Raw genomic sequence first — 57,671 nt, forward strand, 5'->3', positions numbered from 1 at the left:
GATGCGGTTGCCCCTGATGGCACGCATCTCCGCCTCGTCCAGCGCCAGCAGGTCGGTGCCTTCGAGCGAGACGGAGCCGCCGACGATGCGGCCGGGCGGGTCGGGCACCAGCCGCATCAGCGACAGCGCGGTGACGCTCTTGCCGCAGCCGGATTCGCCGACGATCGCCAGCGTCTCGCCGCGCTTCACGGTAAAGGAGACGTCGTCGACCGCTTTGAACAGGCCGGAATTGGTGAAGAATACCGTTTTCAGGTTCTTCACATCGAGCACGAGGTCGGGTTTGTCAGCCATCAGCCGCGTTGCCTCGGATCAAGAATGTCGCGCAAGGCGTCGCCGAACAAATTGGCGCCGAACACGGCGAGGCTGATCGCGATGCCCGGGAAGATCACCAGCCACGGCGCGGTGCGGACATATTCGGCGGCCGACTCCGAGAGCATGCGGCCCCAGGATGGATAAGGCTCGGGAATGCCGAGGCCGAGGAAGGAGAGCGAGGCCTCGGTGAGGATGGTCGAGCCGAGCTGGGCGGTCGCGAGTACGATCAGCGGCGCCAGCGTGTTCGGCAGCACGTGGCGGAGCGCGATGCGCACTTCGCTCATGCCGATCGACTTGGCGGCTTCGATAAAGGGGAGTTCGCGCAGCGCCAGCGTGTTGGCGCGGATGACACGCGCGACCGTCGGGATCAGCGGAATGGCAATCGCAATGATCACGTTCGGCAGCGATGGGCCCAGTGCCGCCGTCATCACCAGCGCCAGGACCAGCAGCGGCAGCGCCTGGAGGACGTCGGAGACGCGCTGGAACACGAGATCGACCCAGCCGGAGAGATAGCCGGAGGTGAGGCCGACGATGACGCCGATCGTGCCGCCAAGCGCGGTCGAGCCGATCCCAACCGCCAGCGAGATCCGCGCGCCGTGGATGATGCGGCTGAACACGTCACGGCCGAAGGAGTCCGTTCCCATCCAGTGCGCCAGGCTCGGGCGGGCGAGAGCGCGGGCCGAATCAATCGACAGGGGATCGTAGCGCGCGATGAAATCGGCGAAGACGGCCGTGAATACGAACACGGTCATGATGACGAGGCCCGCGGCGCCCAGCACATGCCGCTGTGCCAAAAACAGTACGCGGCGCCAGCCCCCGGTCGCATGCGCGCCGGCCCGCCTCAGTTCAACGTCGAAGTCGATCGTGGCCAAATTGATCTCCTAATCCGTGTACCTGATGCGCGGATCGAACACGGCGTAGAGCATGTCGACGATGAAATTCGCGCTCACCACCACGACGGCGATCAGCATCACGAGGTTCTGCACGATCGGATAGTCGCGCCAGCGGATCGCCTCGACCAGGAAGCGGGCGACGCCGGGGATGTTGAACACCGTCTCGGTGACGATGAGGCCGCCGATCAGGAACGCAGCCTCGATGCCGATCACGGTGATCACCGGAAGGATCGCGTTCTTCAGCGCGTGGTGATAGTTCACGGCGGCATCGGAGGCGCCCTTGGCGCGCGCGGTGCGGATGTAGTCCTGCCGCAGCACCTCCAGCATCGAGGATCGCGTGATGCGCATGGTCAGCGCGGCGCTGCGGAAACCGACCGCGGCGGCCGGCACGGCGTAGGTGGCGAACGCCTCAAGCCAGGTCTTCGGGTTTGGATTGAAGATCGGCATCTGGCCGAACATCGCCACCGACGCAGTCAGGATGAGCAGGCCGAGCCAGAACGAGGGCAGCGACAAGCCGCTCAAGCTGACGACACGCAATGCGTAATCCAGCCGTGTGCCCTGCTTCACCGCGCTGATGACGCCGAGCGGAATACCGATCGAGGCCGAGAATAGCAGCGCGAGGCCGGCTAGCTTTGCCGTGATCGGAATCCGCGGCAATATCTCCTGCAGCGCGGGCTTTTCGGAGACGTAGGAGTAGCCGAAGTCGCCGTGCAGAAAACCGCTGATCCAATGCCAATATTGCACGATCAGCGGCTGGTCGATGCCGAGCTCCTTCTCCAGATTGGCCTTGTCGGCGGGATCGACATAGCCGGCGGCTGCGAACAGGATGTCGACGATGTTACCGGGCACGATGCGCAGCAGGACGAAGATGACGACCGAGATCCCAAACAGGGTCACGAGCATCAGGAACAGGCGTCGCACCAGATAGGCAAACATCCTTCGCCCTCCGCGAGCCGCTAGAGCATGATCCGGAAAGGTGCGCAGCGGTTTTCCGACAAGATCATGCTCAAAACCAAAATCCCGAAGCCTTCAGCCTGCCGCGCTACTTGTCGAGCCACGCGTCCTCGTAGCGAAAGCCGTTATAGGAGCTGTTCGACATGATCGTGATGCCCTTGACGTAGGGCTGCCAGCAGGTGCCGGCCCGTGCGTGGAAGATGATCGGACGGGCAACGTCCTCCTGCAGCTTCTTGTCGATGTCCCACACCAGCGGCTTGCGCTTGCTGGCGTCGGTCTCCTGCGACTGCACGTCGAACAGCTTCTCGATCTCCTTGTTGCAGTAATTGGTGTAGTTCCGCTCCGACCCGCAGGAATAGTTTTCGTAAAAGGACTGATCGGGGTCGTCGACGGAGTTGCCGGTCAGGTTGAGGCCCAGCATGTAATCCTTGCGCGCGACTTTCGGGAACCAGTTCGCGGTTTCCACGACGTCGAGCTCGCCGTCGATATAGATGCTCTTGAGCTGGTCGATCAGGATGACGGCGGGGTCGCGATATTCCGCCAGATTGCGCGTCGAGACCTTCACCGCGAGATGCTTGTCAGGACCGTAGCCCGCCTTCTGCATCAGCTTCTTTGCCTCTTCCCGATTCGCGTTCACGTCCCGGCCGTAGCCCGGAATGGTCTCGAGCTTGTCCTTGGGCATGCCCCAGATGCCCTGAGGCGGTGGCAGCATGGTGCCGCCGATATCGGCCTGGCCTTCGAACAGGATGTCGACGAAGGCCTTGCGATCGAGCGCAAGTGCCACCGCCCGGCGAATATCGATGTTGTCGAACGGCGCGGACGTCGAATTGACGATGATGTTGGTCGAAACGTTGGTCGGCTCGACGACGCAGGTCGCGTTCGGCGCCTGCGACTTGATGTCCTTCAGGAGCGGGATCGTGATGTGCGTCGGGAAGGTCATGTCGAACTTGCCGGCGACGAAAGCGAGAATCGCGGTCGAGCGGTTCGTGATGATCGTGTATTCGATGCCGTCGAGATAGGGCAGGCCCTTTTTCCAATAGTCCGGATTTCGCGTCAGCTTGATCGATTCATTGGCCTTGAACTCGACGAACTTGAACGGTCCGGTTCCGACCGGATGGGTGCGCATGTCCGCGGGCGAGACGTGGCAGGGATAGATCGGCGTATAGCCGGACGCCAGCATCGCGAGCAGCGAGGGTTGCGGCCGCTTCAGGTCGAAGGAGACCTCGAAATCGCCGCTCGTCGTGATCTCGTTGACTTCGTTGTACCAGGCTTTGCGCGGATTCTGCCGAAGCTTCTGCTGCGATTTGCCCATCAGGAGATCGAATGTGCATTTGACGTCGGCCGATGTGAAAGGCTTGCCGTCATGCCATTTGACACCCTGGCGCAGCTTGAACGTCAGCTTCTTGTTGTCGTTGCCCCAGGACCAGCTTTCAGCCAGTTCGGGCCGGAGGGTCTCAGGACTGTTCTGCGCGATGTGCTGGTCATAAATGACGAGGTTATTGAAGACGCCCATGAACGGCACGTTGACCGAATAGGTCGCGCCCTCGAGGATCGACGCGTTTGCCGGACTGTCGCGGTGATACATCCGCAAGGTCCCGCCCTGCTTGGGCTCGCCGGCGAGCGTGGTGGTTGAGGCCGTCAGCACAGATAGCGCCGCCATTGCGGCGAGCGCCCACACGCTCCGCATGCTCATCCTCCCTGGACATCAGTCTTTTTGGCCTTTGCGGCCTGTTTGTCGCGACGATAGCACGCGAGTCGAGGGAGGCAACCGGTAAGGCCGCATGCCGCCTCGACAATTCGGATGACCGAAGGCCGCAGGTCTTCATGCTCACGATATGAGAGTGCAGGTGCGAAGAGATGGTTCCGGTGCTGGCGTTGCGCGCAATCGTATCAACAAGCTCGCCGCCGCGCCCTCACACGATCCGCGACGCCTTGTTCCCCCAATACCGGTCCCGCAGCAGCCGCTTGTACAACTTCCCGGTCGGCAGCCGCGGCAATTCCTTCTCGAAATCGACCGAGCGCGGCACCTTCTGCCGTGACAGCGATTTTGCGCAGAATGCGATCAGCTCTTCGGCGAGGGCCTCGTCCGGCACGACATCAGGCATCGGCTGCACCACCGCCTTCACTTCTTCGCCGAGATCGGGATTGGGGACGCCGAACACCGCGGCATCGGCGACCTTGGGATGGGTGATCAGCAAATTCTCGCATTCCTGCGGGTAGATGTTCACGCCACCGGAGATGATCATGAAGGTGGCGCGATCGGTGAGGTAGAGAAACCGGTCGGCGTCGACATAGCCGACATCGCCGACCGTGCTCATGCTGCCGTCGGCCGAACGCGCCTCCTTGGTCTTCTCCGGATCGTTGAAATATTCGAACGGCGAGGCGGTCTTGAACCAGACCTGGCCCGGGGTTCCGGTCGGGCATTCCCGCATGTTCTCGTCGAGGATGTGGAGGTCGCCGAGCAGCACCTTGCCGACGGTGCCGCGATGGCTAAGCCATTCCTCGCTGTTGCAGGCGGTAAAGCCGAGGCCTTCGGTGGCGCCGTAATATTCGTGGATGATCGGGCCCCACCATTTGATGATGTCGTCCTTGACCAGAGCGGGGCAGGGCGCGGCGGCGTGGATCGCGATCTCCAGCGAGGACAGGTCGTAGCGCTTGCGCACCTTCTCCGGCAACTTCAGCATGCGCGAGAACATGGTCGGCACCAGCTGGGTGTGGGTGATACCCCACCGCTGGACGAGCTCGAGGTAACGCTCGGGATCGAAGCTCTCCATGATGATCACGGTGCCGCCCATGCGGATCGTGAGGTTCACGGCCGCCTGCGGCGCCGAGTGATAGAGCGGGGCCGGCGAGAGGTAAACCATGCCCTCGCGGTAGTGCCAGAGCTTGGTCAGGAAATCGAACAGCGGCAGATTATGCTTCGGCGGCTCCTCCGGCAGCGGCCGCAGAATGCCTTTCGGCCGTCCCGTCGTGCCGGACGAATAGAGCATGGCCGTGCCGAGCCACTCGTCCGCGATCGGTGTCGCCGGCATATCCGCGGTCACGTCCGCAAGTCCGACGATGCGCTCGCTCTCGCCCGGGCCGTCGGCGACGATGCAGAGCTTGATATCGGGGCAGGCCTTGATCGCCTCGCGGGCGATGTCGAGCTTCGCCACCGAGGTGATCAGGATCTTCGACTGGCTGTTGACGAGCAAATAAGCGAGCTCGCCTGGCGTCAGGAAGGAGTTGATGCAGGTGTAGTACAGCCCGGAGCGTTCGCCGGCGCCGCAGGCCTCCAGATAGCGCGAATTGTTCTCCATGAAGATCGAGTAATGGTCGAGCCGCTTCAAGCCGTGCTGGCGGAACAGATGGGCCAGCCGGTTGCTGCGCGCATCGAGCTCGCGATAGGTGACGGCCTCGCCTGTGGCCGCCATGATGAAGGCGGGCTGCAGCGGGCGTAGGCGGGCATGCTGACCTGGGTACATCTATCCTCCGGCTTTGGATTATGCGGCGAGAAGCAGGATTTCGCGCACCTGCGCCGGGCCTTCGATCTTGCGCGGGTTGCGCGGGATCCAGTTGGTGCGCATCGCCTGCTCGGCGATTGTCTCGAAATGCTCGGGCGATACACGCACCTCCGCGAGGCTGCGCGGCATGCCGAGCGAGCGGATGAAGGCATCGAGCACGTCGGCGGCGTTGTGGCCGGGATAGCCCATGGCAGCGGCGACAATCATCTGGCGCTCGGCGTTGTCCCTCGCGTTCCAGCGCATCACCGCCGGCAGCATGATGCAGGACGTGTAGCCGTGCGGCACGTCGAAGGCCGCGCCCAGCACGTAGCCGATGCCGTGGCTCGCGCCCATGGGAACGCCGGCCGCGAGCGCGCCCATCGACAGCCAGGTGCCGATCTGCGCATCCATCCGCGCGTCGAGATCGGCGGGGTCGGCTTTCACCCGCGGCAGCGCGTCGGCGAGCATGGCGAGGCCCTTCACCGCTTGCGCGTCGGCATAGGGATGCGTCTCGCGCGAGCAGATCGCTTCGACGCAATGGTCGATGGCGCGGATGCCGGTCGACAGAAACAGCCATTCCGGCGTGTGCACGGTGATGGCGGGGTCGAGAATGGTCGCACGCGGAACGCTGAGCGGATGCCGCAGCATCTGCTTCACATGGGTGCTGAGGTCGGTAACCCCCGCGATTGAGCTGAACTCGCCGCCGGCGATCGTGGTGGGCACGCTGACCTGGCGCACCGTCGGCGCCGTCATCTCCGGTGCGACGCCCTTGTGCACGCGGATGCGATCGATGTCGGCGATGTCGTTGATGCCATTGGCGAGACAAAGCTGCACCGCCTTGGCGCCGTCGGTGATCGAGCCGCCGCCGACGGTGACGATCAAATCGGCGCCGGCCTCGCGCGCCGCGTTGGTTGCCGCGATCACCGCCTCGCGCGGCGTGTGCGCCGGCATGGCATCGAACAGGCCGGCGCAGCGTGGTCCCAGAGCTTCCTTGATCTTGCTGATTTCGTCGGTCTGCCGGTTCAGCGTGCCCGAAACCATCAGGAAGGCGCGGCGCGTTCCCAGCCGGTCCATCTGCGCGACGATGGCCTCAGTTGCAGCATGGCCGAACACGACCTCCTCGATCGCGCCGAAAACGACACGTCCCTGGTGCACGCCTGTCCTCCCGGACAATTCGTCTTGTTTTGTAAGGGCAATCTAGCCGAGCGGATGGCGTTCGTCATGTGCGAAGGCGCTGGCTCTCTCTCTCTCTTACCCTCCCTCCAGGAGAGTAGGGCGATCGCATATGGTGTGCACGATGCGGCGGCATTGGCAGTCGGCTCCCTCTCCCGCTTGCGGGGGAGGGCTGGGGTGGGGGCTGTCTCCGCATTGGGATTGTTGAGAATTGCGGACGATGTCCCCGAGTGGTGACAACCCTCACCCGCCGCGCTCTGCGAGCGCGTCGGCCTCTCCCGCAAGCGGGAGAGGCGGAGCAAGCCCGCGGCCCTCACGAAATCCATACGCGATAGCCCTACCCAGGGGAGGGTGGCGTCGTGCCTTCGTCACCGGTCTCGTATCGCGCGAGAGAGCTCCACTCACCCCCTGTCAACCCGCCATCCGGTCAGGGCGCGCTCGGAAGCCCTGCACGCGCTTTGGTCTTGAAGTGGTCATCAACTCCACCCATCTTGGGACGCCCGCGGGTAAATGCCTACCCTGCTTTTTCCGCGGCTTTTGACATGCGGACGATGCGAGGACCTGGGATGGCTGGACCGGATGGAAGCGAGCGACTTGTCAAAAAGCACGAATTCGTCCAGCCGCGGCATTGCGCACTAGCGGGTCTCCTCGTCGCTTCATTCGCGCTCACTGGTTGCGGGCAGCCCGCCTCGCAAGGCGCTGCCCCGCCGCCGGCGCCCGTGACGGTCGCCCAGCCGGTCAAGCGCACCGTTACCGATTGGGACGAGTTCACCGGCCGCTTTGAGGCGGTGGAGGAAGTGCAGGTGCGCCCGCGCGTCGGCGGCTTCGTCAACTCGGTCGAATTCCAGGACGGCGCCATCGTGCGTCAGGGCGACCTGCTCTACGTGATCGACCCGCGTCCGTTCGAGGCGGTGGCCACGCAGGCGGAAGGGCAGCTGTCGGATGCCCGCGCCAAGGTGGAGCTTGCCAAGCGCGAGCTCGACCGCGGCCTCAGCCTGGTGCAGACCAGCGCCGTCTCCGAGCAGGTCGTCGACCAGCGCCGCCAGGCCCTGCAAGCTGCGCATGCGGCGGAGGTGCAGGCTGAAGGCGCGCTGAAAGCCGCCAGATTGAACATCGAATTCACCCATGTGGCGGCGCCGTTGACCGGCCGCGTTAGCCGCCATCTCGTCAGCCCCGGCAATCTCGTGCAGGGCAGCGACAATGGCTCTTCGACCCTCCTGACCTCGATCGTCACGCTCGACCCGATCTACGTCTATTTCGACATGGATGAGGCGACTTTCATCAAATACAGCAAGCTGTGGTTCGAGGGGCGGCGTCCGAGCTCGCGCGATACGGCGAACCCGGTGCAGGTGACGCTGGCCGGCGAAACCAAGCCGTCGCATGAAGGCACCATCAACTTCCTCGACAACCGGCTCGACGTCTCGACCGGCACGCTACGCAGCCGCGCCGTGGTCAAGAATACCGATCTGTCGATCCTGCCGGGCCAGTTCGGGCGTGTCAGGCTGATCGGCAGCGCGCCCTATGAGGCGTTGCTTATTCCGGATGCTGCCGTCGCGACCGACCAGTCCCGCAAGATCGTGTTCGTGGTGAAACCCGACGACACCGTCGAGGCGCGTCCCGTGGTGCTCGGGCCGCTCGATGACGGCCTGCGTGTGATCCGCGAAGGATTGAAGGCCGAGGACCGCGTCATCGTCAACGGCATCCAGCGTGCCCGAGTCGGCGCCAAGGTTGCCCCGCAGACTGCGCAAGCCCCGGCCGGTGGCAAGTCATGAATCTCGGCCGTCTCTCCATCAACCAGCCCATCCTGGCGATGGTGCTGTCGATCGTTCTCCTGATCGTCGGCGCGATCGCCTACACCACGCTGCCGGTCTCCGAATATCCGCAAGTGGTGCCGCCGACCGTCGTCGTCACCACGCAATATCCCGGCGCTTCCGCGCAGACCGTTTCCGACACGGTCGCAGCTCCGATCGAGCAGGAGATCAACGGCGTCGAGGACATGCTGTATCTCTACAGCCAGGCAACCTCGAACGGCCAGCTCACCATCACCGTCACCTTCAAGCTCGGCACCGATCTCGACAAGGCCCAGGTGCTGGTGCAGAACCGCGTCGCGATCGCGCAGCCACGCCTGCCCGAGGAGGTCCAGCGCAACGGCGTCACCACCCGCAAGAACTCGCCCGACATCCTGATGGTCGTGTTCATGCTGTCGCCGGACGACACCTTCGACCAGCTCTACATCTCCAACTACGCGCTGCTCCAGGTCCGCGACCAGCTCTTGCGCCTCGACGGCGTCGGCGACATCCAGATCTTCGGCGCGCGCGACTATTCGATGCGGCTGTGGCTCGACCCCGATAGAATTGCCAATCTCGGCCTGACCTCGGCCGAGGTTCTGGCCGCGATCCGCGCCCAGAATGTGCAGATTGCGGGCGGCCAGATCGCCGAGCCGCCGATCGCCGATCGCGCCTTCCAGCCGAACCTCACCTTCACCGGGCGCCTGAAGGACCAGAAGCAGTTCGAGGACATCCTGATCAAGGCCGGCTCCGACGGCCGCGTGGTGCGGTTGCGTGACGTCGCCCGCATCGAGCTCGGTGCGCTCGCCTACAGCACCAACAGCTTCCTGCTGCGCAAATCCGCGGTCGCCATGCTGGTGACGCAGCGACCGGGATCGAACGCGCTCGCGACGGCAAAGAACATCTCCGATACCATGACGAGGCTCAAGGAGAGCTTCCCGAAAGGCCTCGACTACAATATCGGCTATAACCCGACCGAGTTCATCGCCCAGTCCGTCCACGAGCTGATCAAGACCATCTACGAGGCGATGCTGCTCGTGGTCATCGTCGTGCTGGTGTTCCTGCAGGGCTGGCGGCCCGCGATCATTCCGATCATCGCGATCCCGGTGTCGCTGGTCGGCACCTTCGCGGTGATGGCGGCGCTGGGCTTCTCGATCAACAATCTCACTTTGTTCGGTCTCGTCCTCGCGGTCGGCATCGTGGTCGACGATGCCATCGTGGTGGTCGAGAACGTCGAGCGCCATCTCGAGCACGGCATGAGCCGGCGCGACGCCGCGCTCAAGACCATGGAGGAGGTCGGCGGCGCGCTGGTCTCGATCGCGCTGGTGCTCTGCGCGGTGTTCGTCCCGACCGCGTTTCTGGGCGGTATTTCCGGGCAGTTCTTCCAGCAATTCGCCGTCACCATTGCGGTCGCGACGGCGATCTCCTGCTTCTGCTCGCTGACGCTGTCGCCGGCGCTGGCCTCGCAGATCCTGGTGCCGCACGAGGAGAAGCGGCCGCCGGCAAGCTGGAATGTCATCGCGCGGGCGTGGGGCGCCTTCACCGCGGTCTTCAACCGTGTGTTCGACCGGCTGGCGCATGGCTATGCCGGCCTCGCCGATTTCGTCATCCGCCATGCGGTGGTGATGATCCTGATCTACGTCGCGCTGATCGGCAGCGCCGGCTGGCTGATCGTGACGACCCCGCAGGGCTTCATCCCCGCGCAGGACCGCGGTTATGTCATCGTCTCCGTGCAATTGCCCGGAGCGGCATCGCTGGCCCGCACCACCGAGGTCGTGCGCGAGATCGAGCGGATCGCGCTGGACACGCCTGGCATCGTCCGCGTCGCGGCCTTTGCCGGCTTTTCCGGCGCGACGCGCACGCAGGCGGGTAATGCCGCGGCGCTGTTCCCGGTGTTCGATGAACCGGAGGCGCGGATCAAGAAAGGATTGACGGCCAACGCCATCACCGGCGAGCTGCGCAAGCGGCTGCAGGCGATCCAGGGCGCCTTCATCATCGTGATTCCGCCGCCGGCCGTGCCTGGCATCGGCACCGGCGGCGGCTTTACCATCCGCATCCAGGACCGTCAGGGCCGCGGGCCTGAGTTGCTCGCCGCGGCCACCGACGAGCTGGTCGCCGCGGCGCGCAAATCGCCGTCGCTGCTCGGCCCCACGGTGTTCTCGCCGTTCTCGGCCAACACGCCGCAGCTCTTCGTCGACATCGACCGCACCAAGGCGCAGAAGCTCGGCGTTCCCATCTCCAATATCAACGACACGATCCAGAGCTATTTCGGATCGACCTATGTCAACGACTTCAACCTGTTCGGCCGCACCTATCACGTCACCGCGCAGGCCGACTTCCCGTTCCGGAAAGAGCCCAGCGACCTCGCACGCCTGCGCACGCGCAACGCCGCCGGCGACATGGTGATGCTCGGCAGCGTGGTCGAGTTCAGGGACGTCTCGGGTCCCGACCGCGTCGCGCGCTACAATCTCTATGCGGCGTCCGAGCTCCAAGGCGAGCCGGCACCGGGCACCAGCTCGACCACGGCGCTCAACACCATCAAGAAGCTGGCGGACGACACCTTGCCGAGCGGTTTCACCTTCGAATGGACCGATCTGTCCTATCAGCAGATCACCGGCGGCAATGCCGGCCTCTACGTGTTCCCGATCTGCGTGCTGTTCGTCTACCTCGTGCTCGCTGCGCAATATGGCAGCTGGACCCTGCCGTTCGCGGTGATTTTGATCGTGCCGATGTGCCTGCTCGCTGCCACCATCGGCGTGCGCATCATGGGCCAGGACGTCAACATCCTCACCCAGATCGGCTTCGTCGTGCTGGTGGGGCTGGCGGCCAAGAACGCGATTCTGATCGTCGAGTTCGCGCGCGACATCGAGAACGAGGGCAAGCCGCGGCTGGAGGCGGTGATCGACGCCTGCCGCTTGCGCCTGCGACCGATCCTGATGACGTCCTTCGCCTTCATCCTCGGCGTGCTGCCATTGGTGATATCGAGCGGCTCCGGCTCGGAGATGCGGCAGGCCGTCGGCGTCGCCGTGTTCTTCGGCATGATCGGCGTCACCCTGTTCGGCCTGTTGTTCACGCCGATCTTCTACGTGGTGGTGCGGAACCTGGCGGAAGGGCGGAATGAGGGGAAGAAGCCGCAGGTGGCGGGCCCCTAGTTGTCGGTGGCGGCCACTTGCGTCCCCTCACTCCCAGTGTCGTCCCCGCGAAAGCGGGGATCCATAGCCACAGGGAGCAGTTTGGCGAAGACTCGGAGCTGCGAGGTTCGCCCCAAACCTCTCCCTGTGGTTATGGCGACGAGCGCAAGCGCTCGCGCCGGGATCCCGGATCTTCGCTTCGCTCGTCCGGGACGACAGCTCATTTTGTCGCGCCACCCGCGATGCCAATTGGCACACGCCCATACTAACGACCAACTTGAAATGGATGGGCAGGCGCGGGGTTCTTCACTAGTATCCGCGCGATTTCAAAACAGAAAACTGCTGGGAGCTAACAGATGAAATCAGGACTTTTGGCCGCCGTCGCAACCTCTGCTCTGGTGCTGGCGGCGCCGGCCTCCGCGCAAGGCGTCAAGATCGGCATCCTCAACGACCAATCCGGCGTCTATGCCGATTACGGCGGCAAATGGTCGGTCGAGGCGGCCAGGATGGCGATCGAGGATTTTGGCGGCGAGGTGCTCGGCCAGAAGATCGAGCTCGTCACCGCCGACCACCAGAACAAGCCTGACCTCGCGAGCTCGATCGCGCGGCGCTGGTACGACGTCGAGAACGTCGACATGATCACGGAGCTGACGACCTCCTCGGTCGCGCTCGCGATCCACGAGCTCTCCAAGGAAAAGAAGAAGATCGACATCGTCGTCGGCGCGGCGACCTCGCGACTCACCGGCGATGCGTGCCAGCCCTACGGCTTCCACTGGGCTTACGACACCCGCGCGCTCGGCGTCGGCACCGGTGGTGCGCTGACCAAGGCCGGCGGCGACACCTGGTTCTTCCTCACCGCGGACTACGCCTTCGGCTACGCGCTGGAGAAGGACACCAGCGAGATTGTCACCGCCAATGGCGGCAAGGTGGTCGGCTCGGTGCGCGTGCCGCTCAACTCGTCGGACTTCTCCTCCTTCCTGCTGCAGGCGCAGAGCTCGAAGGCGAAGATCGTCGGTCTCGCCAATGCCGGCCTCGACACCACCAACTCGATCAAGCAGGCGTCCGAGTTCGGCATCGTCGCCAGCGGGCAGAAGCTTGCCGGCCTCTTGATGACGCTTGCCGAAGTGAACGGCCTCGGCCTGCAGGCCGCGCAAGGCCTGGTGCTGACCGAGGGCTATTACTGGGATCTCAATGACAAGACCCGCAATCTCGGCGAACGCTTCCTCAAGCGCACCGGCCGGATGCCGAGCATGATCCACGCCGGCACCTACTCCGCGACGCTGAGCTATCTCAAGGCGGTCAAGGCCGCCGGCACCAAGGATCCGGAAGCCGTCGCCAAGAAGCTGAAGGAACTCCCGGTCAACGATGACTTCGCGCAGGGCGGCAAGGTGCTCGAGAACGGCCGCATGGTCCACGACATGTATCTGTTCGAGGTCAAGAAACCCTCGGAATCGAAGAAGCCCTGGGACTATTACAAGCTGCTCGCCACCGTCCCCGGCGACAAGGCCTTCTTCACCGCCAAGGAAAGCGGCTGCCCGCTGACGAAGTGACGGCTCTCGTGTCCCGGACGCGCTGCAGCGTGAAACGCTGCTGCGCAGAGCCGGGACCCACGCTCGTGCCACACTCTGTCGTCCCCGCGAAGGCGGGGACCCATAACCCCAGGGGGAAGTTGTCGCGCGGGCTGATAACTTCGAGTCTTCGCCAAACCTCTCCCTGTGAGTATGGGTCCCGGATCAGCGCTCCGCTTCGCTACGCTTGTCCGGGACGACAGCGAAACGTGGGGCTGCAGATCATCCCTCACACCATCCGCAACACCACCGCTCCAAGCGCCCCCGCCCACAGCGCCATGGCGGCGAGCGCCTGGATCGCAAAGCCGGTGCCGCGCTTGGCTGCCGCCTTCGTATAGCCGATGAAGTAGACGATGCGGCCGATGATCCAGACCGCGCCGATCGCTGCCGCGGTGCCGTCGCCGATATAGATCGCGAACAGCCAGAGCGCCGGCAGGACAATCGGCATCCATTCCAGCGTGTTCATCTGGATGCGGAAGGCGCGTTCGAAATCCGGATGGCCGGACATCGCCGGCACCTTGACGCCGGTCTTGGTGCGCGAGCGCGACACGTTGATGGCGGTGAAGAAATAAAACGCGATCGCCAGCAGCGTGACGAGGGCGGTGAAATGATACATCGCTGGTTCCTTCAAACAGACCGCGCTTCAATACCCGGTCAGCTCGAGATAGCCAACGCCATCATGCGTCCCGGCAAAGCTGATCGGCCCCTCCCAATAGGAGAAGCCGGTCCCCATCCAGGCCCTGGGATTGAGCGGCTTGCAGTGGATCGAGAACGATCGCGACGGGATCACGATCTGCCATTCCACGGGCAGCTTGCGTCCCGCAACCTCCGCCGTCGCCTTCGGGATCATCTGAATGTCGTCGCCCGCGATCATCTGCGTTTCGCCGGCAGCGTTGATCCAGTTGCCGAACGGATAGTCTTTGCCGTCCTTCTGTCGCAGCCGGTACAGCATCAGCTTGTCGCCTGACGACAGATGCAGCGACAGCCAGTCCCAGCCGGTCTGGTCGGCGTCGAGCGGCTGGCTGCTCCATTCGCGGTCCATCCAGGCCTGGCCCGTCACGTCCACCGGTTTGTCGTCGATGGTGAGCGTGCCGCGGGCGCGGTAGAACGGCTGGCTGTAATAATAGGACGCCTGCCCACGCTCCGACTTGCGGCTGTAGCCGCGATCGCCCTGTAAGACGACCGGCCGGTCGGCCTCCAGCGTCAGCGCGTAGCTGAAATCGGTGCTGGACGCCTTCAGCGCCACCGGCGCCAAAGTGCGATCGTCGGTGCGCTCAAAACCCTTCATCTCCCAATCATCGATCCAGGCATCGAACGGCTTTGCCGTGACGCCGGCCTGCCCCACGCCGCCGCGTGAAAAGACTTCGTTGAAGCGGTGGGTGTCGGCGCGCGTCACCGCGGCGTGCGCCATCCACACCTGCTGATTGGCCCAGCCTTCGCCTTGCGGGCCCGGCTGCGCCGCCTGACGGAACAGCGTCCATTGCAGGCCGCACGCCGCGCCGCTGCCGTCGACGAGGTTTGCCGTCAGATACCACCATTCGATACGAAACTCCGGATGCGGCCCGTGATCGCCAGGAAAGGCAAACAGCTTTCCCGGCGTCACCTTCCCAAAGCCATCCGCTTTCTCACCGAGCCCGGCATAGCCCTGCGCGCTGGCGCGGCGTGCGAGGGCCAGCGCGGCGATGCCGCCGGCGAAGGCGCGGCGCGACATGCGATCAGCGCTCATTGGCAAACACCTTGACGAGATTTTCCGGCTGCATCCGCGCCAGCCGTGCCACCGGCAACAGCGCCGCAAGCAGCGACGCGAGCAGCGCGACCGCGACCAGCTCAACCAGCTGCAGCGGGAATACGTGGAAAGGCAGCCGCCAGCCGAACGCCTTCACGTTCACGATCGCGATCAGGCACCACGCCACCAGGAGGCCGAGCGGCACGGCGAGCAGCGCCGTGAACAGCGCCACCGACAGCGTCTTGGTCAATTCGATCGCGGCAAGGCGCGGCCGGGTGATGCCGATCGCCCACAGTGGCGCGAGGTGCGGCAGGCGGGAGTTCGCCAGCGTGAGCAGACTCGTGAACAGCGCGATCCCGGCGACACCGAGCGTGAACGCATTCAGCGCCGAGGTCACTGCAAAGGTGCGGTTGAAAATGCGGATCGATTCCGCCTTCACCGTCGCCTGGTCGGCCACACTGCGGTCGTCGAGCGCGAATTGCTTCTGCAAGGCCGCGATCAGGCCGGGAATGTTCTCCTTCGCGACGATCAGGCCGATCCGCGTCTGTGGCGTCTGCGGAAACTGCCGGATCAGCGCCGCGACGTTGACGGTGAGTTGCCCCCTGGGATTGCCGTAATCGGCATAGATACCGACGATGTCGAGTTCCCATGTCCCGCTAGGTGCCGGCACCTCGACGACGTCGCCGATGCGGACGTTGAGGCGGCGGCTGAGCTGCTCGCTGATGAAGGCGGCATTGCCCGGCACGAGCCGGCTCCAGCCGCGCGGCGCAGTTTCCAGCAGCGGCCAGCGCTCGCGATAGAGCGCGTGGTCGGGCAGGCCGAGCAATTCCACCGGTTGGCCCTGAACCTGCGCCTCGGCGCGGCCGCCCGACAGGATCGCCTGCACGTCGCTGCGCTCGCGCAGCCAGTTGCGGATGTCAACGCCTTGCGCATTGTCGGAGGCGCTGATGTAGACGTCGGCTGCGAGCCGTCCGTTCAGCCAGCCGAGGAAGGTGCGGCTGAAGGTTTCCACCATGGTGGACACCCCGACATTGACGGCGAGCGCGAGCAGCAGCGCCATCAGCGCGAGCGACAATCCAGAAAGCTGCTGCCGGCTGTCCGCCCAGAACCACAGCGCAAGCGGCTTTCTCGCGGCGCGCTGACCCGCGAGCAGGATGATCTCGAGCAGCGCCGGCAGGATCAGCGCCGCGCCGAACATCAGCGCCGCCAGCACGCCAAAGCCCGCGATCAGCGATTGCCCGTATTGAAGCAACAGCAGCGCGACCGCGAACACGGCGCAGGCCGCGCAGCTCTGCAGGACCAGCCAGCGGCGCTGCCTCTGCTGCCAGGCGTGCGGCTGCGCGGTCGCCAGCACAGGCATCCTGATCGCCTTGATCAGGCTGGTCGCCGCCGCAACAAGCGCGCCCGCAATGCTGATGCCGATGCCGGCGAGCCACCATTCAGGCTGTAAGGTCAGTTGCCCCGGGATCTGTGCGCCATAGAGCCCGCGTAGTGACGCCGCGACGTCGGGCAGCAGCACTGCCGCGATGAAATAGCCGCAGACGAGCCCGATCAGGCCGGCGATCAGCGCCAGCGCCACGAGCTCGACCACCAGCACGGCGTTGACCAGCCGCGCCGAGGCGCCGCAGGCGCGCAGCGTTCGCAACATCGGCAGCCGCTGCTCGAAGGCGAGGCCGACAGCCGAGTTGACGATGAACAGGCCGACGAAGAACGACAACAAGCCGAACGCCGTGAGATTGAGGTGAAAGCTGTCGGTGAGGCGTTCCAGCTCGGTCTCCGCGTTCGGCTCGACCAGCTGCAACCGGTCGCCGACCACGCTGGCCAGCGGCGCAGGCTTGCTCTTCGGCTTGCCGATCAGAAGCCGCGACAACTGATCCGGCTTGTTCAGCAGACGCTGCGCCACGCCGATATCGACCACCAGCACCCCGGGCGCGAGCTGCGGCAGCACGCGTAGCGGCGGCAATCTTGTGCCGTTGCTGATCGGGGGCGCCGCGCCTTCTGCTTCCTGCAAGTCGCTCAACGTCTCCCGTGCCACCAATGTCTGGCCCGGCGGTGCAACAAAGCTGCCTAAATCCGCAGCACCGAGACGCGGTGCGTTGCCGATTTCGAGCGGCAGCGTCACCGGCTCGATCCCGAGCAGCCGCACCGAGCGTCCGTTGATCTGGACCCGGCCCTCCAGCGCCGGCGACACCGGCCAGCCGGCGCGGCGGAGCTTGATGAACAATTCCTGCGGAAAGGTCGCTGCCTGGGGCGCCACCAGCATCGCGGTGCGCACGCCGCCGAACGTCGCCGCCGCGCGGTCATAGGCGTTGCGGGCCTGCTGGTTGATGGCCTGCACGCCGCTCCACAGCGCGGTCGCCGCGATCAGCCCGACCAGCAGCGTCGCGAACTGCATCTTGTGACGCCGCCAATGGCTGAGCAGCACCGCGAGGACCCAGAGCGCGCGTCTCATGCGATCCGCCCCGCATGCAGGGTGAGATGGCGGTCGAGCGTGCCGGCCAGATGCAGGCTATGGGTCACCATCAGGAAGCCGCAGCCGGTGCGCGCGACCAGGTCGCGCGTCAGCGCCAGCACGTTCTCGGCGGTGGCCTCATCGAGATTGCCGGTCGGCTCATCCGCCAGCAGTAGCGACGGCCTTGTCGCCAGCGCCCGGCCGATCGCGACCCGTTGCTGCTGGCCGCCGGACAATTGCTCGGGATAGCGCTTCAGGAGAGCGCCGAGCCCGAGCCGTTCGACCAGCTCCTTGGTCCAGGCTGCATCGTGACGGTCGGCGATCCGCGCCTGAAAGGCCAGATTGTCCGCGACCGACAGGCTCGGGATCAGGTTGAATTGCTGAAAAACCAGACCGATCCGGTCGCGCCGCAAGCTGGCGCGCCCTGCGTCGGACAGCGCGGTGACCTCTTTGTCCTCCAGCCGGATCGTGCCGCCATCGGCGGCGTCGAGTCCCGCGATCAGGTGCAACAATGTGCTCTTGCCGCTGCCGGACTCACCCGTCAGCGCGACGCGTTCGCCGGCCCTGAGGTCGAGATCGACGCCGCGCAGCACATGGACCGGCTCGCCGGCCGAGGAGAAGGTCTTGGAGAGATTCTTGATGCTCAACACGATGAATGGCGCCGGGCGGAATGAGCGGAATCGCTGCGTAGCACACTTGCTGCGGAAATGCCGGGTTGCGTTGGTCTCGAAGCCGTTGTTAGCTCCCAAGACAGCCAAATCAAAAAAGTGCCAAAAGACATCGACGGGGGAGAATCATGAGCGTTGAGGGAACGACGGAGGTAGCCGGCAAGGCGATCGGGACCAAGGGAACGCCAAAGGGCGCCTGGACCGTCACGTTTCTCCTCTTCCTCTTCATGGTCGTGAACTTCGCCGACAAGATCGTCGTCGGTCTCGCCGGCGTGCCGATCATGACCGATCTGAAGCTCACCCCGGAGCAGTTCGGCCTGCTCGGCTCCTCGTTCTTCTTCCTGTTCTCGATCGCCGCCATCGTGGTCGGCTTCATCGTCAACAAGGTGCCGACGCGCTGGGTGCTGCTCGTGCTCGCAGTGATCTGGGCGCTGGCGCAGTTTCCGATGGTTGGCACCGTCTCCTTCACCACGCTACTGATCTGCCGCATCGTGCTGGGTGCCGGCGAAGGCCCGGCCTTCTCGGTCGCCGCGCACGCCATCTACAAATGGTTCCCCGACGAGAAGCGCACGCTGCCGACCGCGATCCTGTCGCAGGGCTCGGCCTTCGGCGTGATCCTCGCGGTGCCGGCGCTGAACTGGATCATCGTCAACCATTCCTGGCACTACGCCTTCGGCGCGCTCGGCGTCGTCGGCCTGATCTGGGTGTGTGCCTGGCTTGCGCTCGGCAAGGAAGGCCCGCTGGAGGACACGCAGGTCCTGGCCGCGACCGAGCAGAAGATCCCTTACTTGCAGCTTCTCACCTCTCGCACCTTCATCGGCTGCGTCGCCGCGACCTTCGGGGCTTATTGGGCGCTCTCGCTCGGCCTGACCTGGTTCACGCCGTTCATCGTCAAGGGGCTCGGCTTCTCGCAGAGCCAGGCCGGCTTCATCTCGATCCTGCCCTGGGTGTTCGGCGCCACCATCGTCATTCTCACCGGGTGGATCTCGCAGGTGATGATGGCGCGCGGCTACAACACCCGCGTGGCGCGCGGCGTGCTCGGTTCGGTGCCGCTGGTGATCGGCGGGTTGATTCTGGCGACGATGCCGCACGTTCAGGGCGCGGGCCTCCAGATCGCACTGCTCGTGGTCGGCTCTGGCCTGTGCGGGGCGATCTATGTGGTCTGCCCGCCGATGCTCGGCGAGTTCACGCCGACGTCGCAGCGCGGCGCGATCCTCGCGATCTACGGTGCGCTCTACACGCTGGCCGGCATCATCGCGCCGGCCGTGATGGGGGCGATGATCCAGCGTGCCGGCAGCACGGTCGATGGCTACATGGCCGGCTTCACCATCAACGCCGTGATCATGGTCGGCTCCGGCCTGCTCGGCCTGCTGCTGCTGTGGCCGAACTCGGAAAAGGCCAGGCTGACGCGCGGTGCCGCCCCGCAGCCAGCTGCGCTGAAGGGCGTGGTGTCGCCGACGTAAGGGGCTGCTCTTTTACCCTCCCCTGGAGGGGGAGGGTCGATCGCGCGAAGCGCGAGCGGGGTGGGGTGATCTCTCCGCTCGGGCACCGTTGGTTGGGAAGAGACTGTCACCCCACCCGTCTCACATTTCGCTGCGCTCCATGTGAGCCGACCTACGGGCGAGCTACGCTCGTCCCGGACCTTCCAGGGGAGGGTAAGCAACAACGCCGCTAGCTCGCGAGCCCCTGCGCCCCACGAATCAACTTCCCCGGCCGCCTGCCCGTGGCCTCGCCGTGTCGCCGCGTCACCACGCCTGAGACGATCGTCGCCTCATAGCCGTCGACGTCCTGCAACAGCCGCCGCCCGCCGACCGGCAGATCGTAGTGCACCTTCGGCGGATGCAGATGCAGGCGGTCATAGTCGATCACGTTGACGTCGGCCTTGTAGCCGGGCGCAATCAGGCCGCGATCGGTGAGGCCGACCGAGAGTGCGGTCTTGCGCGACTGCGCCGCGACCACGAACGGGATCGACAGTTTCTCGCCGCGCGTGCGGTCGCGCGTCCAGTGCGTCAGCAGATAGGTCGGGAAGCTCGCATCGCAGATGATGCCGCAATGCGCGCCGCCGTCGGACAGGCCCGGCACCGATTGCGGGTCGATCAGCATCTCGCGGGTCGCGTCGAGATTGCCGTCGGCATAGTTGAGGAACGGCACGTAGAGCATGCCGCGGCCCTCGTCCGACAGCATCGCATCATAGGCGAGCTCTTCCGGCTGACGGCCCTGCTTGCGCGCCTGCGGCCCCAGTGCGTTCTCCGGCGGCTGCTCGTAATCGGGGGGATCGCCGAGCAGAAACATCTTGTCGTAGTTGGGCCGGAAGAACAGTGGATCGTCGGTGGCGGTTGCCGTCTCGCTCAGGATTGCCTTGCGCACATCGCTCTGATGCAGCCGTGCCAGCCGCTCCTTCAAGGGAAGATGCGCGATCGCCCTGTAGCTCGGATGGGTCTGGAACGGATTGCGCGACAGCTCGAGCCCGAGCAGCAGGCCGACCGGGCGCGCCGCGATCTGGGCGGTGATGGAGAGACCGCGCTTCGCCGCCGCATTGATCTCGTCCAGCGTCTGGCGCCAGCGGTTTGGCGATCTGTCGTTCTGCGTGATCGAGAACGAGATCGGGCACTTTGTGGCATCGGCCACCCGCAGCATCATCGGCAAATCTTCGTGGATGGTGGAGAGATCGAGCACGAATTGCAGCACGCTACGGCCCTGGCTGTGCATCGCCCCGGCGATCGCGGTGAGCTCGTCCTCGCCGGCCTTCAAGGTCGGCGTGAAGTCGCCGGTCGAGGTGCGGTGGTTGAGTGTGCGCGAGGTCGAGAAGCCGAGCGCGCCGGAACGCACCGCTTCGCCCGCGAGCTTGGCCATTGCGGCATTGTCTTCGGCGGTCGAGGGATCGCGGCGTGCGCCGCGCTCGCCCATGACATAGACCCGTAGCGCCGCATGCGGCAGCTGCGCGCCGACATCGATGTCGAAATCGCGCTTGGAGAGCCAGTTCATGTAGTCCGGAAAGCTCTCCCACGCCCAGGGAATGCCGGCGCTCAGGACAGGCTCGGGAATGTCCTCGACGCCTTCCATCAGCTGGATCAGGCGGGTGTGGTCGGCGGGCTTGCACGGCGCGAAGCCGACGCCGCAATTGCCCATGATCGCGGTGGTGACGCCGTTCTGCGAGGACGGCGTGATGTCCTGGCTCCAGGTGACCTGGCCGTCGTAATGGGTGTGCACGTCGACGAAACCCGGCGTCACCAGCTTTCCGCGTGCGTCGATTTCCTCGGCACCTTTGCCAGAGACCTTGCCGACCTCGCTGACCTTCCCGCCGGTGATGGCGACATCAGCCTCGAACAGCTCGCCGCCGCGACCGTCCGCGACGGTGCCGCCGCGGATCACCAGATCAGGATTGTTCATGTGTTTCTTCCCGTTTTGTTTCTTGTTTCTTGTCGTCGTCCCGGACAAGCGCGCCCTAAGCGCGCGCAGATCCGGGCCCCATAACCACGGGGAGATGTTTTGCGACGACTCGGAGTGACCACCTCCTGCCGCAAATTCTCCCTGTGGTTATGGGTCCCCGCGTTCGCGGGGACGACAGCTCAATTTGTGGCGATACCGGCGACTCAATTTGCCTTGGCCCGCTTCCGCTCCGTGAACGGCGACAGCGCCACCGTCGCGACCATGAAGATCACCGACGCGCCGAACACCCAGTGCGGTGCGCTCTGATCCATGATCCAGCCGAACAGTAGCGGGCTGATAATGCCGCCGAGATTGAAGCCGGTGGAGACGATGCCGAAGGCGCGCCCCGCGGCGCCGGGAGGTGCTGCGTTGCGCACCAGCATGTCGCGCGAGGGGGCGATCACGCCGGAGAGGAAGCCTGCGAGCGTCATCGCGGCAGTCAGCGCCCAACCCGGCAGCGTCACGAGCGCGATCAGCAGCACGATTGCCGCGTTCACGGCAAAGCAGGCCGCGGCGACATAGCCGTGGCGTTCGGTGTGGTCGGCGAGAAAACCGCCGGCCAGCACGCCGGCGGCGCTGGCGCCAAGGAATGCCGTCAGCATGACGTTGGCGGCCGAATAGGACGTGCCATAGCCGCTCATCAGCGCGACAACGCCGAAATTGTTGATACCGGCGACCGAGAGGCTGAGCAGCATGAACAGCGCCGTCAGCACGATCAGCGCCGGCGTGATGACAGCCTGCTTCGGTGCGTTCTCCGTGCCCGGTTTCTTCTTGCTGGCGCCGGCGTCGGGAATGTTCATGACGAGCAGCAGCATCGCCACCGCAATGCCGATCGCACCCGAGGCGATCAGCGCGCCGACGCCGCCGGACAGGGTGACGAGTGCAGCCACGATCGCGGGCGCCACCGCGCCGCCGAGAAACCCGGCAAAGGTGTGGATCGAGAAGGCGCGGCCCATCCGTGCCTCGTCCATGTGCTCGGCCAGGATCGCGTAGTCGGCGGGGTGGTAGACGCTGTTGGCGAGGCCCAGCAGCACGGCGCAGGCGATCAGTGAGGCGTAGCTGAGGTGCAGACCAAGCAGGATCAGCGCGAAGCCGCCGAGCGTGAGGCCGGCCAGCAGGATTCGCCGCGCGCCAAAATGGTCGACGAGATAGCCGGTCGGCGCCTGCGTCAGTCCGGACACCACCGCGAACACGGTGAGCGCGAAGCCGAGCTCGATATAGCCGACGCCGAGCTGCGCCTTGAGGAAAGGGAACAGCATCGGCAGGACCAGCAGATGGAAATGGCTGACCCAATGCGCGATCGAGATTCCGGTCAGCGTGCGTAGCGCGCTGTCCGCCTTGCCTTGCTGCGGTGCGGCGAGAACGTCGACCATTGCAATTCCGGTTTCACTCCCTGGAAGGCGCGCAAACTATCGGGGAGAGCGGTTATTTGTCCATGAACGCAGGCGCATGGCAGGTAGTGCGGGTGGTAGAAGAGCGCGTTGAGGTGCCTCCACGCCGTCGTCCCTGCGAAAGCAGGGACCCCCATACCGCGTGATGTCTCGATTGTGATCGGTTGAAGTGCCGAACGACGATCTCCGCAAAACTCCTCCTTGTGGCTACGGGTCCCTGCGCCCCGTGCGCAATTGCGCACTAGGCAGGGACGACAGCGGAGTTTGGGGCCGCCCTCACAACGGGTCGTCATCCGGACCGTAGCGGTCGCGTTTGGGCGTCGCGATGTCGCCGTCCTCGTAGTCGTCGTCATCGAGAGGAGGCGGCGGTATCTTCACCTTGTCTTCCGCCCGCTTTTTGTCAGCGATTTTGGGCGGCTCGCTTGGCTTGCCGATCTTGGCCATGGCTGTTCCCGGATGGTGATGCTGCATCCGATCCTATACGGAACATATGTGTAGTTTCTGACCTATCGCAAGCGGGCCGTCAGTGCACCAGCGGCCCGCCCGCCTTCTTCCAGGCATCCACGCCGCCGGCGATATGGGCGGTGTTGGAAAGGCCGGCCGCCTTGGCGGCGGCCACCGCCATCGCCGAGCGCTCGCCGAAGGCGCAGAAGAACACGATGCGGCGGCCGGTGGCGGCGGCGACCTCGCGCAGCATGCCGCCGGGCTTGAGGCTCTCCTCGACGGACGGATAGGGCGTATGCAGCGCGCCTTCGAGCATGCCGTGCTTCATCCGCTCGTTGGTCTCGCGCAGATCGACCAGCAGCATGTCGGGCCGGCCGAGAATGCGGATCGCCTCGACCGCGCTGAGCGCGCGGCCTTCCTTCTCCAGCTCCTCCTGATGCAGGCCGACATGCATGTTGGCGGGCACCGCCACGTCCATCATCTTCGGATTGGGCAGCTTCAGATTGGCCATCAGCTCGATATATTCGTCGACCGAGCGCACCTGGAGCCGCGGGTTGTAGCGCTTCTCCTCGCCGATGGTGGAGACGGTGTCGCCCTTGTAGTCGTGCGCCGGGAATACCATCGTCTCGTCCGGCAGCTTGAGCAGGCGGTTGAAGATCGATTCGTATTGCGCGCGCGATGAGCCGTTCTGGAAATCGGTGCGGCCGGTGCCGCGGATCAGCAGCGTATCGCCGGTGAAGACGCGATCGCCCATCAAATAGGAATAGGAATCGTCGGTGTGGCCGGGCGTGTACATCACGTCGAGCGACAGGCCCTCGATCGTCACCTTGTCGCCGTCGGCGACCCGCATCGCCACCACGTCGGCCTTGGTCTGGTCGCCCATCACGGTCATGCAATGGGTGCGGTCGCGCAGCTCGCCGAGGCCGGTGACGTGGTCGGCATGCAGATGAGTGTCGACCGCCTTGACCAGCTTGAGGTCGAGCTCGCGCAGCAATTGGCAGTAGCGGTCGACTTTCTCAAGCACGGGATCGAGGATCAGCGCCTCGCCGCCGGGGCGGCTGGCGAGGACGTAGCTATAAGTGCCTGAAACGCTGTCGAAGAGCTGGCGGAAGATCATGGCGGGAAAGTCCGGCGGTGGAACTGGCTTCGAGGATTCTACTACGTTTCGGGCCGGAAAGAGAAGTAATTCACTGGGCGGATCGCAAGTTTTGGAAGATTTTGCTTTGCAAGATCGAATCTCCGATTGGACGCGATGGCCGTCCCACAAGTTCAGTGTCGTCCCTGCGAATGCAGGGACCCATAACCCTAGGGTGGAGTTTGGCGAAGACCAGCCGTTCGGTGCGCCTGCCGCCGCGATCGAGAGATCACGCGGTATGGGTCCCTGCGTTCGCAGGGACGAGAGCTGAGTGCGACGCGGGAGCGCAGCGCCCCCTCAGGGGCCTCACCACCGTATATCCATTCTCCGCCAGGAACAGGATCTGCCCGACGCCCACCTGCACCGGGGTCGCGGCCTGGATGAACTCCGGCCGCTTGCCGGTCTCGCGCTCGATCGTATCCACCGTGTTGAGGCAGATGTCGAAGCGCACGCCTTGCGCGATCAGGCTTTCGACCTGCTTGCGACGCTCGCTGCTGGACAACAGGAGATCGATGCCGGGGCCGAACGCCACCACTTCGATCGCGATCTTGTCGGGGTCGTACGCCTTCAGGAGATTATTGGCGACGCTGAGCACCAGCGCCTGCTTCCTGGCGTCGCCGTCGGAGAGTTGCAGCACGATCTTGTGCTCGGCGAACGGCTTGTCCTGCAGCGGTACCTGCTGCGCTGAGGCCGTTGGGATCGCGACCCGGACCAGCAGCGCCAGCATCAGCGCGCAAAAGATCGGACCCCGAATCATCCCTGTCCCGCAATGCCTGGATTGTCCTCGACGCCCTTCAGCGTGACACCGGGGCCAAGCCGCTTCTCGTCGGCTTATCAGGGTGGACCGGACGTGAGCGGACGGCCGGTGGCGATGGGGCGGGCTTGAAAAACGCTGTTAGCGGCGGCAATCTCGGCCTGATTGAGGCTTCGATCTGACGAATCTCGGCTTATGCCGACCGATGCGAGGATCGACGATGAAGCAGCGGCCGATAGTGTGGCTTGCCGTTGTTGCAGGCGTGGTCCTGGTGCTTGCTGTCGCCTGGGCCGCCATCCTCTGGACGCGCCCAGAGCCTATTCGCATCGCGTTCGCCAATTCGCTCTCTGGCCCGTCCGCCCCGATCGGGGCGGAAAGCCTGGTCGCTACGCAGCTTGCAATCGACGAGGTGAACGCCAAGGGGGGTGTCAACGGACGGCTGATTGAGCTCGTTCTGTTCGACGACGCAAGCAATCCAGCTGTGGCGCGCGCGAATGCGCAGGCGATTGCCGACAGCCCGTGCGTCGCTGTGCTCGGACATTATCTTAGCTCCGCGTCGCTCGCGGCGGCGCCGATATACAAGGATGCGCGGATACCGGCACTCACGGGAAGCTCGGCTGCCGACGATCTGACAAACAACAGTGAATATTATTTTCGTGCGCTGTCGCCGGTCTCCGTACAGGCGCGCTCGATCGCGGAACATCTGCGCGCCGTGATGAGGGAGCCAAAAGTCCGTCTCGTTCACACGCGCGATTCCTACGGCAAGAGTTTTGAGCATGGATTTGCGACGGCCTATCCGGCGGAGCAGTTGCGTGTGTTCGGACTGGACGTCGCAGCCGGTGAGATCGGATCGACGGATGAGGCGCTGGACGCTGCCGCGCAGGAGCCCGGGCCCGGTGTTATTGTCGTCGGCGCGGCAACCGATTTTAGCGCAGACATCGTCAAGGCGCTCCGCCGCCGCGGTATCAAGGGAATGATCATTGCATCCCAAGCCGCAGCCCGCGAAAGCTATTTGCAGAATTTCGCCAATGAGCCCGAGGAAAAAGCGCAGCCGGGTTTCTTCAGCGAGAATCTGTATGCTGCTTCCTCGCTGATGTTCGACAGTGCCGGCGTGGCAGCGCAGGTCTTTGCCGCCGACTACAAAGCGAAAGCGGGAACCTTGCCAAGCTGGGTTGCCGGCGGCTCGTATGACGCTGCGCGCCTGATGATCGATGCGCTAAAACGAGCTGCCGTACATCCCCGGTTTATGGGGCAGGGAATTCAGAAACGATCCGACAGCAAGGTCGCAGATCGCGACCGTGTGCGCGTCGCGCTCGCCGCGATCAACGATCCGAAATCGGCGGTCGTCGGGCTGACTGGGCGGCTCTATTTCAACGCGAACCGCGACATTCCGCGCCCGATTCGACTGGGTTTCTTCCGTTACGGTTTGTTCGTCACTGCGCCGCTGCAACTCGTGCGCATCGATCAGCCCAAAGGAATCGATCTCGCCGCGGAACGAGAGAAGGGCCATGTCGTCACGTTCGGCGACCGACACTACTGGATTCAGCGCGTCGTTTATACCGGCATCGACATCATTCGCGTCAGCCGGGTCGACGTGAAGCAAAATTCGTTCAACGTCGACTTCTATCTCTGGATGCGGTTCGCCGGAGACGATGAGGCGCAGACGCACGTCGAATTCCCGGCCCTGTTGGATCGCGGGGCGTTCGATCCGGCTCGGCCGATTCAGATTGGACAGGAAGACGGCCTGAGCTATCGGCTCTATCGAATCAACGGCGATTTCAAAGCCCGTTTCGATCTCCATGATTATCCGTTCGACACGCAGGAATTGCGTCTACGTTTCCAGAACACGGAGCAGCGGCGGGAACTCATCACCTATGTCATCGATCGGTTCGGCTTGCGCCTCGCCGGCGACGGAAGCTCGCGGGCCGAGGATGGGGCCTATTCCGGACTTCAGCTCTGGCGATTTCTCGGACTGAACTATTTCGTCGAATCTCAGTCCAGCGGATCGACGCTCGGAAAGGCGTCCTCGTTTGGTGCCGAGGCAATGACGGAATTCGCAGGCTTCGATGCGACCATCATGCTGCGCCGCAGCTCCGCCATCTACATGCTGAAGAACCTATTGCCGCTGTTTCTGCTCGTGCTCGTCGTGTTCGCGACCCTGTTCTTTCCCGAAACCATGTTTCGTGAACGCGTGACGATTCCAGTGACCTCGATCCTGGCGAGCGCGGTGCTGCTCGTGACGGTCGCCAGCCAGGTCGGCGATGTCGGATACACGGTGGTCGTCGAAGAGATGTTCTACATTTTCTTCATACTATGCCTGATGACGATATTGGCGGGCTACAAACATGAAAAACTTCGAGACGCCGGCCGAAAGCGCGCCGCTATTGTTTTGGATCACGCAGCGCGGATCATTTATGCCGGGACGGTACTCGCTGTAATCGTTGTGCTCTACCGGCGTTATGCCGTGTGAGGCAAGCGTGGATACCTCGCCGGGTCCGCCACACCTTCTTGAAATTCGCAGCATGAGTCCGGATCTGGTCCTTGGCCGACATGACCAAGCGCGCCTCCTTTGTCTGTTTCCGACGGTCATGCGGACGTCGTCCGCCGGGCGGATTGGGTACACGCCCTAGACAGGGACGACAGGGGAGTGTTCGGCGGGACGCCCCCCCTACGGCCGCACCAGCGTGTAGCCATTCTCCGCCAGGAAGAGGATCTGCCCGACGCCCACCTGCACCGGCGTCGCCGCCTGGATGAACTCCGGCCGCTTGCCGGTCTCGCGCTCGATCGTATCCACCGTGTTGAGGCAGATGTCGAAGCGCACGCCTTGCGCGATCAGGCTTTCGACCTGCTTGCGGCGCTCGCTGCCGGACAGCAGGAGATCGACGCCGGGACCGAACGCGACGACCTCGATCGCGATCTTGTCGGGGTCGTAGGCCTTCAGGAGATTATTGGCGACGCTGAGCACCAGCGCCTGCTTCTTCGCATCACCGTCGGAAAGCTGCAGCACGATCTTGTGCTCGGCGAACGGCTTGTCCTGAAGCTGCACCTGCTGCGCCAAGGCTGGCAGGATCGCGGCCTGGACCAGCAGCGTCAGTAGCATCGCGCGAAACATTTGCGCCCGCATCATCCTTGTCCCGCAATGCCCGGATTGTCCTCGACGCCCTTCAGCGTCACGCCGGAGCCGAGCCGCTCCTGGAACATCCGGCCCGAGCGCAGATATTTGCCGACGACGTCCCACACCGGCGCGCCTTGCTGGCCGTTGACCGAAGCCCAGCCTGCGACCTTGTAGCGGTGGCTGGCGCTGAGCGCCTTGCCGCCATGGAGCTTCACTTCCGAGATGCGGCCGCCGATCGCGGCGGTCGGCGTGCAGGTGTAGCTGAGCCCGCCGGCACGCACCATGTCGCCGCCCTGCTGATAATAGGGATCGGCGTTGAAGAGATTGTCGCAGACGTCTTCCAGCACGTCCTTGATCTGGGCGCCTGTCATCTCCTGCACATAGGTCTCGGGATAGGTGATCGCCGTCTCCGTGAGCAGATCCTCCATGGTCAGCGCCTGGCCCGACAGCGCGGTGACGCCCCAGCGGAACCCCGGCGACAGCGCGATCTCGGCATCGAGCTCGGTGCGCAGCGCCGTGCAGATCAGCTCGTCGACGGGCCCGGAGAAATTGCCGCGCCGATAGAGCAGGCGGTCAGGCGTTGCGATCTTTGCCGACCAGTCGGTCACGTGCGGCGCGCGCAGCCGGCCGATCAGCTCGGCCATTCCGGGGTCGGGCTTCAGCAGCTCGGAATAAACAGGAAGCAGATGATAATGAATGTCGCTGACCTTGCCCTTGTCGATCGCAAGATCGAGCACGGCCAGGAATTTTCCGTTGGAGCCGGCATTGGTGACGAGCGTGGTCCCGCCGGCGTTCTTCACGGCAATCGGCTGCGGTACGGCGTCATGGGTATGGCCGCCGAGAATGACGTCGATGCCCGTGACGCGGCTTGCGAGCTTGAGGTCGACATCCATGCCGTTGTGCGACAGCAGGATGACGGCGTCGACCTTGTCGGTGCCGCGCAAGGCATCGACATGCTTCTGCAACTCCTCCTCGCGGATGCCGAAGGTCCAGTCCGGCGTGAACCGCTTGGGGTGCGCGATCGGCACGTAGGGGAAGGCCTGGCCGACGATCGCGACCCGGTGACCGCCGATCTCCTTGATCATCGAAGGCTTGAACACGCGTCCCGTGGCCTTGTCGAAGGCGGGAGCGTCGTTGAACGCGGCTTCCTCGGTCAGGAACACGTTCTGCGCCAGGAACTCGCCCTTGAAGCGCTCGAGATTGTCGCGCAGCGTCTGCTCGCCATAGGTGAATTCCCAATGCCCGGTCATCGCTTCGATGCCGAGCAGATTGGCGACCTCGACCATGTCGCGGCCCTGCATGACGTTGGCAAGCCCGGTGCCCTGCCAGAGATCGCCGCCGTCGACCAGCAGCGAACGCTTCTCGCCGACATCGCCACGCAAGCGATCGACCAGCGTCTTCAGATGGGCAAAGCCGCCGAGCTTGCCGAAGCGGCCTGCCGACTTCTCGAACTCGACGCAGGTGAAGGCATAGGCATCGGCGCTGTCGGGACGGATGCCGAAACGATCGAGAAAGGCGCGGCCGACCAGATGCGGTGGCCGCCCGGCCATCTCGCCGACGCCGATATTGATGCTGGGCTCGCGGAAATAAACCGGGTTGAGCTGCGCATGCGTGTCGGTGATGTGCAGGATGCGCGCGTTGCCGAAGCGCTCAAGGTCGTAAATGCTCGCGGACTCAGTGCCCCGCGCAAGCCGCGGCAGACTGAGCGATGCAGCGGCAAGGCCTGCGCTCTTCAGGAAATCGCGGCGGCGGATCGCCATACCAAAATTCTCCGCGCCCTCAATGTCGCAAGACTGTTTCAGTTCAGGCCAGTCTAGCGGATTTCCATCGCCTTCCAGGCTTCTTTTTCGGACGCCGCCTGGAAGATCGACGCCTTTGCCAGCGCCTCGGCCTCCCTGGCCGCGGCGGTGGCGCGGTCGAAATCGCCGCCATCCGCCGCTTTCTTGGCCGCGGCCAGGGTCGAGACGGTCACGGTCCACTGGTTGCGCAAGCCGGCAGCCTCCTTCGATGCGGCTTCCGCGGTGGCATAGGCCGCCTTGTAGTCCGCTTCATTTGCCGCGCGCGCCGCGGTCGCGAGGCCGAACGCCAGCAGCATGGCGAGGGGAAGTGACCGCTTCATGGCCGCGCTCCCGGTCCTGATATCGGCAGGCCGTTGGCGACATAGGACAGGAAATATTCGACGTCGCGATATTCGTCCGATTGCGGCTCCAGCGGAACCGCGCGGGTCTGGCTGTTGCAGGTGACGAAGCGGCGGCTGGTGGTGCCCATGCCGCTCCATTCGGAGCGGTAGATCGGCATCGCGTTCAAAATGCCGAGCGCCGGCGCCAGGACCTCGGCGCGGATGCGCTCGCCCGGGCTCTGCACATGGCAGCTGGCGCAGGAGAAATTCATCTGGCCGCGCCGCGTATAGAAGTAGCGCTTGCCGTTCTCGAATGCCGCGAGCGCACGGGGATCGTCGGGAATCTTGATGTCCATCGGCTTGCCGCGCGAGGTGAAGGCCATGTAGGCGGTGAGCGAGGCCATCTCGTCCTTGACGTAGGAGTAGGGCGCCTCGCCATTGGCCTCGCGGCAGCGGTTGAGCGCGAGCTCCAGCGTGACGACCTTGCCTTCCTTCTCGTCGAAGTAGGGATAGTTCTGGCGGATGCCGACGCCCCCATTGGGGAAGCAATCGGCATAGGTCTTGCCGTTCTTGAACGGGGTGGCGAACATCTCCTTGCCGGCGTCGAGCGCGAACTCGTAAGGCGGGAATTCTTCCTTCTCCTGCCACTGCCGCTTCATGTCCGCGTTCATGGAATACGGACCGTTGACGAAGTCCTCGTGCTTTACGTCGGGAAACTTCTGGAAGAAGAAGTTCTGGAACGCCTTGGCGTCGGCAACGGGATCGACCTTGTCGGCCGCGACGACGCGCGGAGAGGTGAGGGCGAACGCAACGAGTGCGGCGCTGAGCGAGCCAAGCAGCAATGCAGACCGGGTCTTCATCACGCGATCTTCGCGGTGGTCGTATCCGACGCACCCTTGTTGTCGGTCCAGGAGATCTTGAGGTCGTCGCCCTTCTTGGCGCCCTTGAAGCTGAACTTCACATAGGGGTCCTTGGAGACCGCAGTGCCCCAATCGGCGACGAAGACGTCCTTGCCGTTACATTCGAATTTCAGCTGCTGGATGTAGTGCGCGGGGATCAGCTCCCCCTTGGGATCCTTGACCAGGCCGGTATCCATGGGGTGCTGGATCAGCGCCTGCACCTCGGTGATGTCGCCGTTGGATGTTGCGCGCACGCGAATGCTTGATGCCATCGGACCGATCCTCCTAGCCGCCGCAGCCGCCGACGGTGACCTTCACTTCCTTGGTCGCGCTGTAGAGCTTGCCGTCAGCCTCGACGATGGCGACCAGTTTGGTGGTCTTGGCCATTTTCAGCCGGTTGGCGACGCCCGGAACGGTGCCGTCGGCGACCTTGTAGGACGCTGCGAGCGCGTACGGGTTCTCGGTCACGAGGAACGAGATCGAGCTCACCTTGTCGAGCGTCGTCGTCACCGAGACCGGCACGACGCCGCCGTTCTCGGCGATCTCGGGCGCATCCAGCTTGACCTTGTCGGAGGGCTCTGCGGTCTTGCCATAGAGCGCCTTGATCGCGTCGGCCTCGTTCTTCTGCTTGAAGGCCTCTTCCGGATATTTGTCGTTGGCCGCGGCGCGCGCGGGCGTGGCCGCGAACGGCAGATTGCCAAGGCCGAGCAGGGCGACAGAGGCCGCGCCCTGAAGGATCAGGCGCCTTGTCGCAAGCGGGCCGGTGGTCGTGGTCATCTCAAATCTCCTGGCAGCCGGCCGTTACAGCGTCTGCAGGAAATCAACGATCGCGCTGATCTCCTGTTCGGTCAAAATCCGGTTCCGGCCGAACGGCGGCATCATGGTCTGCGGATTGCGCTTGGTCTCGTCGAAGATGATCGCGGTGAGCTCGTTGCGATCAGGGTATTTGGCCTTGAGGTCCTTCAGTTCCGGCCCGATTGTTCCCGGCAGGTCGCCGCCTTTGATGACGTGGCAGGTCAGGCAATTGCCCTTGCCGCGATCGAAGGCGAGCTTCTGGCCGTCGGCGACAGCGGATTGTGCCCGCGCTGGAGCCACAGCCGCGCCGGTGGAGAGGACCAGCGCCACCAGGACGGCAAGCTTGCAAGGAAAGGCGGTCAAGGCATCGTCCCAAGCGTTATGTCGATGATCTCGTTTGCGGAAATGTAAGCGTTCCAAAGCACAAAGGGCATCGCCTGACAATCAAGACTATGCACGCGGCAAAATGGAGTTAATATCCCGCGCATTGCAACCGATGAGATAGTTTGTTCATCCTAACAGGTTGACACTAGCAAATTATTCTAGGGCGTTTGGCCCTTACGGGCCGTCTTTTCTGTTTCGCATTCATTGGGGACTGACTTGGCTGAATATGTCGTCGAATTTGGCAGGGATGGCGGGCGGGTCGAGCCGGATGGACGGCTCGATGCACCGGCGTTCCATCGCAACCATGTGCCGATCTGGGCGGCGCTGGAAAAGCACCTCGCTGGCCTGACCGGCAACGTGGTCGAGCTCGGCAGCGGAACCGGCCAGCACGTGGTCTATTTCGCCCGCCACACGCCCGGCCTGATCTGGTGGCCGAGCGACCTCAACCAGCGCCACCTCAAGAGCATTGAGGCCTGGCGCGTCCATACAGGCCTCGCGAACATCCGCAGCCCCCTGCGGATCGATCTCACCGATCCCGACTGGTGCGAGGAGATGAAAAGCGGACGGGCGCCGACGAGCCTTGCGGCGGTGTTCTGCGCCAATGTCATTCACATCGCGCCCTGGGCCGTGGCAGAGGGCCTGTTCGCCGGCGCCGGCCGCTACTTACGCCCCGACGGCAAGCTGTTCCTCTATGGCCCGTTCAAGCGCGACGGCAAGCACACCGCGCTCAGCAATGCGGTGTTCGACACCTCCTTGCGTGAAGGCAATCCCGAATGGGGCGTGCGCGACATCAGCGATGTCGAGCTCCTCGCGCGCGGCGCGGGCCTTCGCCTCGTCGATACGATCGACATGCCCGCGAACAATCTGACGCTGGTGTTCGAGCGGTAAGCGACTCGGAAGGTGTGCTCCCTCCCCCGCCTGCGGGGGAGGGTTGGGGAGAGGGTGTCTCCGCAACGGGACATCCCCCAGAGGAGAAAACCCTCACCCGCCACGCTCTTCGAGCGCGTCGACCTCTCCCGCAAGCGGGAGAGGTAAGAGCCGGCCTTGGTCTGCACCGACCAAACGAGTCCCATCACCCTTCTTCCCTCCACCCGATCTTCTCCTTCAAGAACCGGAAGCCGAGCACCTCGAAGCCGGCGCGTTCCCTGTTGTCCTTGCCGTAGCCGTGGCCGCCGGCTTCCGGCTCGTAGAACCAGGCCTCATAGCCCATGGCCTGCAGCTTGGCCGTCATCTTGCGGGCGTGGCCGGGATGAACGCGGTCATCGCGCCTTGTGGTGGCGATCAGGATCGGCGGATAGGTCTGGCCGGCTTTCACGTTGTGATAGGCCGAGTAGGTTTTCAGCCACTCCCATTCCTCGGACTTGTCGGGGTCGCCGTATTCCGCGATCCAGCTCGCGCCCGCGAGCAGTTTCGTGTAGCGGCGCATGTCGATCAGCGGGATGGTGCAGAACAGCGCGCCGAAGTGCTCGGGGTAGCGCACCAGCATGTTGGTGATGAGGATGCCGCCGTTCGAGCCGCCCTGTGCCGCAATGCGCTTCGGCTGCGTCACGCCGCGGCGGACGAGATCGGCCGCAACCGCGGCGAAATCGTCGTGCGAGAGTTTCTTGCCGGCGAGGCGGCCGGCGTCGTGCCAGCGCGTGCCGAACTCGCCGCCGCCGCGCAAGTTCGCCTGCACAATGGTGCCGCCGCGCTCCAGCCACAGCTTGCCGAGCGAGGAATTGTAGTACGGCTTCACCGAATGGGCGAAGCCGCCATAGGCGCTCATATAGACCGGCGCCTCGCCGGTCTCGCCTGCCGGCCCGGTCTGGACATAGGGAATGCGCTCGCCGTCAACAGAGACCGCCTCGTGCTGCGTCACCACGAGCCCGTCGGCGGTGAACGTCTTCGGCGCCTGCTTCAGGACGATCGGGCTGGCGACGTCGCGCTCGATCAACAGCAGTGACGGCGGGGTGAGTGGATCCTGCACATTGGCGAGCAGATCGCCGTTGCTCTCGCTGGGATGACGATCGAGCGGCCAGACGTCGACGACGCCGATTTGCGGCAGGCCGGCAAGCGTCTCGCGGCTCCAGCCGGTGGCGGATGGCGTGCAGATCTCAAAGCGCGGACGCAGCTCGTCGAGGATCGACAGCACGAGCTTGCCCGCCGCCCAGAACAGGCCTTGCAAAGCGCGCCGCGGCGCCGGCTCGAACAGCACCGCAAAATCGCGGCTGCCGTTCAGGAACGCCGACAGTGAGATGCCGAGCACGGTGTCGGTGGCGTAGGTCCGCCCGCCGGCCGTCCAGTCCTTGCGCAGCTTCATCGCGAACCAGTCGCCATGGGCCTGCAGCCAGATGCCGGTCGGCAGATCGAGCTTGGTCATGCGACCGGCAGCATCGCGCAGCCAGACCGCGTGATTGAAGAAGTCGATCTGCTCGACGATCCAGACCCGCGGCTCAGGTCCGGTGTCGTCGGCGCCGCCATAGATCATCATGTGATCGGCGGTGGTCTCGGCGATCATCTCGGCCTGATCGACCGGCTGGCCGCGCCGCCACAGGCGAACTGTCCGCGAGTATCCGGAGTCGGTCACCATACCCTCGCCATGGGCACTCGACAGCAGCAGCGTATCGGCATCGAGCCAGTCCGCGCCGCCCTTGGCTTCCGGCAGTGTAAAGCCGTCCGCCACGAAGCTCTTCGCAACGAGGTCGAATTCCCGCAAGGTCACGGCGTCGCTGCCACCGCGCGACAGGCTCAAAATGGCGCGCGAGCTTCCCGGCGTCGTGGCGATCCCGCTCAGCAGCCAATCCTCGCCTTCGCGCGCTGCGAGCTGGTCAATATCCAGCATGGTCTCCCACGCAGGATTGCTCTTGCGAAACTCCGTCAGCGTGGTCCGCCGCCACAGGCCGCGCGGGTTGGCAGCGTCCTTCCAGAGATTGTGCAGGTCGCTGCCGCGCCGGCTGACATAGGGAATGTTGTCGGGGCGATCATAGATCGCTGCGAGGATGTCGCGGTCATGCCCGAAGGCTTTGCCGCCGAACGCCGCGAGCGTCAGCTGGTTCTGCCGCTCGACGAAATCGAGCGCTTGCGTGCCCTCGATCTCCTCCAGCCAGAGCCAGGGATCGTCGTCGGGAGCGCTGAGCGTGGGCCTGTCGTCGACGGTCATGAACGAATCTCCGAAAAATCGCGGCGGATAGGATTTGATCGAGCGCAAGCCGTCAAGTGCGCGGCCTGCTATGATCGCACCGATTGCGTCAGAGGCATGGCCAGCGCCCGTTTGCGCCGGTTGTCCGGCCACTCGCGTCCCTCCATAGTGCCGGGAATCAACAAGCCCTTGAGCCCGTTCGGGCAGAAAAAGCCGATGCTTGACGTGACTTCTGCCCATGCAATCGCCGACGACGCCCGCGTGCGCGCCAATGTGGTGCGCCTGGCTGCAGCCCAGGCGCTGACCGGTGCCAATTCGGCGGTGATCTTCGCTACCGGCGCGATCGTCGGCTCCACGCTCGCGCCCGACATGTCGTTCGCGACGGTGCCGATCTCGATGTATGTGGTCGGACTCGCCGCCGGAACGCTGCCGACCGGCGCGATCTCGCACCGCTTCGGCCGCCGCGCGGCCTTCGTCATCGGCACCGCTCTCGGCACGCTCACCGGCGTGCTCGGCTCGTTCGCGATCCTGCACGGCTCGTTCGCGCTGTTCTGCATCGCGACCTTCCTCGGCGGCCTCTACGGCTCCGTGGCGCAATCCTATCGCTTCGCGGCCGCCGACGGCGCCAGCGCGGCCTACCGGCCGAAGGCTGTGTCCTGGGTGATGGCGGGCGGCGTGTTCGCCGGTGTGCTCGGTCCGCAGCTCGTGCAATGGACCATGGACGTCTGGCAGCCTTATCTGTTCGCCTTCAGCTTCCTGGTGCAGGCCGCCGTGGCGCTGATCGCGATGGGCATCGTCGCCGGCGTCGATATGCCCAAGCCCGCACCGGCCGATCTGCATGGTGGCCGGCCGCTGCTCACCATCGTGAGCCAGCCGCGCTTCATCGCCGCGGCGCTGTGCGGCATCATCTCCTATCCCATGATGAACCTCGTCATGACTTCGGCGCCGCTCGCTATGAAGATGTGCGGCCTGTCCGTGTCCGATTCCAATTTCGGCATTCAATGGCACATCGTCGCGATGTACGGGCCGAGCTTCTTCACGGGCGCGCTGATCGCCCGCTTCGGCGCACCGAAAGTCGTGGCCGCCGGCCTGCTGCTGGAGGCGGGCGCTGCCGGCATCGGCCTCTCCGGTCTCACCGCGATGCATTTCTGGGCCACGCTGATCGTGCTCGGCGTCGGCTGGAATTTCTCCTTCATCGGCGCCTCCGCCCTGGTGCTGGAGACGCACCGCCCGCAGGAGCGCAACAAGGTGCAGGCCTTCAACGATTTCCTGGTGTTCGGCATGATGGCGATCGGCTCGTTCTCCTCCGGGCAATTGCTCGCCAGCTACGGCTGGTCGGCGGTGAACCTGGTGGTGTTCCCGCCGGTGGTGCTGGGCCTTGCCGTGCTCTCGCTGGTCTCCTGGGCCCGCCGCCGCAAGGCTCGGCTGGAGGCGGCGATGGGCGAGTTCCCGGATGCGATCTGACTGGCAGGAGGCTGTCAGCAACCTTGATACTTCGATCCAGGTCGAAGTGATTTTAAGGTAAGGGCCATTTAGATGTCGTCATGGCCGGGCTTGTCCCGGCCATCCACGTCTTAGGTGCTCGGATCGAACAACGTGGATGCCCGGGCATGACGGAGTAAGCGGCGATGCTCGACAATCCTCAGACCCCAGCGCTGGACGAATCCTCCCTTCGCTACGAAGGCTGGCGCATCGTCGCGGTCTGCTTCCTGCTCGCGACCTTCGGCTGGGGGCTCGGCTTCTACGGCCAGAGCGTCTATGTCGCCGAGCTGCAGCGCGCGCGGGGCTGGCCGACCACGCTGATCTCGTCAGGCACCACGTTCTTCTATCTGTTCGGCGCGCTGCTCGTCGTGTTCGTCGGCGAAGCCGTCAGGAGATACGGCCCGCGCCTCTGCCTGATCGCCGGCACGCTGGCGATGGCGGCAGCTAGCGTCGCGATCGGCGCGGTGCGCGAGCCCTGGCAGCTTTATCTCGCCAACGCCGTGCTCGCCTTCGGCTGGGCCGGCACCAGTCTCGCCATGATCACCAACACGATCAGCCTGTGGTTCGACCACAAGCGCGGCATGGCGATCAGCCTGGCGCTCAATGGCGCCAGCTTCGGCGGCATCGTCGGCGTGCCGCTGCTGGTGACCCTGATCGGCCATGTCGGCTTCGCCAGCGCGATGTACGCTGCCGCCGGCGCCATGCTGGTGCTGCTGCTGCCGGTGATCCTTGTTCTCGTCGGCCGGCCGCCCGATCACCATGGCTGGCACGCGGCGGCGAAGGCGAAGCCGCAATCATCGACGCAGATTCGCGCATGGGCGCTGCGCGACGTCGGCTTCCTCACGGTGACGATTGCGTTTGCGCTGGTGCTGTTCGCGCAGGTCGGCTTCATCGTGCATCTGATCTCGTTCCTCGATCCCGTGATCGGCCGCGAGCGCGCCGCGGTCGCCGTCGCGGTGCTGACCGCGATGGCGGTGGTCGGCCGCGTGCTGTTCTCGCTGGTGATCGATCGTCTCAACCAGCGGCTGGCCTCCGCGCTGTCGTTCCTCAGCCAGGCCGCGGCGCTTCTGGTCGTCATCAATCTGCACAGCGATTACGTGCTGATCGCGGCCTGCGCGGTGTTCGGCTTCTCCGTCGGCAACCTCATCACCCTGCCGTCGCTGATCGTGCAGCGGGAGTTCGATTCGGCCTCGTTCGGCGTTCTGATCAGCCTCAACACCGCGATCAACCAGGTGACGTATGCTTTCGGCCCCGGTGTCGTCGGGGCCTTGCGCGATTGGTCCGGCGGATACGCGTTGCCGTTCTATCTCTGCATCGCGCTGGAAGTGGCGGCCGCCGCGCTGATCATGGTGCGCGGGACGCCGCGGACGAAGCTCCCGTAGGGTGGGCAAAGGCGCAAAGCGCCGTGCCCACGATTTTTCGATGAGTCAGCAGGGTTTCGTGGGCACGCTTCGCTTTGCCCACCCTACGAGACTATCCTTGCCGGTCCCTCAGCAGTCCCTCCACATCCAGCCGTTTGGTGAACATCGCGAGCTTGCCATCCGGCTCGAACGGCCATTGCTCCCTCGGCTTGTCCCAGTACAGCTCGACACCATTCTCGTCGGGATCGCGCAAATACAGCGCCTCGCTGACGCCGTGGTCGCTGGCGCCATCCAGCGCAATGCCGGCCGAGCGCACGCGGTGCAGCGCATCGGCGAGAGCTGCGCGCGTCGGATAGAGGATCGCGGTGTGATAGAGCCCGGTGGTACCCGGCGGCGGCGGCGAGCCGCCCTTGCTTTCCCAGGTGTTGAGCCCGATGTGGTGATGATAGCCGCCGGCCGAGATGAAGGCGGCGCCCGAGCCCATCCGCTGCATCAGCTCGAAGCCGAGCACGCCGCAATAGAAGCCGAGCGCGCGATCGAGATCGGCGACCTTGAGGTGAACGTGGCCGATCCTGGTGCCGGCGGCGACGGCTGGGCTTTGCGACATGGGAATGCTCCGTTGAAAGCATGCACATAGGGCGGGCTCCGGGGCTGTGCTACGGCCGATCCCGAAACCCAGCGTTTCCTGATGCGCAATTGCGCATCGGAAGCAGAAACTAAGCCAGTTCCGGCACCTCACCCTCGGGTAGCTCGAACTCGAACGTGTTCAGCGTCATCGACACCAGCGTGTAGTAGCCGCACAGTCCGATCACCTCGACCACGCCGCGCTCACCGAGAAGCTTCACCGCCTCATCATACAGACCCTTCTCGACGCCGTGGCCCTCGTGCAACGATTTCGCCACGTCGTAGATCATTTTGCCCTTGGGATCGTCGAACTCGGGCGTGCGGCGATCGCGGATCGCGTTGATGATCTCAGGCTTCATGCCGCCCGCCAGTGCCAGCCGCTTATGCGCGTACCATTCGTAATGCGCGGTCCAGTGCCGCGCCGTCACCAGGATCGCGATCTCCGAGAGCTTTGCCGGGAAGATGGTATCGTAACGCAGCACCTCGCCGAGCCGCGTGGCGTGACGGGCCATGTCGGGGCTGTTGAGCCAGGCCATCATCGGCGCCGGCGGCTTGCCGCGCTTGCCGGCGATCGACTCGTCGTAGGTCTGCCGCTGGCTCTCGTTCATTTCGCCAGGCGAAAGAAGTTTCAGGCGCATCGTCGTTTCCTCTTTGTTTTCAAGCACCGTCTTGGTCGCGACTATAGCGGAATGCGGGCTCGCGGAAGTGGTTGAATTCCGCGGGAGCTTGGCCCAGAGTCGCGCCCAACAAGTCGATTGATTGATGGAAACGACCAATGACTGACTTCAAAACCAGCGAATCTGAGACCGCCGATCTCGAATCATTCCGCAACGAGACGCGCGCCTGGCTGGAAGCCAATTGCCCGCCGGAGATGCGCAGGCCCGCAACGTCGGATGCCGACGTGTTCTGGGGCGGACGTAACGCAAAGTTCTCGTCCGAGCCGCAGCGCATCTGGTTCGAGCGCATGCGCGACAAGGGCTGGACCGTGCCGGATTGGCCTAGGGAATATGGCGGTGGTGGCCTCAGCGCTGCCGAGCACAAGGTGCTGCGCGCCGAGATGGCGCGGATCGGCGCGCGCCCGCCGCTGTCGAGCTTCGGCATCTGGATGCTCGGGCCGGCGCTGCTCAAATACGGCAATGAGGCCCAGAAGAAGGAGCATCTGCCCAAGATCGCCGCCGGCGAGATCCGCTGGTGTCAGGGCTATTCCGAGCCGAACGCCGGCTCCGATCTTGCTTCACTGCAGACCCGCGCCGAGAGCGATGGCGACGATTTCGTCATCACGGGTTCGAAGATCTGGACCTCCTACGCCAATTACGCCGACTGGATCTTCTGCCTCGTCCGCACCGATCCCGCCGCGAAGAAACATGACGGCATCAGCTTCATCCTGTTCGACATGACCTCGAAGGGCGTGACGACCAAGCCGATCCTCTTGATCTCCGGCTATTCGCCGTTCTGTGAGACCTTCTTCGATGGCGTCCGCGTGCCGAAATCGCATGTGGTCGGCACCGTCAACCGCGGCTGGGACGTTGCGAAATATCTGCTGCAGCACGAGCGCGCGATGATCTCCGGCATGGGCGAGCGCGGCGTCGGCCGTCCGCTCGGCCAGATCGCGGCCGATTCCGTCGGCACCGATGCGCAGGGGCGGCTCGATGATTCCATGCTGCGCGGCAAGATCGCCAGCTTCGACGTCGATGAAGCCGCACTTGCGGCCTGCGCCGAGCGCGCGGTCGATCTCGCCAAGGCGGGACAGGCGCATCCGGCGTTCTCCTCGGCGATGAAATATTACGGCACCGAGCTCAACAAGCGCCGCTACGAGATCCTGATGTCGGCCGGCGGCGTCGATGCGCTGGAATGGGAGAGCGAGCGCTCCAAGCAGGGCGCCCGCCCGCGCGCCTGGCTGCGCACCAAGGCCAACTCGATCGAGGGCGGCACCACCGAGGTGATGCTCGGCATCGTCGCCAAGCGCATCCTGGATTTGCCGGGGGCGTAGGGCGCAAGTTCTCACCACCCGTCATCCCGGGCGCGCGCGGCGCGAGCCCGGAATCCATACTCCCGATCGTGGTTATGGATTCCGGGCCTGGCCCTTCGGGTCATCCCGGAATGACGAACCAAATAGATTTCGAATCGGAAACACACCATGGCCCTCGTCCTCACCGAAGAACAATCAATGCTCCGCGATAGCGCGCGCGGGCTGATCAGCGACAAGGCGCCGGTGTCGCACCTGCGCCATTTGCGCGACAGCAAAGACCCCACCGGCTTCTCCAAGGAGTTTTGGCATTCCTTCGCCGAAATGGGCTTCGCCGGCCTTTTGGTGCCGGAAGAGTTCGGCGGCAGCGGGCTCGGCTATGTCGAGGCCGGTGTCGTGATGGAGGAGATCGGCCGCACCTTGATGCCGTCGCCGTTTCTCGCCACCTCAGTGGTCGCGGCCTCGGCGCTGAACCGCGGCGGCAATGCTGCGCAGAAGTCGGAATATCTGCCGAAGATCGCGAGCGGCTCGCTGCTTGCGACACTGGCGATCGACGAAGGCCCCAAGCATCGCCCGCTGCAGACCAGTCTGCAGGCCGTGCGCGCCGGCAACGGCTTCAAACTCTCCGGCGCCAAGGCGCTGGTCGTCGATGGCCATGTTGCTGATTTGCTTATCATGGCAGCGCGCACTGCCGGTTCCGCCGGCGAGCGCGAAGGCCTGACGCTGTTCCTGGTCAACCCCAAAGCCAAAGGCGTTGTGATCGAGCGCACCATCATGGTCGATTCGCACAACGCGGCGCGGATCGAGCTCACCAATGTCGAGGTCAATGCCGACAGCGTGCTCGGCGAGATCGATCAGGGCGCCGCGCTGCTCGACGGCGTGCTCGACATCGGCCGTGGCGCGGTCGCCGCCGAAATGGTCGGCCTCAGCGAAGAAGTCTTCAACCGCACTGTCGAGTACCTCAAAAACAGAAAGCAGTTCGGCAAGCTGATCGGCGAATTCCAGGCGCTGCAGCATCGCGCCGCCGAGCTCTATGTCGACATCGAGATCACCCGCGCCGCCACCATGAAGGCACTGCAGGCGCTGGACGGCGATGTCGCGAAGGCCGCCTCAGCCGTCGCCGTGGCAAAGGCGCGCGCCGGCACCACCGCCACCCGCGCAGTGCAGGAAGGCGTGCAGATGCATGGCGGCATGGGCATGACCGACCAGTTCGACATCGGCTTCTTCATGAAGCGCGCGCGGGTGTGCGAGGAATTGTTCGGCGACGCCAATTACCACACCGAGCAGCTGGCGCGGGCGCGGGGGTATTGAGGCGATAGACGTGAGACGCGAGCGCGCGCCTCACCCCTCGCTGTCGTCCCGGCGAACGCCGGGACCCATAACCCCAGGAAGTACTTTGACGAAGGCTCGGAGTTTAAAGAGTCTTTCCGCGGTACTGTTACCTGTGCTTATCGATAGATCAGCGCGGTACGGGTCCCGGCGTTCGCCGGGACGACAGCGGAGAGAGCTGCCTCTTCCTTACCTCATCGGCGGCGCGTACTGCACGCCACCCGCGTTCCACAGCTGGTTCATGCCGCGCGGGATCTTCAGCTTCGACTTCTCGCCGATGTTGCGCTCGTACATCTCGCCGTAATTGCCGACGTGGCGGATGATGCGGACGGCCCAGTCCTTGGTGAGGCCGAGCTGCTCGCCGTAATTGCCTTCGGTGCCGACGAGGCGCATCACTTCCGGCTTCTTCGACTTCAGGGCCTCGTCGATGTTCTCCGAGGTGACGCCGAGCTCTTCGGCGTTGATCATCGCATAGAGCGTCCACTTCACGATCATCATCCAGTCGTCGTCGCGCTGGCGCACCACGGGGGCGAGCGGCTCCTTGGAGATCATGTCCGGCAGGATCATGTGGTCGCCGGGCTTCGCCAGGTTGATCCGCAGCGCGTAGAGCTGGGAAACGTCGGCGGAGAGGGTGTCGCACTTGCCGGTGTCGTAGGCCTTCACGACCTCGTCGAGCTTGTCGAACTTCACCTCGTCATACTTCATGTTGTTGGCACGGAAGTAATCGGTGACGTTGAGTGCCGTCGTGGTGCCGGCCTGGACGCAGACCTTGCTGCCGGTCAGGTCCAGCGAGGTCTCCTTGTTGCGCGAACGCGGCAGCATGAAGCCCGCGCCGTCGTAATAGGCGACCGCGGGGAAATAGAGGTCGTAGTCGAGCTCGCGCGCCATGCTCCAGGTCGAGTTGCGCGAGAGGATGTCCACCTTCCGGCTCTGCAATTCCTTGAAGCGCTCGCCGGCATCGAGCGGGATGAACTTCGCCTTGCCCGGGTCGTTGAAGATCGCCGCGGCCACCGCGCGGCAGAAATCCACGTCGAAGCCGGTCCAGTTCTTGTTGTCCTCGGAGTACGAGAAGCCCGGCAGGCCCTTGTTGACGCCGCACAGCACCTCGCCGCGGCGCACGGTGCGCTTCAGCGTACGGGTGTCGTAGAATTCATAGATGATGGCCAGAACGGCGACCAGCACGGCGACCGCGAGCCCGATCAGCAGGCCGCCTCGAAAAGTGCGCATCATGTTGCTCTCTCGAAAAATCGGGAAAAGGAATCAGGAGGGAAGGCGACGAGCATGGTCCGGAGGACCATGCCCGGATCAAAAACCTCAGAGCTCGGGCTTCTGCCGGATCACCACTTTGGTGCCGACGGGGACGCGCTCATAGAGATCGGCGACGTCGTTGTTGACGAGACGGAAACAGCCCGAGGACACCTTGGTGCCGATCGTGTCGGGGCGGTTGGTGCCGTGGATGCGATAGACCGTGGTGCCGAGATACATGGCGCGGGCCCCGAGCGGATTGCCGGGGCCGCCGGCCATGAAGCGCGGCAGATAGGGCTGGCGCTGGATCATTTCCGGCGGCGGCGTCCAGTCCGGCCATTCCTTCTTGTTGGTGATGGTCACGAGGCCTTGCCACTGGAAGCCGTCGCGGCCGACGCCGATGCCGTAGCGGATCGCACGCCCGCCCGGCTGCACCAGATAGAGGTGCCGTTCGGCGGTCGAGACGATGATGGTGCCCGGTGCCTCGGTGGTGCGGAAGTAGACGACCTGCTTCTGCCATTCCGGCTCGAGCTGGTAGCCGTCGTCGGCGACCAGGCCCGGCTCGTCGCCGCGGTCGGGCTGCTGCGCGATGGCCGGCGGTGCGGACAGGATCAGGCCGATCGCGGCCACGAACATCCCGGTCAGGCGACGAAAATCCGTCATTTCAAGCTCTCCCCACTGCCACGGCGCAAATCATTCGGAACCATCAAACCTGAGGGGCATGTTCATGGCAAGTTGATGGCGCGCCACCCTGATATGTCACGAGAATGCTTTGGTTTTTTGACGCCCGCCCGGCAATGCCACAAACAGGGGATGGCGCGAAAAGCCTAGGATGCTGCGGCTGGGCGGGGGTGCGCTCCCTCCCCCGCTTGCGGGGGAGGGTTGGGGAGAGGGTGTCTCCTCTAGGGAGACTCCCCCAGAGGAGAGAGCCCCCACCCGGCGCTACGCGCCGACCTCCCCCGCAAGCGGGAGAGGTTGCAGCGAGCCCGCAGCTAGATCACCTGAGCCAACAGGCATCGATGTCAGATCTTGTTGCTCTCCGCCGCGATCCCGAGCCGCCGCACGATCTCCGTCCCCACCGCGCGCGCCTCCACCCGCGAGCCGATGCGGGGGCTGCGAAACCTTCGCCCCGAGTGCAACCGGATCGTGACGATGCAGTGCTCGTCCTCGGACCGGCCGCGGCGCTCGACGGTGATCGTCTTCACGTCGCGCCCCTCGATCTGGTCGGCGCGCGGCGTGCCGTCGCCCCACAGGCGTTCGACGCGGATGTCGTCCTCGCGAATGATCCAGAACGCGCCGGTGACGAGGTTGGCATAGCGATGCACGGCGAACGCCGCGATCACGCCAAGCGGAAGCAGCAGGATATCGACATGGGTGGGCGGCCACCCGCGCCACAGCTTGTAGGCATAGGGCAGGGCGGACAATGCGACGGCGATCAGGGACACGATGCGGATGTCCCGCGCGGAAAATGCCTCGAGCGGCTCGCCGAGATGCATCTCGGGATTGCTGGCATCGAGCGGGTTGACGGGCTCCTCGACATTGGGAACCTCGAACTGCGTCGCGATCCGGGCCACGGTATCGCGAACATGGGTGACGTCGGAGATCGGCGGGGACGTCAGGCGCTCTCCCGAACTCAGCGTGAAGACGAGCTGAAAGCGGGCCTTCACCCGCTTGCTGCCGGGAACCTGCAACGCCGTGATGTCGTCTTTCGCGACGATCCGCGTGCGCAGCTTGCCGAACGGACTTTGCCGCCCGATCAGGATCTCGCCAGGCGTGATGATCCACACCACTGCCGGCGCCATCATGATGCCGACGACGAACCCGGCTCCCACCAGCAGCGCGACCACCGAGATGATGATCTCCAGCGTGTCGCGCGTGAACAGGCCGGGCGTGAAGCACAGCGCAACGGCCGCCGCAAAAGCGGACATCACCAGCCGCTGCGCGATCGAAGAGCCTTCACGAAGGCGGATGTCGGGAGCGGTCGTTGTATCGTCCATCGCGGGCGGCTGATTCCGTCGCGTTGGAAACTCCACGGACGGGTCCGTGGAGTCAAGCAACAAGGGCGAGACTCGCGCCGGTCATGTGACTCAGCGGCACACCCCTTCAGGAGCGATCCCCAGCCGTCGGGCAATCTCGTCGCTCACCGCCTGCGTCTCTTCCTTCGTTCCGATGCTCTGGCTGAGGAACTTCTGCCCACTCAAAAGGTCGATCCTGACGACGTAGAGCTCCCCCTCGGCCCTGCTGTCGGGCGCCAGCCCAATCGTAGCAACGTCGCTGCCTGTGATCGTATCAACAATTGGCTTGCCGTCACGTGTCAGCCGTTCGACGCGCAGTTCGCCGTGGTCGACAATCCAGAATGCGCCGGCGGACGTGTGCGCATATCGAAAAGAGAGGAGGGCAATGACGGCGACGGCCACCCCGAATATGATTTCGGCAGTCGTGAGAGGCGCGCCGTTCCAGAATCTGTACGCATAGCGAATGGCGCAGAGGCCCGCGATGATCAGGGCGACGATTCGCCGCTCCGTGCCGGCGGCCTTTCGGACAGGTTCGCCGATCCGCATCTCCAAATTGGTGGCGTCAAGCGGGTTCACCGGAGGGTCGATATCGACGAAGCTTAGCTGTTCGGCGATCCGCGCTGTGGTCTCACGGACGTGCGTGACCTCCGGAAGCTGCGGCGAGATCAGGCGCTCACCTGACGTCAGCTGCAAAGCGAGGCGGAAGCACGTTGGGTCGGCCTTGTCGCGATTGATCCGAATTCCAGATATCTCCTCTCTCCGGATGAATCGGGTGTTAGGCTGGCCGAATGGTCGCGTCTTTTCGACGACGATCATGTCTAGGGCGATGGTCCAAAGCTCATCGGCGCCGAAGGCTGCTTCGTAGAGCGTCGCAACGCCGATCACCAGGCCGACCAACGCTGCAACGATTTCTGCGTATCCGTTCCAGGTCGCGAGGTTGCAAACAGAAATAAACAATACGAAGGCCGCCAAGCCAGCCCCAACAAGGCGACCTTCGGAAGATGTATTCTTGCGGAGACGAACTTCGCTTCCGGTCGTTACGTCGGTCATTGCGTGCGTCAAACTCCCCCGTCGCGGCGGAAGCTCCGCGAACGGCCCGGGGGAGTCAAGCAAGAAGAGTGTCTGGTCCCTGCCGCAACCTCAGGATTGGCCGTCGTGCTCAGCTGCTGGCGTTGAGCAGCTTCGCCACGGTGCGGTCGATCTCGTCGTAGCGGCCTTCGCCGGCGTGCTGGAACACGATCTTGCCGTGCTGGTCGATGATGTATTGCGCCGGCCAATATTGGTTGCGGTAGGCGTTCCAGGTCTTCGAATCGTTATCCTGCGCCACCGGATAGGTGATGCCGTGGCGCTTCAGCGCGGCCTGCACGTTCGAGGCCGAGCGCTCGAACGGGAATTCCGGCGTGTGCACGCCGACCACGACCAGGCCCTTGTCCCTGTATTTGGCGTAGAGTTCGGTGACGTGCGGCAGCGTGTTGACGCAGTTGACGCAGCCATAGGTCCAGAAGTCGACCAGCACGACCTTGCCGCGGAGGTCGGCCATGCTCAGTGGTTTCGAGTTGAACCAATTGTTGATGCCGGCGAAGTCGGGCGCGGTCTGCTGGCCTGCGGCGGCGGTGACGATTGGCGCGGCGCGCGCGGCCTCCTCGCAGATGCCGGGGATGACAGCGCCGGTAACGGTGAAGCCGATCAGGGCGGCCGAGACGGCGAGCAGCTTGAAAGTCATGGAAGCGTCCTCCGGTGAAGATGAGGGATGATCACAGGCCGATCTGGCCGGTGGGATAGAAGCCGGTGAGCCACGCCACGATCAGCGTGTCGTATTGGAAATAGGCGGCGACCGCGAAGCCGATCACGACGATGCCAAAGCCCTGCTGCAGCCGCGGCGAGATCCGCGCCAGGCTGCGCACCCGCGTGGTCGCGGCCTGCCCGCCATAGGCGATCCCAAGCATCGGGATCGCGGCGCCGATCGCATAGGCGATCAGCAGCGTGCCGGCCCAGCTGAGGTTCTTGGAGGTCGCAACCAGCGTCAGGATCGAGCCGAGCACCGGGCCGGCACAGGGCGTCCACACCAGGCCCAGTGTGGTGCCGAGGATGAGCCCGCCGAGCGCACCCTCGCGCTGGGTAGCGCCGGTGTTGCCGAGATCGAGCCAGCCATTGAGCCGGCTCGACAGCCATTCGAACGGCGCCGGCCACAGCATCAACAGGCCGAAACCGATCAGCAGGACCGACGCGGCCTCGCGCAGCACATTGGGATCGAAATCGAACAGCCGCGTCAGCGCGCCGAGCAGCAGCGCGACCGCCGAGAAGGAAACGACGAAGCCGAGCGCGATCATGAGGGGACGTAAGTGCCCCGCGCGCCCGATCGAGGCGCCAAGCAGGATCGGCAGCATCGGCAGCGTGCAGGGCGCGGCGATGGTGAGGATGCCGGCAAGGACGGCGAAGACAAGTTCGAGCATGGGGCACTCGTGAAGGAGGTCACGAGGATGGTTCGGGCGGCATGGAGCGGTCGTTACGGAGCGTCACGGCTTCGTGACGGGGAGCTGCCAATCGCACGGCCGATGCGCTCCCTCTCCCGCTTGCGGGGGAGGGCTGGGGTGGGGGTCTCTCCGCGACGGGACATCCCCCCAGAGGAAAGAACCCTCACCCGCCGCGCGCGGGACGCTTCGCATCGCCCGGGGCGCGTCGGCCTCTCCCGCAGGCGGGAGAGGCCGGAGCCCGCGGCTGCCACTTCAAGCCCAAACACAAAACGACCCGGAGGGGGGCATCCCGTCCGGGTCGTAGAGGTCCTTGGGAGGTTTAAGCAAAACCGTATGTGAGCTTTATAGGAGGGAAATTTTTCCGCCTGATGTTGTGCTTTGTTTCAATTGTTTCGTCGGCGGTAACACTTCCGTGTCCCGGGAGAGGGGCCAGATCGGCGGCCCTATCCCTTTGAATTCATTTAGCTTAGGCGGCGAAGCGCTCGACGCCGCAGCCCTTAAGCAATTCGGCCAGCTGCTTGCGGGCGTAGAACATCCGCGTCTTCACGGTGCTCTGGGGGATGCCGATGATCTGCCCGACCTCCTCCACCGACTTCTCGTGGTAGTAGACGAGGGTGATGATCTCGCGATGCGCGGGCGACAGCTTCTGCACGCAGGCGCGCAGGATGGCGCTGGTGTCGCTGCGGTCGAGCGAGGTCTCCGGCGTGTCGGAATCGTCGGGGATCTGGCGCACGTCTTCCTGGTCGATGTCCTCGAAGCGGCGCTGGCGCATCGCGGTCAGCGCCTTGAAGCGGGCGATCGAGAGCAGCCAGGTCGAAACCTGCGAGCGGCCTTGGAATTGGCCGGCGGTCCGCCACACGTCCAGGAACACCTGGCTGACGAGGTCTTCCGCCGCGGTGGCGTCACGCACGATGCGCAGGATGAAGCGGTACACCCGCACGCTGTGCCGGCAATAAAGGATGTGCATCGACGTCCGGTTGCCGTCGGCAATGCTTTCGAGAAGCATGTCGTCCGAAGTCGCCTGAGCGGCGATGATGCTCTGGCTGGCCTGGGCGTTGATGGCGATGACGTTCCGCATTGACTTGGCTCCCCGTAGCGCCGCGACCGAGCGGCGTTTCCTTGGACCAAAGTGTTAATGAGCCAACGTTTCGGGACGTCTGCACGAAAAGCGGAAAATGGTTTCGTGCGCCGCCAAATTGTTTCGTCGGAGAAGGGATGACGAAACATTCGGGACGAAAAAGCGTGGAATTTCAATGTACGGAAAATACGGGGGTAGGGTTTTGAGCCGGACGGAGGCGCCACGGAACGAATCTCGGTGACTTGCGTTCGGTCGCGCCAGACCCACTGCCGTCGTCCCGGGGCCGGCACAGGCAGCCGGGACGGTGATCTCGTAGGGTGGGCAAAGGCGCGCGTTTGCGCGCCGTGCCCACGATCTTTCCGATATGGCGACAGACGCGTGGGCACGCTTCGCTTTGCCCACCCTACGGCACCGCGGCTGCCGCCCGCGCGACTTACGCCTTCTCGCCCGCCGGCGAGAACAGATAGCCGCCGCCGCGGATGGTGCGGATCACGGCGGGTTTTGCCGGATCGGGCTCGATCTTGCGGCGGATGCGCATGATGCGGAGATCAACGGCGCGGTCGAAGGCTTCGGCGTCGCGCGCGTTGGCCAATTCCAGCAGGCGCTCGCGCGATAGCACGCGCTTCGGATTGGCCGCGAACACTTTCAGCAATCCGAACTCGGAGGCGGTCAGCGGATGCTCGTTGCCCTCGTCGTCGCGCAAGGCCTGGGCTTCGAGGTCGAGCCACTTTGTCCCGAACCGTACCAGCTGCTCCTTGTCGGATTTCGCCGCCGCCGCATCAGGCGCGGCGGCCTTGGCCGGCCCGCTCCGCCGCAGCACCGAGCGGATGCGCGCCATCAGCTCGCGCAGCTCGCAGGGCTTGGCTACGTAATCGTCGGCGCCGAGCTCGAGCCCCACCACGCGGTCGATCGGGCTCGCGGTTGCCGTCAGCATGATGACGGGCACGTTGATGCGGCTCTTGAGGTCGCGGATGATCGAGAGACCGTCTTCCTCGGGCATGTTGAGGTCGAGCACGACGAGATCAGGCATGCTGCCCTGGATCGCGGCGCGCAAGGACTTGCCGCCGTCGCACAGCGTCACGGTGAAGCCGTGCATCTTGAGATAATCGCCGACCATCTCCCGGGCCGGGGCTTCATCGTCGACGATCATGATGTGCTGGCTTTGGGTCATGGTCTTGAGATCACGGCATTTCGGTCGCGGGGAGGGTGATGGTGAAGGTCGAGCCTTTGCCGGGCCCTTCGCTGTCGGCGGTCACCTCGCCGCCATGCATGTCGACAATACGCTTGACGATGGAGAGCCCAAGCCCCGTCGAGCTCTCGCCTGCGGTCGGCTTGGCCGACAGCCGCTGGAACCGGCCGAACAGGCGGCCGAGATCTTCCGGCGACAGGCCGGCGCCCTCGTCGCTGACGCGGACGACGGTGTCGCTGCCCTCGTGGCTGACGACCACGTCGATCCTGCCGCCGATTGGCGAGTATTTGATGGCGTTGCTGATGAGATTGTCGATGGCTTCGCGGATGCGGTCGGTGTCGCACATGGTGACGATGTTGGCCGGCGCGGCGACGCTGATCGCCTGCTGCTTGTTGACGGCGAGCGGCTGGTTGGCCTCGGCGACCTCCTTGACCAGGGCGGCGACGTCGACCGGCTCGCGGCGGATGGTGATGTCGAAGGCGTCAGCCATCGCATCCGAGATCAGATGGTCGACCATCGTGGTCAGGCGCTTGGTGGCGTCGCGGATGTGGTCGACCTGGGCGACCACGCCGTTTTCCGAGGCGCCGGTCGAGATCAGCTCCTTCAGCATCTCGGTGCGGCCCAGGATGACGCCGAGCGGATTTTTCAGATCGTGCGCGACCGTGCCCAAAATCTCGTTCTTGAAGCCGTTGGCGCGCTGCAGCCGCAGCCATTGCGCGGAGAGGCGGCGGTTGGCCTGCATCAGCGCGCGGGTGCGCTGGGCGACGCGGTCCTCCAGCTGGGTGTTGGCGGCCTGCAGCTGCTGGTAAAGGATGACGTTGTCGAAGGCGATCGAGAGCCTTGAGGAGAAGATCTCGACCAGCGAGCGATCGGTCTCGGACAATTCGCGCTCGGCCTGCAGCAGCACCACCACCTCGCGGCCGGATCCGGTGCGCAAATAGATCACGCTGCGGTGGTCGGCGAATTCGTTCTTGCGGCGCTGGAACGCGGCCTCCACCATCTCGCGCAGCTCGGGGTCGAGCGCCTTCGATGTCGTGGTGCCGATGAAGCGGCTGTAGCAGCCGCTGCCGGCGAGCACCGAGAGCTCGGGGTCGATGCCGCCATTGTCGCGCAAGACCAGTATACCGGCGCAATCGACGTTGAGCAGCGAGGCGAGCTGGGTCAGCACGCCCTCGGCGAGCCGCTGCATCGACTTGAAGTCGTACAGCGTCGAGGCCGCGTCGATGATGATCTCGAGCCCGCGCCTTGTCTGCACCATGCGCTCGAGCTGCTGATAGGAGCGCAGCGCCGCGGTCAGCGAGGTGAACAGCTTGTCGGCGGTCAGCTCGGTCTTGGCCTTGTAGTCGTTGATGTCGTACTGCACGATCACGCGCCGCTCGGGCGCCTGGCCGGGCTGTCCCGTGCGCAGGATGATGCGCACCGTCTCGTTCCGGATCTCGTTGCGGATGAACTCGACCAGCTCGAGGCCGGCGACGTCGGTCTCCATGATGACGTCGAGCAGCACGGCGGCGATGTCGCTGTGCTCGGCCATCAGCTTGCGGCCTTCAGCCGCGGAATAGGCCGACAGGATCTCCAGGCTCTGGCCGTTGAGGCTGTAGTCGGACAGCGCAAAACGGGTGCCGTCATGCACGGCCGGATCGTCGTCGATGACGGCGATCTTCCATTTCCGGGCGTTGGCATCCTCCGACGCGGTACCGGTATCGTCGATCAGGTGGAGGACATCGTCCTGTTCGGCCATTGAGAAGTCCCGTCACTTTCTGTGCTTTGCGCGCCGCCCTTGGCGACCCGCGGCATGATAATGCGAAAAGTGGTGCCTTGTCCCAGCTTGGATTCCAGCATCATGCGCCCGCCGAGCTGCTGGGTGACGAGGTTATAGACGATATGAAGCCCGAGTCCCGTGCCGCCTTCATTGCGCCGGGTGGTAAAGAAAGGGTCAAAGGCCTGGCGCTGCACGTCGGGGGTCATGCCGGCCCCGTCGTCGGTGAAGATAAGCTCGACGTCCTCGGTCCCGCGCGGCCGCGCCTGGATGATGATCGTGCCGGCACGCCCGTCGGCGAAGGCGTGGTTGGCGGCGTTGAGGAAGAGGTTGGTCAGGATCTGGCCATAGGAGCCGGGATAGCCGTCGAGCAGCAGCCCCTCCGGCACGTCGACCTGCAGCGTGATCGGCGAGCGCTTCAGCACCGGGCGCAGGCTGGCGATGATCTGGTCGGTGGCCTCGCTGAGCGAGAACTGCCGCCGCTCGGCATGGGAGCGGTCGACTGCGACCTGCTTGAACGACTGGATCAGCTCGCCGGCGCGCTGCAGATTGGCGACCAGCTGCTGCGAGGCGTCGCGCGAGGACTGCACGAACTCCTCCAGCTGCGAGCGGCGCAGGCCGCCGTCGCCCTTGAGCTGGGCCTCGAAGATCTCGGTGCGCCGGGCAAAGCTCGAGGCAACGGTGAGGCTGATGCCGATCGGGTTGTTGACCTCATGCGCGACGCCGGCGACGAGGCCGCCGAGCGCTGCCAGCCGCTCGGCATCGATCAAATTCTGCTGCGCGGTATTGAGTTCGAGCAGCGCGCTCTCGGCCTTCTCCTTCGACGCGCGCAGCTCGTCCTCGGTCTCGCGCTTCGCGATCGCGTTCTCGCGGAACACCTCCACCGCACGCGCCATGGCCCCGACCTCGTCGCGGGCCTTGGTGCCCTGCACCTCGCGGTCGAGATCGCCGAGCGTGATCGCGCGCATCGCCGCCATGATCTGTTGCAGCGGCAGCCGGATCGACAGCGCGATCATCACGCCGGCGGTGAGGATGATGCCGAGGAAGATCACCGCGATGGAAAGGACGCGGCGAGAAATATCCGCCAGCGTGCGGTCGAAGGTCTCCTGCGCCTTCTGCTCGCGCTTGCGCATCTTGGTGGAGAGGTCGTCGATGGCGCCGATCGCCTCGGCCTGGCTGGCGTCGATGCTGTTGCGGAGCAGCTCGGTGCGGCTGGCAAGCTGCTCGGAGAGCTTTGCAAAGCCCTCGCGCAGCGCGGCGGTGCGGGCCCCGAGCCTTCGCAAGGCCATCTTCTGCAGATCGTTGTCGGCGAGATCGATCATCACGGGGATGGTCTTCTCGATCGTCTCGGTGTTGCGGCGCGCGTCGTCGGCCGCGCCCGCTGACAGCGACAGATAATAGGAATTGGCCGCCACCAGCATCGCGGTGAAGGCCTCGCGGGATTTTCCGAGCGAGGGCCAGATCAGCGCGTCGCGATGGCCGGTGGCGCCTTCGATGATGGAATAGAGGCCGGCCATGTCCCGGGCCGGGCCCTGCACCTGGTCCTCATAGGTCTTGGCGATCGTGGCCTGCACGCTGCGCAGCTCGCCGAAACCGTTGAGGAAGCGGTCGGTGGTGCGCTCCAGCTCCTCGACCGAGCCCGACAGCATCGGGTCCTTCGCGGCGCGGTTGGTCAGCGTGCCCAGCACAGCCTCGCGCAGCAGCAGGATCTCGGCGAACAGGTCGGGGCTCGGCTGGTTGATGTAGCGGTGGATCAGATTGTGCAGGCGTCCGGTCTCGCTTTCGAGCAGCGCCAGGATCCGGTCGGACTCGCGCACCTGGCGGACGTCGCCCCAGGCCGAGCCCAGCACCTGCGCGCCGTTCCAGATCATCCCCACCAGCACCACCACCACGGCGGAGTTCAGCGCGGCGATCGACAGGATGCGCCAGCGGATCGGCACCGCGCGCAGCACGCCGACCAGGCGTGCGCGCAGCCGTCCGATCGGGCCGGACGGCCGGTCTGGGTGCTCGGTATGTCCAAGTGCAGCCAACGCGGCTCACTCCACCTTGCGAATACGTTCGATCAGCGCGACCGCGGCGGGATCGCGCCCGGCCTTGGCGTAGATCGGGGCCATCGCGTCCTCGAACGGCTTGCGGTCGATCTCCCTGATGATGGTGACGCCGGCCTCCTGGGCCTTGCGCTGCGACTGCTCCTCGAGGTCGCGCCATTTCTCGCGCATGAACCGGCTGGAGCGCTGCGCAGCCTCCCGGAAGATTTTCTGGTCGTCCGGCGACAGGCTCTGCCAGGCCTTCAGCGAGATCACCAGCACTTCGGGGCTCATCGTATGCTCGGTGAGCGTATAATGCCCGGCATGCGTGTAATGATCCGTCGTCACGAAAGATGGCCAATTGTTTTCGGCGCCGTCGATCAGATGGTTGGCGAGCCCGGTGAGCACCTGCCCATAGGGCATCTCGACCGGCTCGGCGCCGAGCGAGCGGATCATCTGGCTCATCAACTCCGACTGCTGCACCCGGATCCGCAATCCCTTGAGATCCGCGATGGTCTTCACCGGGCGGGCGCCGTTGTAGATCGACCGCGCCCCGGAATCGTAGAAGGCGAGCCCGACGAAGCCATAGGGCTCGAAGCTGTTCAGAATCTCGCCGCCGATCGGGCCGTCCAGCACCTTCTGCATGTGCTCGATGGACCGGAACAGGAACGGCATGGCGAGCACGTTCATCGCCGGAACGAAGTTGCCGATCAGCGCGACATTGGTCCGGTTCAGGTCGATCGCGCCGGCCCGGGTCTGCTCGATGGTCTCCTTTTCCTCGCCGAGCTGGCGGGAATGGAACACCTTGATCTCGTGGCGGCCGCCGCTGCGCTCGGCGATCAGCGCGCCCATGTAGCGCAGCGCCTGGACGGTCGGGTAATCCTCGGTCTGGGTATCGGCGGCGCGAAATTCGCGTGCGACGGCACCCGTCGCACAGACGGCAAGCAGAAGCGCGACGACGATCACTCCGGTCCGCGAGAGTTCGGCACGGCTCAACACTGGCACACTCAACCCCTCAGTGGTGGAGTCTATGGCGGAGGCAAAAGGTTCAATGCAATCTAGCAGATGGTCGGGGGAAGGCCATCCCGCCCGGCGCGGCCGTGTAATTGTGCGGCGCGGCCGGCGCTCATTCCCGGTTGAAACCGCAAATGCCGCGCCTTAAGCAGAGCAGCCGCCTTTGTCGCGCGGCATGGGAAGCGCCATCGTGAGTCCAGCATTGCGCCTTTTGCAGCTCGTCGCCGCCTTGGCGGCTCTCTCATTGGCCGCGCCCGCGCGCGCCGCCACCGACATCGCGTGGTGGCACGCCATGTCCGGCGAGCTTGGGCGGCAATTGGAAAAGCTCGCCTCGGACTTCAACGCCTCGCAGTCCGATTACCGCATCGTGCCCGCTTACAAGGGCAACTACACCGAGACGGTGACGGCGGCGATCTTCGCCTTCCGCTCGCGCAGCCAGCCCGCGATCGTCCAGGTCAACGAGGTCGCCACCGCCACCATGACGGCCGCCAAGGGCGCGATCTATCCGGTGTTCAGCCTGATGCGGGACCAGGGCGAGCCGTTCTCGCTCAATGACTACTTGCCCGCCGTCTCCGGCTACTACACCGATGCGGCCGGCAACCTGCTGTCGTTCCCGTTCAACTCCTCGACGCCGATCCTCTACTACAACAAGACCATGTTCCGCGACGCGGGCCTCGATCCGGAGACGCCGCCGAAGACCTGGCCGGAATTGGGGGCCGCTGCAAAGCGCCTGCGCGACCGCGGCGCTGCTTGCGGCTTCACCACATCATGGCCGTCCTGGATCCATGTCGAGAATTTTTCCGCCTTCCACAATCTGCCGCTGGCGACGCGCGGGAACGGCTTTGCCGGGCTCGATGCCGAGCTGACCATCAACAATCCGGTCGTGGTCAAACACATCGCCCAGCTCGCCGAATGGCAAAAGACAAAACTGTTCGACTATGGCGGCCGCGGCCAAGCGGCCGAGCCGCGCTTCCAGAGCGGCGAATGCGGCATCTTCATCGGCTCCTCGGCGACGCGCGCCGACATCAAGGCGAATTCGAAATTCGAGATCGGCTACGGCATGATGCCGTATTGGCCCGACGTGAAGGGCGCGCCGCAGAACTCGATCATCGGCGGCGCCACGCTCTGGGTGCTGCGCGACCGGCCGCGCGAGGAATACAAGGGCGTGGCGCGGTTCTTCGCCTATCTGTCACAGCCCGGCGTGCAGGCCGCCTGGCATCAGAACACGGGCTATCTGCCGATCACCCGCGCCGCCTCCGAGTTGACGCGCGCGCAGGGCTTTTACGAGCGCAACCCGGGCTCGTCGATCTCGTTCGAGGAGATCACGCTCAACCCGCCGACGGAGAATTCAAAGGGCATCCGGCTCGGCTCCTTCGTCCTGATCCGCGGCGCGATCGAGGACGAGCTGGAGCAGGCCTTTTCCGGCCAGAAGAGCGCGCAATCCGCCCTGGATTCCGCCGTCGAGCGCGGCAACAAGCTGCTGCGCCAGTTCGAGCGCGCCAGCCCGGAACGGTAGTGCATGTTGCGATTGGGCTTCGCTGTGGCCGCGCGGGAGGCGCGCTCCCTCCCCCGCTCGCGGGGGAGGGTTGGGGAGAGGGCTCTCTCCACGCTGGGATTGCCTGACGTCTGCAGAGAGTGTCCCCGCGGGGAGAGAGCCCCCACCCGACGCTTCGCGTCGACCTCCCCCGCAAGCGGGAGAGGTGCACCGTCTCCTCGGCTCGCACTGACGAATCAATCAAGCTCGTAACGATGATGACTAACGCTCCATCGCAAACACTGCCGGCCTTCGCCGACGAGGAAAGCTTCCGCGCCTTTCGCTCCGCGCCCTCGCAATGGCTTCCGATCGCACTCGGCATTGCGCGCAGCCACGGTCTCGATACCAGCGCGCCGCATGTGTTCGCGACCGGCACCAACCTCGTCGTCGGCCTCGGCGAGGGGCCGATCCTCAAAATCTTCCCGCCGATGCTGTACGCACAATTCGTCTCCGAGCGCGGCTCGCTGATGCAGCTCAAAGGCCATCTCGATCTGCCGATCCCCGAGATCGTCGCGGAAGGGATACGCGACGGCTGGCCCTATCTCGTCATCACGCGGCTATCAGGCACGCTCGGCTCGGAGGTGTGGCCGCAGTTGCCGGAAGCGCAGAAGGAACGCCTGCTGCGCCAGATCGGCGAGACCATTGCGAGCGTCCAGCGCGCCCCGCTCGGGCCGCTTGCAGAGATCGAGCCGCGCTGGGACGATTTCATGCGTGCCCAGATGCAGGGCTGCAGGGCGCGGCACACGCGTCTCGGCCTCGCGCCGAAATTTCTTGCCGGCCTCGATGATCTCCTGTGCGATGCGGAAAAGCTCATCCCGCTGGATGCGCCGCCGGTCTTTCTGGTCGGC

At 64.7% G+C, this 57,671-nt stretch carries 48 protein-coding genes (2 of these 48 running past the window's edge); 12 read left to right on the forward strand and 36 right to left on the reverse strand.

The window, feature by feature from the left end:
- The 6 genes from BM190_RS02095 to BM190_RS02120 all read right to left on the reverse strand — a co-directional run.
- Positions 1-291, reverse strand: partial view of an ABC transporter ATP-binding protein gene (locus BM190_RS02095; RefSeq protein ID WP_092251627.1) — the beginning only. 717 nt of this gene lie to the left of the window's left edge; only the first 291 of its 1,008 coding nucleotides appear in the window; the start codon lies at positions 289-291; its stop codon lies off the left edge, out of view.
- Positions 291-1,184, reverse strand: coding sequence for an ABC transporter permease (locus BM190_RS02100; RefSeq protein WP_092251628.1), 894 nt, complete (start codon positions 1,182-1,184; stop codon positions 291-293). The genes BM190_RS02095 and BM190_RS02100 overlap by 1 nt, the downstream gene beginning before the upstream one ends.
- A gap of 9 nt (positions 1,185-1,193) precedes the next feature.
- Positions 1,194-2,141, reverse strand: coding sequence for an ABC transporter permease (locus BM190_RS02105; protein WP_018316803.1), 948 nt, complete (start codon positions 2,139-2,141; stop codon positions 1,194-1,196).
- Between the two features lie 106 nt (positions 2,142-2,247).
- Complete coding sequence (locus tag BM190_RS02110; protein ID WP_092251629.1) at positions 2,248-3,846, reverse strand: ABC transporter substrate-binding protein; 1,599 nt, start codon at positions 3,844-3,846, stop codon at positions 2,248-2,250.
- 226 nt (positions 3,847-4,072) lie between these two features.
- A complete protein-coding gene (locus BM190_RS02115; RefSeq protein ID WP_092251630.1) occupies positions 4,073-5,623 on the reverse strand; it encodes an AMP-binding protein in 1,551 nt (516 codons plus the stop codon).
- A gap of 18 nt (positions 5,624-5,641) precedes the next feature.
- Positions 5,642-6,796 carry an iron-containing alcohol dehydrogenase gene (locus BM190_RS02120; protein WP_092251631.1) on the reverse strand — a complete coding sequence of 385 codons (1,155 nt, stop codon included), beginning with the start codon at positions 6,794-6,796 and terminating at the stop codon, positions 5,642-5,644.
- A 584-nt stretch (positions 6,797-7,380) separates the two neighbouring features.
- Between BM190_RS02120 and BM190_RS02130 the strand changes: the two genes are divergently transcribed.
- From BM190_RS02130 to BM190_RS02140, 3 genes are all read left to right on the forward strand, one after another.
- Positions 7,381-8,586 (forward strand): efflux RND transporter periplasmic adaptor subunit, encoded by a 1,206-nt coding sequence (locus BM190_RS02130; RefSeq protein WP_177236856.1) that lies wholly within the window; start codon positions 7,381-7,383, stop codon positions 8,584-8,586.
- Positions 8,583-11,753 carry an efflux RND transporter permease subunit gene (locus BM190_RS02135; protein ID WP_018316808.1) on the forward strand — a complete coding sequence of 1,057 codons (3,171 nt, stop codon included), beginning with the start codon at positions 8,583-8,585 and terminating at the stop codon, positions 11,751-11,753. The genes BM190_RS02130 and BM190_RS02135 overlap by 4 nt, the downstream gene beginning before the upstream one ends.
- A 335-nt stretch (positions 11,754-12,088) precedes the next feature.
- The gene (locus BM190_RS02140; RefSeq protein ID WP_092251633.1) at positions 12,089-13,282 is read left to right on the forward strand and encodes an ABC transporter substrate-binding protein; all 1,194 of its coding nucleotides are present in this window, start codon (positions 12,089-12,091) and stop codon (positions 13,280-13,282) included.
- A 247-nt stretch (positions 13,283-13,529) separates the two neighbouring features.
- Here BM190_RS02140 and BM190_RS02145 read toward each other — a convergent pair whose 3' ends face one another.
- From BM190_RS02145 to BM190_RS02160, 4 genes are read right to left on the reverse strand one after another with little or no spacing between them, the layout of a single operon-like run.
- Positions 13,530-13,916 carry an MAPEG family protein gene (locus BM190_RS02145; RefSeq protein WP_092251634.1) on the reverse strand — a complete coding sequence of 129 codons (387 nt, stop codon included), beginning with the start codon at positions 13,914-13,916 and terminating at the stop codon, positions 13,530-13,532.
- Positions 13,917-13,943: 27 nt separating this feature from the next.
- Positions 13,944-15,026, reverse strand: coding sequence for a lipocalin-like domain-containing protein (locus BM190_RS02150; RefSeq protein WP_092251635.1), 1,083 nt, complete (start codon positions 15,024-15,026; stop codon positions 13,944-13,946).
- Complete coding sequence (locus tag BM190_RS02155; RefSeq protein WP_092251636.1) at positions 15,016-17,478, reverse strand: FtsX-like permease family protein; 2,463 nt, start codon at positions 17,476-17,478, stop codon at positions 15,016-15,018. Before BM190_RS02155 ends, BM190_RS02150 begins: the two co-directional genes overlap by 11 nt.
- Positions 17,475-18,128 (reverse strand): ABC transporter ATP-binding protein, encoded by a 654-nt coding sequence (locus tag BM190_RS02160; protein WP_092251952.1) that lies wholly within the window; start codon positions 18,126-18,128, stop codon positions 17,475-17,477. Before BM190_RS02160 ends, BM190_RS02155 begins: the two co-directional genes overlap by 4 nt.
- Positions 18,129-18,274: 146 nt before the next feature.
- On the opposite strand from BM190_RS02160, the gene BM190_RS02165 reads away from it, so the two are divergent.
- Positions 18,275-19,609 carry an MFS transporter gene (locus BM190_RS02165; protein ID WP_092251637.1) on the forward strand — a complete coding sequence of 445 codons (1,335 nt, stop codon included), beginning with the start codon at positions 18,275-18,277 and terminating at the stop codon, positions 19,607-19,609.
- 208 nt (positions 19,610-19,817) lie between these two features.
- On the opposite strand, the gene BM190_RS02170 is transcribed toward BM190_RS02165, so the two are convergent.
- The 5 genes from BM190_RS02170 to BM190_RS02190 form a co-directional block, all read right to left on the reverse strand.
- Positions 19,818-21,536, reverse strand: coding sequence for an N-acyl-D-amino-acid deacylase family protein (locus tag BM190_RS02170; protein ID WP_092251638.1), 1,719 nt, complete (start codon positions 21,534-21,536; stop codon positions 19,818-19,820).
- 203 nt (positions 21,537-21,739) lie between these two features.
- On the reverse strand, positions 21,740-22,948 hold the full coding sequence (locus BM190_RS02175) for an MFS transporter (RefSeq protein WP_092251639.1): 1,209 nt from the start codon (positions 22,946-22,948) through the stop codon (positions 21,740-21,742).
- Positions 22,949-23,242: 294 nt separating this feature from the next.
- Positions 23,243-23,410, reverse strand: coding sequence for a hypothetical protein (locus BM190_RS02180; RefSeq protein ID WP_018316817.1), 168 nt, complete (start codon positions 23,408-23,410; stop codon positions 23,243-23,245).
- A 79-nt stretch (positions 23,411-23,489) separates the two neighbouring features.
- Positions 23,490-24,527, reverse strand: a complete 1,038-nt coding sequence (locus tag BM190_RS02185; RefSeq protein WP_018316818.1) for an MBL fold metallo-hydrolase — start codon at positions 24,525-24,527, stop codon at positions 23,490-23,492.
- Between the two features lie 247 nt (positions 24,528-24,774).
- Positions 24,775-25,302 (reverse strand): DsrE family protein, encoded by a 528-nt coding sequence (locus BM190_RS02190; protein ID WP_244550567.1) that lies wholly within the window; start codon positions 25,300-25,302, stop codon positions 24,775-24,777.
- Positions 25,303-25,519: 217 nt separating this feature from the next.
- Here BM190_RS02190 and BM190_RS02195 point away from each other — a divergent pair, with 217 nt between their 5' ends.
- Positions 25,520-27,769: an ABC transporter substrate-binding protein gene (locus BM190_RS02195; RefSeq protein ID WP_177236857.1), complete on the forward strand. Its 2,250-nt coding sequence runs from the start codon at positions 25,520-25,522 to the stop codon at positions 27,767-27,769.
- 198 nt (positions 27,770-27,967) lie between these two features.
- Here BM190_RS02195 and BM190_RS02200 read toward each other — a convergent pair whose 3' ends face one another.
- The 7 genes from BM190_RS02200 to soxX are packed head-to-tail and all read right to left on the reverse strand — an operon-like array spanning position 27,968 to position 32,560.
- Positions 27,968-28,426 carry a DsrE family protein gene (locus BM190_RS02200; RefSeq protein ID WP_092251641.1) on the reverse strand — a complete coding sequence of 153 codons (459 nt, stop codon included), beginning with the start codon at positions 28,424-28,426 and terminating at the stop codon, positions 27,968-27,970.
- Entirely contained in the window at positions 28,423-30,174 is a 1,752-nt protein-coding gene (gene soxB / locus BM190_RS02205) for a thiosulfohydrolase SoxB (RefSeq protein WP_092251642.1), read from the reverse strand. Before soxB ends, BM190_RS02200 begins: the two co-directional genes overlap by 4 nt.
- Before the next feature lie 53 nt (positions 30,175-30,227).
- Entirely contained in the window at positions 30,228-30,533 is a 306-nt protein-coding gene (locus BM190_RS02210; RefSeq protein ID WP_018316823.1) for a hypothetical protein, read from the reverse strand.
- Complete coding sequence (gene soxA, locus BM190_RS02215; RefSeq protein ID WP_177236858.1) at positions 30,530-31,393, reverse strand: sulfur oxidation c-type cytochrome SoxA; 864 nt, start codon at positions 31,391-31,393, stop codon at positions 30,530-30,532. The genes BM190_RS02210 and soxA overlap by 4 nt, the downstream gene beginning before the upstream one ends.
- Positions 31,393-31,704, reverse strand: a complete 312-nt coding sequence (gene soxZ / locus BM190_RS02220; RefSeq protein WP_018316825.1) for a thiosulfate oxidation carrier complex protein SoxZ — start codon at positions 31,702-31,704, stop codon at positions 31,393-31,395. Before soxZ ends, soxA begins: the two co-directional genes overlap by 1 nt.
- A gap of 13 nt (positions 31,705-31,717) precedes the next feature.
- Positions 31,718-32,209 carry a thiosulfate oxidation carrier protein SoxY gene (gene soxY / locus BM190_RS02225; RefSeq protein WP_092251644.1) on the reverse strand — a complete coding sequence of 164 codons (492 nt, stop codon included), beginning with the start codon at positions 32,207-32,209 and terminating at the stop codon, positions 31,718-31,720.
- A 24-nt stretch (positions 32,210-32,233) separates the two neighbouring features.
- A complete protein-coding gene (gene soxX, locus BM190_RS02230; RefSeq protein ID WP_177236886.1) occupies positions 32,234-32,560 on the reverse strand; it encodes a sulfur oxidation c-type cytochrome SoxX in 327 nt (108 codons plus the stop codon).
- A 267-nt stretch (positions 32,561-32,827) separates the two neighbouring features.
- On the opposite strand from soxX, the gene BM190_RS02235 reads away from it, so the two are divergent.
- A complete protein-coding gene (locus BM190_RS02235; protein ID WP_092251646.1) occupies positions 32,828-33,499 on the forward strand; it encodes a DUF938 domain-containing protein in 672 nt (223 codons plus the stop codon).
- A 184-nt stretch (positions 33,500-33,683) separates the two neighbouring features.
- Here BM190_RS02235 and BM190_RS02240 read toward each other — a convergent pair whose 3' ends face one another.
- The gene (locus tag BM190_RS02240) at positions 33,684-35,750 is read right to left on the reverse strand and encodes a prolyl oligopeptidase family serine peptidase (protein ID WP_177236859.1); all 2,067 of its coding nucleotides are present in this window, start codon (positions 35,748-35,750) and stop codon (positions 33,684-33,686) included.
- 195 nt (positions 35,751-35,945) lie between these two features.
- Between BM190_RS02240 and BM190_RS02245 the strand changes: the two genes are divergently transcribed.
- Entirely contained in the window at positions 35,946-37,193 is a 1,248-nt protein-coding gene (locus BM190_RS02245) for an MFS transporter (RefSeq protein WP_092251956.1), read from the forward strand.
- 164 nt (positions 37,194-37,357) lie between these two features.
- Complete coding sequence (locus BM190_RS02250) at positions 37,358-38,593, forward strand: MFS transporter (RefSeq protein ID WP_092251647.1); 1,236 nt, start codon at positions 37,358-37,360, stop codon at positions 38,591-38,593.
- Positions 38,594-38,684: 91 nt separating this feature from the next.
- Here BM190_RS02250 and BM190_RS02255 read toward each other — a convergent pair whose 3' ends face one another.
- Both BM190_RS02255 and BM190_RS02260 read right to left on the reverse strand, forming a co-directional pair.
- Complete coding sequence (locus BM190_RS02255) at positions 38,685-39,179, reverse strand: VOC family protein (protein ID WP_092251648.1); 495 nt, start codon at positions 39,177-39,179, stop codon at positions 38,685-38,687.
- A gap of 109 nt (positions 39,180-39,288) precedes the next feature.
- On the reverse strand, positions 39,289-39,834 hold the full coding sequence (locus BM190_RS02260; RefSeq protein ID WP_092251958.1) for a carboxymuconolactone decarboxylase family protein: 546 nt from the start codon (positions 39,832-39,834) through the stop codon (positions 39,289-39,291).
- Positions 39,835-39,971: 137 nt separating this feature from the next.
- Between BM190_RS02260 and BM190_RS02265 the strand changes: the two genes are divergently transcribed.
- Together BM190_RS02265 and BM190_RS02270 are read left to right on the forward strand one after the other, a co-directional pair.
- A complete protein-coding gene (locus BM190_RS02265) occupies positions 39,972-41,186 on the forward strand; it encodes an acyl-CoA dehydrogenase family protein (RefSeq protein WP_092251649.1) in 1,215 nt (404 codons plus the stop codon).
- 147 nt (positions 41,187-41,333) lie between these two features.
- Entirely contained in the window at positions 41,334-42,473 is a 1,140-nt protein-coding gene (locus BM190_RS02270; protein WP_092251650.1) for an acyl-CoA dehydrogenase family protein, read from the forward strand.
- 207 nt (positions 42,474-42,680) lie between these two features.
- Here the strand turns inward: BM190_RS02270 and BM190_RS02275 are convergent, their stop codons facing one another.
- From BM190_RS02275 to BM190_RS02325, 11 genes are all read right to left on the reverse strand, one after another.
- The gene (locus BM190_RS02275) at positions 42,681-43,718 is read right to left on the reverse strand and encodes an amino acid ABC transporter substrate-binding protein (RefSeq protein ID WP_092251959.1); all 1,038 of its coding nucleotides are present in this window, start codon (positions 43,716-43,718) and stop codon (positions 42,681-42,683) included.
- 87 nt (positions 43,719-43,805) lie between these two features.
- Positions 43,806-44,399 (reverse strand): L,D-transpeptidase, encoded by a 594-nt coding sequence (locus BM190_RS02280; protein WP_092251651.1) that lies wholly within the window; start codon positions 44,397-44,399, stop codon positions 43,806-43,808.
- Positions 44,400-44,758: 359 nt separating this feature from the next.
- On the reverse strand, positions 44,759-45,733 hold the full coding sequence (locus BM190_RS02285; RefSeq protein WP_177236860.1) for a hypothetical protein: 975 nt from the start codon (positions 45,731-45,733) through the stop codon (positions 44,759-44,761).
- Positions 45,734-45,823: 90 nt separating this feature from the next.
- Positions 45,824-46,801 carry a hypothetical protein gene (locus BM190_RS02290; RefSeq protein WP_092251653.1) on the reverse strand — a complete coding sequence of 326 codons (978 nt, stop codon included), beginning with the start codon at positions 46,799-46,801 and terminating at the stop codon, positions 45,824-45,826.
- Positions 46,802-46,910: 109 nt separating this feature from the next.
- Entirely contained in the window at positions 46,911-47,474 is a 564-nt protein-coding gene (locus BM190_RS02295; protein WP_092251654.1) for a thioredoxin family protein, read from the reverse strand.
- Positions 47,475-47,505: 31 nt separating this feature from the next.
- On the reverse strand, positions 47,506-48,204 hold the full coding sequence (locus tag BM190_RS02300; protein ID WP_092251655.1) for a cytochrome c biogenesis CcdA family protein: 699 nt from the start codon (positions 48,202-48,204) through the stop codon (positions 47,506-47,508).
- Between the two features lie 487 nt (positions 48,205-48,691).
- The gene (locus BM190_RS02305) at positions 48,692-49,303 is read right to left on the reverse strand and encodes a sigma-70 family RNA polymerase sigma factor (protein WP_018316842.1); all 612 of its coding nucleotides are present in this window, start codon (positions 49,301-49,303) and stop codon (positions 48,692-48,694) included.
- A gap of 433 nt (positions 49,304-49,736) precedes the next feature.
- Complete coding sequence (locus BM190_RS02310) at positions 49,737-50,474, reverse strand: response regulator (RefSeq protein ID WP_018316843.1); 738 nt, start codon at positions 50,472-50,474, stop codon at positions 49,737-49,739.
- A gap of 10 nt (positions 50,475-50,484) precedes the next feature.
- Positions 50,485-52,230, reverse strand: a complete 1,746-nt coding sequence (locus BM190_RS02315) for an ATP-binding response regulator (RefSeq protein WP_092251656.1) — start codon at positions 52,228-52,230, stop codon at positions 50,485-50,487.
- A complete protein-coding gene (locus tag BM190_RS02320; protein ID WP_210311080.1) occupies positions 52,200-54,278 on the reverse strand; it encodes a sensor histidine kinase in 2,079 nt (692 codons plus the stop codon). The genes BM190_RS02315 and BM190_RS02320 overlap by 31 nt, the downstream gene beginning before the upstream one ends.
- Before the next feature lie 6 nt (positions 54,279-54,284).
- Entirely contained in the window at positions 54,285-55,280 is a 996-nt protein-coding gene (locus BM190_RS02325) for a TRAP transporter substrate-binding protein (RefSeq protein ID WP_092251963.1), read from the reverse strand.
- 184 nt (positions 55,281-55,464) lie between these two features.
- Here BM190_RS02325 and ugpB point away from each other — a divergent pair, with 184 nt between their 5' ends.
- Together ugpB and BM190_RS02335 are read left to right on the forward strand one after the other, a co-directional pair.
- On the forward strand, positions 55,465-56,805 hold the full coding sequence (gene ugpB, locus BM190_RS02330) for a sn-glycerol-3-phosphate ABC transporter substrate-binding protein UgpB (RefSeq protein WP_092251965.1): 1,341 nt from the start codon (positions 55,465-55,467) through the stop codon (positions 56,803-56,805).
- Positions 56,806-57,041: 236 nt separating this feature from the next.
- Positions 57,042-57,671 carry the 5' portion of an aminoglycoside phosphotransferase family protein gene (locus tag BM190_RS02335; RefSeq protein ID WP_092251967.1) on the forward strand. The gene runs 330 nt beyond the window's last position, so the window shows 630 of its 960 coding nt (coding positions 1-630); it begins with the start codon at positions 57,042-57,044; its stop codon lies beyond the right edge, outside the window.

It is taken from the genome of Bradyrhizobium sp. Rc3b, from assembly GCF_900114915.1.
GTDB lineage: Bacteria > Pseudomonadota > Alphaproteobacteria > Rhizobiales > Xanthobacteraceae > Bradyrhizobium.

Bases quoted from the DNA above. Each gene is read 5' to 3' on its own strand.
- BM190_RS02240 (WP_177236859.1), bottom strand. From the start codon at position 35,750: ATGACCGTCGACGACAGGCCCACGCTCAGCGCTCCCGACGACGATCCC.
- BM190_RS02175 (WP_092251639.1), bottom strand. From the start codon at position 22,948: ATGGTCGACGTTCTCGCCGCACCGCAGCAAGGCAAGGCGGACAGCGCG.
- soxA (WP_177236858.1), bottom strand. From the start codon at position 31,393: ATGAAGACCCGGTCTGCATTGCTGCTTGGCTCGCTCAGCGCCGCACTC.
- BM190_RS02270 (WP_092251650.1), top strand. From the start codon at position 41,334: ATGGCCCTCGTCCTCACCGAAGAACAATCAATGCTCCGCGATAGCGCG.
- BM190_RS02295 (WP_092251654.1), bottom strand. From the start codon at position 47,474: ATGACTTTCAAGCTGCTCGCCGTCTCGGCCGCCCTGATCGGCTTCACC.
- BM190_RS02250 (WP_092251647.1), top strand. From the start codon at position 37,358: ATGCTCGACAATCCTCAGACCCCAGCGCTGGACGAATCCTCCCTTCGC.
- BM190_RS02150 (WP_092251635.1), bottom strand. From the start codon at position 15,026: ATGAGCGCTGATCGCATGTCGCGCCGCGCCTTCGCCGGCGGCATCGCC.
- BM190_RS02255 (WP_092251648.1), bottom strand. From the start codon at position 39,179: ATGTCGCAAAGCCCAGCCGTCGCCGCCGGCACCAGGATCGGCCACGTT.
- BM190_RS02285 (WP_177236860.1), bottom strand. From the start codon at position 45,733: ATGGACGATACAACGACCGCTCCCGACATCCGCCTTCGTGAAGGCTCT.
- BM190_RS02140 (WP_092251633.1), top strand. From the start codon at position 12,089: ATGAAATCAGGACTTTTGGCCGCCGTCGCAACCTCTGCTCTGGTGCTG.
- BM190_RS02260 (WP_092251958.1), bottom strand. From the start codon at position 39,834: ATGCGCCTGAAACTTCTTTCGCCTGGCGAAATGAACGAGAGCCAGCGG.
- BM190_RS02195 (WP_177236857.1), top strand. From the start codon at position 25,520: ATGAAGCAGCGGCCGATAGTGTGGCTTGCCGTTGTTGCAGGCGTGGTC.
- BM190_RS02290 (WP_092251653.1), bottom strand. From the start codon at position 46,801: ATGACCGACGTAACGACCGGAAGCGAAGTTCGTCTCCGCAAGAATACA.
- BM190_RS02315 (WP_092251656.1), bottom strand. From the start codon at position 52,230: ATGGCCGAACAGGACGATGTCCTCCACCTGATCGACGATACCGGTACC.
- BM190_RS02105 (WP_018316803.1), bottom strand. From the start codon at position 2,141: ATGTTTGCCTATCTGGTGCGACGCCTGTTCCTGATGCTCGTGACCCTG.
- BM190_RS02190 (WP_244550567.1), bottom strand. From the start codon at position 25,302: ATGATTCGGGGTCCGATCTTTTGCGCGCTGATGCTGGCGCTGCTGGTC.
- BM190_RS02115 (WP_092251630.1), bottom strand. From the start codon at position 5,623: ATGTACCCAGGTCAGCATGCCCGCCTACGCCCGCTGCAGCCCGCCTTC.
- BM190_RS02180 (WP_018316817.1), bottom strand. From the start codon at position 23,410: ATGGCCAAGATCGGCAAGCCAAGCGAGCCGCCCAAAATCGCTGACAAA.
- BM190_RS02185 (WP_018316818.1), bottom strand. From the start codon at position 24,527: ATGATCTTCCGCCAGCTCTTCGACAGCGTTTCAGGCACTTATAGCTAC.
- soxZ (WP_018316825.1), bottom strand. From the start codon at position 31,704: ATGGCATCAAGCATTCGCGTGCGCGCAACATCCAACGGCGACATCACC.
- soxB (WP_092251642.1), bottom strand. From the start codon at position 30,174: ATGGCGATCCGCCGCCGCGATTTCCTGAAGAGCGCAGGCCTTGCCGCT.
- BM190_RS02280 (WP_092251651.1), bottom strand. From the start codon at position 44,399: ATGACGGATTTTCGTCGCCTGACCGGGATGTTCGTGGCCGCGATCGGC.
- BM190_RS02245 (WP_092251956.1), top strand. From the start codon at position 35,946: ATGCTTGACGTGACTTCTGCCCATGCAATCGCCGACGACGCCCGCGTG.
- BM190_RS02130 (WP_177236856.1), top strand. From the start codon at position 7,381: ATGGCTGGACCGGATGGAAGCGAGCGACTTGTCAAAAAGCACGAATTC.
- soxY (WP_092251644.1), bottom strand. From the start codon at position 32,209: ATGACCACGACCACCGGCCCGCTTGCGACAAGGCGCCTGATCCTTCAG.
- BM190_RS02275 (WP_092251959.1), bottom strand. From the start codon at position 43,718: ATGCGCACTTTTCGAGGCGGCCTGCTGATCGGGCTCGCGGTCGCCGTG.
- ugpB (WP_092251965.1), top strand. From the start codon at position 55,465: ATGGGAAGCGCCATCGTGAGTCCAGCATTGCGCCTTTTGCAGCTCGTC.
- BM190_RS02305 (WP_018316842.1), bottom strand. From the start codon at position 49,303: ATGCGGAACGTCATCGCCATCAACGCCCAGGCCAGCCAGAGCATCATC.
- BM190_RS02300 (WP_092251655.1), bottom strand. From the start codon at position 48,204: ATGCTCGAACTTGTCTTCGCCGTCCTTGCCGGCATCCTCACCATCGCC.
- BM190_RS02265 (WP_092251649.1), top strand. From the start codon at position 39,972: ATGACTGACTTCAAAACCAGCGAATCTGAGACCGCCGATCTCGAATCA.
- BM190_RS02135 (WP_018316808.1), top strand. From the start codon at position 8,583: ATGAATCTCGGCCGTCTCTCCATCAACCAGCCCATCCTGGCGATGGTG.
- BM190_RS02155 (WP_092251636.1), bottom strand. From the start codon at position 17,478: ATGAGACGCGCGCTCTGGGTCCTCGCGGTGCTGCTCAGCCATTGGCGG.
- BM190_RS02310 (WP_018316843.1), bottom strand. From the start codon at position 50,474: ATGACCCAAAGCCAGCACATCATGATCGTCGACGATGAAGCCCCGGCC.
- BM190_RS02170 (WP_092251638.1), bottom strand. From the start codon at position 21,536: ATGAACAATCCTGATCTGGTGATCCGCGGCGGCACCGTCGCGGACGGT.
- BM190_RS02145 (WP_092251634.1), bottom strand. From the start codon at position 13,916: ATGTATCATTTCACCGCCCTCGTCACGCTGCTGGCGATCGCGTTTTAT.
- BM190_RS02210 (WP_018316823.1), bottom strand. From the start codon at position 30,533: ATGAAGCGGTCACTTCCCCTCGCCATGCTGCTGGCGTTCGGCCTCGCG.
- BM190_RS02110 (WP_092251629.1), bottom strand. From the start codon at position 3,846: ATGCGGAGCGTGTGGGCGCTCGCCGCAATGGCGGCGCTATCTGTGCTG.
- BM190_RS02200 (WP_092251641.1), bottom strand. From the start codon at position 28,426: ATGATGCGGGCGCAAATGTTTCGCGCGATGCTACTGACGCTGCTGGTC.
- BM190_RS02165 (WP_092251637.1), top strand. From the start codon at position 18,275: ATGAGCGTTGAGGGAACGACGGAGGTAGCCGGCAAGGCGATCGGGACC.